This is a genomic window from Aeromonas simiae (genome assembly GCF_014892695.1).
GTDB lineage: Bacteria > Pseudomonadota > Gammaproteobacteria > Enterobacterales > Aeromonadaceae > Aeromonas > Aeromonas simiae.
In genome coordinates this window covers 800,001-856,409 of sequence record NZ_CP040449.1, presented here as the reverse complement: position 1 = coordinate 856,409, position 56,409 = coordinate 800,001, and the positions used below count along the sequence as shown (strand labels likewise).

The window sequence follows — 56,409 nt, the reverse complement described above, 5'->3', positions numbered from 1 at the left end:
AACGCCGCCCCGCCAGCGCCCAGGTAGTGCTGCAACTCGATGGCGAGCGCCGGATAGGGGCGCGGCATATTGGAAGCGGCGACGATGATGAGATCAATCTCGCCCGGCTCACGACCAGCGGCCAGCAGCGCCTGCTCGGCTGCCGCTACCGCCATCTCCACCATGACAGAGGGTTTGTCATCGCCACGCTCCGGGATGAGCGGCTGCATCACCTCGGGGTCGAGAACCCCCTCCCGGCTCACCAGGTAGCGGCTCTTGATCCCCGACGCCTTCTCGATGAACTCGCAGCTGGAATACTGTTTGGCCGGGATCTGGCCGGCGTCGATGGCCGAGGCATTCTCTTCGTTATAAAGATCAACCCAGCGGTTGAACGCCTTAACCAGCTCTTCGTTAGCGACGGCATGGGGCGGGGTATAGAGGCCACTGCCGCTAATCACGATGGATGTCATTTCAGCTCCTTGATGGGTCGCTTGGCGACCTCGTTTATCGTTGCACCACCGGCTCGGCCTGCCAAGTTCAGTGAAGACATGCGCTCACCCAGCTGCGAGCGCATTCCTCAGAGAGGGGCCAGAGCCTCCGGCGCGGGGTGACATGGCGCCACTTCGCCTTGGAAAAGTGGCATGACGTAACCCAAACCTTTAACCCAGATCTTCGCTTCACGGCTCGACCGAGCTATCCAGCCAGGTGATAGCGTAGGGCCACTGTAGCATCACCGACTAAGATCCCCGCTTATCGCCGCCATCACCATGCCGCAGCGATGCACTCCGCATGGCACCTTATCTTGCCAGACGAAATCATAAAGACTGTTGTGGAAATAGACGTACTCCAACTGTTTCAACTCGTGATCCAAGGCCGAAAAGAGCCGCAGCCCCCGATAAGATGGGCGCATGGCTCCCTTACATTGAAGAAGTGATCACTGGCGGAGCACCCGACCCAGGAGCATTCCGGCACGCAACCACATCGAACTCCCAGCAGGGGCTCGAGGATCGACTTGATATAGCGGGCGATCGGCTCACGGCCACCTTCCCCGGCGAGCATGCTCTGCCCGAGATCCGGCTCACCTTGATGAGCCACGGCGTTTTCCGCACCAATGGAGGCATTGGCTGCCTCTGATGCAGGGTAGTGTTGCTGCATTCCCCTCCCGGCGGGGGGAGACCCGCAGCATAAGCCACATAGGTACTAATAACATATGGTTATAACAATTCGTCACTTCCCATTCGGATACGAAGCGTTACTCTTGACCCATATTTGACCGAAACCACAGGGATCAGCACCATGAGCAAGATTTACGAGGACAACAGCCTGACCATCGGCAACACCCCCCTTGTGCGTCTCAATCGTGTGACCAAGGGACGTGTCCTGGCCAAGATTGAGAGCCGTAACCCCAGCTTCAGCGTCAAGTGCCGTATCGGTGCCAATCTGATCTGGGATGCCGAGAAACGTGGCGTCCTCAAGCCGGGCAAGGAGCTGATCGAACCGACCAGCGGCAACACAGGCATCGCCCTGGCTTTCGTGGCCGCAGCCCGTGGTTATCCTATTACCCTCACCATGCCGGAAACCATGAGCCTCGAGCGCCGTAAGCTGCTCAAAGCACTCGGCGCCAAGCTGGTGCTGACAGAAGGTCCGCTCGGCATGAAGGGGGCGATCGCCAAGGCCGACGAAATCCTGGCCTCAGATCCGGACAAGTATGTGCTGCTGCAGCAATTCGAGAACCCGGCTAACCCGGAGATCCACGAGAAGACCACCGGCCCCGAAATCTGGGAAGCCACCGATGGCGCCGTGGACGTGTTCGTGGCTGGTGTCGGCACCGGTGGTACCCTGACCGGCGTCTCGCGCTACCTGAAACAGACCCAAGGCAAGGCCGTCGTCTCGGTCGCCGTCGAGCCGGCAGAATCCCCGGTTATCAGCCAGAAACTGGCCGGTGAAGAGCTCAAACCCGGCCCGCACAAGATCCAGGGGATCGGGGCCGGCTTCATCCCGGGCAACTTGGACTTGTCACTCATCGACCGGGTTGAGAAGGTCACCAGCGATGACGCCATCGAGATGGCGCGCCGCCTGATGGAAGAGGAAGGTATCCTGGCCGGGATCAGTTCAGGCGCTGCCGTGGTCGCCGCCAACCGTCTGGCCGAGCTGCCAGAGTTCGAGGGTAAGACCATTGTCGTCATCCTGCCGAGTGCCGCCGAGCGCTATCTCTCCAGCGCCCTGTTTGCCGGCGTCTTCTCCGAGCAGGAACTCCAGCAGTAAGTCATTTCCTACCAATCCGGTCGACAAAACGCGGCGCTCCCTTGAGCGCCGCGTTGCTATTGACTAGCCTCACCCCCGACAGGCATTCATGAGGCTGTTTTTTTTATGGGTAAAAAAACGGATTTTCAACTGACAAAAATTGCAGACAATCTGTGATAAATCTCATATTCTATGGGCCGTCGCCAGCTGAATTCCGAGCAGGTATCATAAGGTAACAAAGTGTTAATTTTTGTCGTGAAATAATCAAACCCCAAGCGTAGCGCGGGTTATGATGTGTTTGGTTGGAAAATGCTCTAGCCTCGATGAGAACTAGTACACAGAAAATTGACCTGGATTAAACCATTGCAGGTTCGATTTCGTTACTTTACAACATATCCAGTTTACGACTGTCAGGAAAACGGTTCCGCAACCGTTTCCTGACGCAAAAATATCAATAATATGGGGTTAAACCATGTACGAGAAGTCTGTAGTTATCACTGCTGAAAACGGTCTGCACACCCGTCCGGCAGCTCAGTTCGTCAAAGAAGCCAAAGAGTTCCAGAGCGAGATCACCGTGGTTTCTGGTGGTAAGTCTGCCAGCGCCAAGAGCCTGTTCAAGCTCCAGACCCTGGGTCTGACCAAGGGTACTCAGGTGACCATCCAGGCCGACGGCCCGGACGCACAGCAAGCCGTTGAGAAACTGGTAGCCCTGATGGATGAGCTGGAGTAATCCAGCTTTTCTTTACCCCCACAGTCTTAGGTTCTATTAGGAAGGGTTATGATATCTGGCATTCTTGCGTCTCCCGGTATCGCATTCGGCAAGGCGCTTCTTTTGAAAGAAGAAGAAATCGTTATCAACCAGGCGCCCATCACTGGCGAGCAGGCTGACACCGAAATCAACCGCTTCATTGAAGCCCGAGCTAAATCGGCTACCCAGTTGGAAGCCATCAAAGAGATGGCCGGTCGTACCTTCGGGGAAGAAAAAGAGGCCATCTTCGAAGGCCACATCATGCTGCTCGAAGATGAAGAGCTGGAAAACGATATCAAGTCCTTCATCAAAGAGAACAATGCGACCGCCGATCGGGCAATCCATGAAGTCATCGAGCAGTACGCCAACATGATGGCCGAGCTCGATGACCCCTACTTGCGCGAACGAGCTACCGACTTCCGTGACATCGGCTCCCGCCTTATCAAAAACGCGCTGGGCATCCCCGTTGTCAACCTGAGCACCATCGACGAAGAGGTCATCCTGGTCGCCAAAGACCTGACGCCTTCCGAGACCGCTCAGATCAACCTGAAATACGTGCTGGGCTTTGTCACCGACATCGGTGGCCGTACCTCCCACACCTCCATCATGGCCCGCTCCCTTGAGCTGCCGGCCATCGTGGGCACTAATGACATCACCAATCGCGTCAAGAACGGCGACATGGTGCTGCTCGACGCCATCAACAACAAGGTGGTGATCAATCCGAGCGAGGCCGAGCTGGCCCAGTTCAAAGAGACCCAGGCTCGTCACCTGGCGGAGAAGGAAGAGCTGGCCAAGCTCAAAGATCTGCCCGCCATCACCCTTGATGGCCATCAGGTCGAGGTTTGCGCCAACATCGGTACCGTCAAGGATACTGACGGCGCCATCCGCAACGGCGCCGAAGGCGTGGGTCTGTACCGTACCGAATTCCTGTTCATGGATCGCGACGCCCTGCCGAGCGAAGATGAGCAGTTCCAGGCCTATAAAGAAGTGGCAGAGGCCATGCCGAACCAACCGATCATCGTCCGTACCATGGACATCGGTGGTGACAAGGAATTGCCCTACATGAACTTCCCGAAGGAGATGAACCCGTTCCTGGGCTGGCGCGCCGTGCGCATCTTCTTCGACCGCACCGATATCATGAATGCCCAGCTGCGCGCCATTCTGCGTGCCTCCGCCTTCGGTAAGCTGCGCATCATGTTCCCGATGATCATCTCCGTCGAAGAGTTCCGCAGCCTCAAGGCCACCGTGGAACAGCTCAAGGCCGAACTGCGCGCCGAAGGCCATGCCTTTGATGAGGACATCGAAGTAGGTATCATGGTAGAGACTCCGGCGGCTGCCGTGATGGCTCGCCACCTGGCCAAGGAAGTGGACTTCTTCAGCATCGGCACCAACGATCTGACCCAGTACACCTTGGCGGTTGACCGTGGCAACGAGATGATCTCTGCCATGTACAATCCGCTGTCACCCTCCGTCCTGAACCTCATCAAGATGGTGATTGACGCGTCCCACGCCGAAGGCAAGTGGACCGGCATGTGTGGTGAACTGGCAGGTGACGAGCGAGCTACCCTGCTGCTGCTGGGGATGGGTCTGGATGAGTTCTCCATGAGCGCCATCTCCATCCCGCGCATCAAGAAGCTTATCCGTAACACCAACTTCGATGATGTGAAGGCAATGGCAGACCAAGCACTGAGCTTTGCCACGGCCGCCGAAATCGAAGCCTGCGTCGATAGCTTTATCAAGCAGAAGGCAGTCTGCTAAGATCGGCTGCAAATAGCGACAATAATTCTCTAGGAGCTTTACTATGGGTCTGTTCGACAAACTGAAGAAACTGGTCTCCGACGACAGCAGCGATACCGGCGGCATTGAAATCTTTGCCCCGCTGTCCGGTGAAATTGTTCCGATCGAAGATGTACCGGATGTCGTGTTTGCCGAGAAGATCGTGGGCGACGGTATTGCTATCAAGCCGGCCGGCAACAAGATGGTTGCACCGTGCGATGGCACCATCGGCAAGATCTTTGAGACCAACCATGCGTTCTCCCTGGAGTCCGATAGCGGCATCGAGCTGTTCGTTCACTTCGGTATCGACACCGTTGAGCTGAAGGGCGAAGGCTTCAAGCGTATCGCTCAGGAAGGCCAACAGGTCAAGAAGGGCGACGTGGTTATCGAGTTCGATCTGGCTCTGCTGGAAGAGAAGGCCAAGTCCACCCTGACTCCGGTCGTCATCTCCAACATGGATGAGATCAAAGAACTGACCAAGCTGACAGGTACCGTCACCGTGGGCGAAACCCCGGTTCTGCGTATCAAGAAGTAAGCCTGACGCGGTCTTACCGCGTTGGTCATAAAAAAACCGAAGCCAGTGGCTTCGGTTTTTTTTTGTCCCCCTCTGCCCCCCTCCAGTAGCCAGTGATAGAATCCGCGCGCTTTTCCCTTGATATCCACCGCGTAGACCCGGAACCGCTATGTTTCCCAAGAAATCAGGTTTTCGTTTAGCGCCCATACTGGGCACGATATGCATCGTTGTATCGCTGCTTGGTTTCCCGCTCCATGCGCAGGAGCTTCCCACCCATGCCCAGGTTCAGCGTCAGCTGGACGAACTTGGCAAGGTGGATAAACTAACGGCTGCCCAGCAAAACGACCAGAAATGGCTCAATGAAACCTTGGCCACGCTGGAAGCGATCGACAAGGCCAAGAGCAAGGCCAAGGCCCACACCCTACAGGTCAAAGCCCTGCCCGGTGAGCTGGAAGAGACCAACAGCAAACTGCTTGCCATTGGCAAGGAGAACACGCTTGACTCCCTCGAGAAGGAGTACGCCGATTACAGCCTACCCCAGTTGGAGCAGTTGCAGACCTCGACCCTGGATGCGTTGCAGGAGAAGCAGGAGAAGCTAGGCGCCATCAACAGCAAGCTGACCAACCTGCAAACCCTGCCAGAACGGGCCCAGGCCAACATGAGCAAGGGCTACCAACGCAGCCAGGAGATCCGCACTCGCCTCGGCAGCGGCGACGGAGTCAGTGCTGCTGAGAAGATGAAGCTGGAGAGCGAACAGGCGCTGATCGAACTCAATCTGGCCCAATTGCAAAAGGATCTCGACAGCCGTAGTGCTATCCAGGAGCTCGCCACCAAGCAACGCGATCTGCTGACAGCACACCTCAACCTGGAGGAGAAGCGCCTCGAGCTGCTGCAACGACTGCTCAGTGCCAAGCGACTCGGCGATACCGAGAAGGCCGCCGAGCAGAGCGGTGAACTGGTAGCCAGACAAAACAATCCGCTGGTACAGCACGAGCAGGAGACCAACTACCAGCTCAGCCAGCAACTCATCGATGCCACCAGCAAGCTCAACCAACTGACCCAGAAGAACATGCAGGCCAAGAGCTGGCTGGAGCGCGGCACCCAGATGGAGCGCAATCTCAACGAGCAGGTGCAGATGCTCAAGGGCAACCTGCTGCTCTCGCGCATCCTCTACCAGCTCTACCAGCAACTTGAGAGTGCCCCCAACCAGATGGTCAAGAATCTGGAAGAGCAGATCGCCGACCTGCATCTGGCCCAGTTCGAGCTGAGCCAGCAGCGCGATGAGCTGTTCCAGAAGAGCCAGTTCATCGATGCTCTCATCGCCCAAAATCCGGATCCGGTCAGCGAAGAGGACAAGAAGGCGCTCGGCGATCTCATCGACACCCGGGTCGATCTGCTCGATCAGCTCAACCGCCAGCTCGATGCCCAGCTCACCACCGCCATCAGCCTGCAACTGACCCAACAGCAGATCCAGCGCGTCTACGACCAGATCGAGTTTACCCTGCAACAACACATCTTCTGGGTCAGCAGCAACAAACCCATCGATCTCGGTTGGTTCCTGAGCTGGCCAGCCCAGGCGTTCAAACAGTCTTCCGACTGGGTGCTGCGCCCTGACTGGAAACACTGGGGGGAGATGCTCCTCCCCATCAGCCTGCTGGCCTTGCCGATGCTGCTGGTGGGTGGCCTGTTGCGCTGGAAGCGTCCGCTGCTGCGTCACAAGCAGGAGAAGATCGCCAAGGATCTGGGGCGTTTTCGCCATGACAGCCAGTGGCACACCCCCAAGGCGCTGCTATGGGCGCTGATAACCCGTCTGCCGGGCAGCCTCTTCATCGGGGCCAGCGGCCTGCTACTGACCTATTGCGGGTTGCTCAGCGCCAAACTGATCTTCCTCATCACGATTAACCTGGCTCTCGGCTACCTGGTGTTCGGCCTCTATCTGGACGTCATGCGTCCGGGGGGCATCGCCGAAACCCATTTTCGCCTGAGCAAGGCCGAACTGCAGGCCAAGTACGGCAGCATGCGCTATCTGTGGTTGCCCCTGCTGCCCCTCATCATGCTGTCGACCAAGGGGGTGGTCGAGCCCTCGACCCTCGGCAACGATGTGATCGGCCAGACCCTCACCCTGCTGCTGCTTGGCCTGACCACCTACTTGGTCTTCCCCATCTCGCGCGCGCGCATGCAGGGGGAAGAGGGAAGCCTGCTGCACTCTGTCACCGCCATCGCGCTGGCACTGGCTCCGGTGGCACTGATCGTGCTGGTGGTGATGGGCTACTACTACACGGCACTCAAACTCACCGGCCGCCTGATCGAGTCTTTCTACCTCATTTTGGTATGGAGCCTGGTCTATCGCACCGCCTTGCGTGGCCTCGAGCTGGCAGCGCGACGCCTCGCCTGGCGCCGCGCCGTCGCCAAGCGTGAGCAAAAAGAGAAAGCCAGCGAGGATGCCGAGGGGGGAGAGACCATCGAAGAGCAGCCGATGGCGCTGGAAGAGGTAAGCCAGCAGTCGCTGCGACTCACCCGCATCGCCCTGCTCGGCGTGTTTGGCATCGCCTTCTACTGGTTATGGTCCGATCTGGTGGCGGTTTTCTCCTACCTCGATGGTATCGTGCTGTGGCACAAGAGTGAGGGCACCGGTGCCAATGCGGTGCTCTACCCCATCAGCCTGCGCGACGTGATGACCGGCTTCTTCGTGCTCGGCGCCGCCTGGTCGTTGGCCCGCAACCTGCCGGGCCTGCTTGAGGTGCTGGTGCTCTCACGCTTGCGCCTGGGTCAGGGTACCGCCTACGCCATCACCACCATGCTCAACTATGTGCTGATGGGGATAGGCACCCTCTGCGCACTGGCACTGCTCGGTGTGCAGTGGGACAAGTTGCAATGGCTGGCCGCCGGTCTCTCGGTCGGTATCGGTTTTGGTATGCAGCAGATCGTGTCGAACTTTGTCTCGGGCATCATCATCCTGTTCGAGCGTCCAGTTCGCATCGGTGACACCGTCACCATCGGCACCTTCTCGGGTACCGTCTCTAAGATCCGTATCCGCGCCACCACCATCACCGACTTCGACCGTAAAGAGGTGATCATCCCCAACCAGCAACTGATGACCGAACGGCTGATTAACTGGTCGCTAAGCGATACGGTGACCCGCGTGATCGTGCGGGTCGGGGTAGCGTATGGATCGGATCTCGAACTGACTCGCCAATTGCTCAAGCAAGCGGCGCTCGAAAATAGCCGTGTACTCAAGGATCCCGACCCTATCGTCTATTTCCTGACCTTCGGTCCCAGCACACTGGATCATGAGCTGCGTTTCTTCGTGAGCGAATTGGGCGATCGTAACCCAGCTATTGATGAGCTGAACCGGCGAATCGATGTGCTATTTAGGGAGCACAATATCGATATTGCCTTCAATCAGATGGATGTCTATATCAAGAATCTGCAAGGGGATGAACAGAAAATCGAATCTCGCTCCTCACTGCCAGCTCCGCTACCTCCTAATAAGGGGTAATCAAATGGAAACGGGCTCTTGATGAGCCCGTTTTTATTATTCAAGGTTATTCAATCAGATTAACCTGTCACTTATTGACCAATAAAAATACCGCCCTCAGGCGGCATTTTCACAAGATCTATTATCAGATCAGGAAATCGTCAATGCTACCACCAGCGGCCACCGCCTCGGCGATCACCTTGGGCATACGGCCTTGGCCGGTCCAGGTTTTCTCCTGGCCATTCTCTTGATACTTGTACTTGGCCGGGCGCGGCGCACGCTTGCTCTTCGAGGTCACTTCACTCTTTTCGGCGGCAGCACTGCCCACCAGCTCGCGCGGATCGATACCCGCCTGTTGCAACAGCTCGCTGAATTCAGCCAGCTTGCGCTTGCGCTCTTCCTGCTCGGCACGCTCCTGTTCGACGCTGTCCATGCGCTCGTTATAAATCAGCTCAAATTTTTCATGAGCTTCCTGCAGTTGCTCAAAAGAGAGTTCACGCAGAGCTGCACGCAGACTGCGCACGTTCAGAAGAACCTTCAGGAATTCGTTCATTGCTTCCTCACCGGGGAGTAAAAAGACAGGGATTAACCATCCAGAGAATAACACGGAAAAAAATAGAGACAATATTGCGAGAAAGAAATATCGCCATCCCAATTATGCAATATTGATCTCTTTTTATTTTTAATTACAACCCATCAGGGTAGTTGCAATTCTACCCAGGGCCCTATCACTTCACACACGCCTTGCACGCCACTGTAATGCCAGCCAAGACGATGATAAAACCCCAGGGCCACACTGTTGTAACAGGCCACCTTGAGCGTTGCCATTGCACTGCGCTGCGCCAACGCAACCTCCAGCAACCGACGGCCAATTCCCATGCCTCGATGCTCTCGACTGACATACAGATGGTGAACAAACCAATCCGGCTGCCAGAGGGCGACCAGCCCACACAGCCGCTCCCCTTGCTCTGCGATCCAGACTTGCTCCCCTTCACTCTGCAAGAGCCAATCCTGTAACTGGAAACAACTGGCATCGGCCCAATGAAATGTCTCGCGACGCCCCCGTAAAAAGAGAGCCGCCAGTGCAGCCTGATCCTGCTCTTCCGCCATTCGAATAAACATATTCAACTCCGTTTATCAGTCATGACCAACCAGAGGGCATGCACCATACCAGGCACACCTCCGAGCAGCGTCAGCACAATGTTGAGTAGAAAGTGCAGGCTGAGCCCGACCTGGATAAACGCGCATACGGGGGGCAGGAATATAGCGAGCAAAATTTTGATAAGCGGTGCCATGGTACAAACTCCGATGAAAGAACGTCTCTACATTAGGCGTCCATCATCCGGGTCGCAATTGTGACCACCCTCACCTCTTGTTATTGATATATTGCTTTGACATTCATTGACGCCTCATAGCACTACCCCTTTTGGGCGTAAAGAGGCATGATGGCTGGTGGATTTACCACCAGTGGACAGAGGGTCAAGATGGACAGCAAACAGCTTGCCGGGGACATACTCCTACCGGCACCGTTGGAGTCAGTCTGGAATGCATGGACGACGGAGTGCGGAATTCGTAGCTTCTTTGCCCCAGATTGCCTGGTCGTACCCGAGCCAAACGGCCCGTTTGAGATCTTCTTTCGCCCCGATGCGGCTCATGGGGAACGGGGGACCGAGGGGTGCAGAGTCATGGCCGTGATGCCTTATCAGTTGCTGAGTTTTAGCTGGAACTTCCCCCCCCATTTCACCCATATCCGCCACCAGAAAACCCAGGTTTGTCTGCGTTTCATGCCCGAAGGAATGAGCACCCGCCTCTATCTGTTCCAGACCGGCTGGGCCGACGATCCCCAGTGGGACGAAGCGTTTGAGTTCTTCCGCGACGAGTGGTTCAACGTGCTGCTGCCACGCTTGCGCTGGCGCCTGCTGCATGGGCCAATCAACTGGCAACAACCTCCAGAGCGTGAGGCTCTGCTGGGCGATGGCTGATCCCGGTGCGTTGGCAGCACAGAGGATTGACGCTATCCTGACCCCCTCCCTGCTAACGAGTGGTCATCCATGAAGCTGATCGCCATTACCTCCTGCCCGACAGGCATAGCCCACACCTACATGGCGGCCGATGCCCTGCAAAAGGCCGCCGCCGCACTGGGACTCAAGCTCAAGGTGGAGACTCAAGGGGCCATGGGGATCGAAAATATCCTCACCGCCCGCGACATTGCGCAGGCCGATCTGGTGCTCATCGCCTCAGACGTCGATATCGAGCAAAAAGAGCGCTTCCTCGGCTGTCCGCAACGGGTCGTACCGCTGGAGGCGGTCCTGCTCGATGCCTGTGCCGTGCTCAAGGCAGCCATCAGTCATGTTGCAGCGTGAGCTGACCTTTTACTGTCAGCAGCCACTGACCATACCCCAAGCCCAGCGACTCAGGCGCCTGGGGGGGATGTTTCAATCCCGTCTGCTGCTGCTCAACCTGGCCCGCCGTCAACAGGCGAATCCCGAACAGCCGCTCGCCGTGCTGGCGTTAGGGGTATGCCCAGGCGATCTGTGCCAGCTAGTTATTGAGGGCTGTGATGCCGAGTTAGCCCATATGGTGCTGACCTCCTGGGTCAACGAGCAGGGCGTGCTACTGGGCCCCAGCACCGACCATGATGAGGCCGGCCGGCGACTGGCCCTCCACCTGCCCGATTACCACTTTCCCCCAGCCAGCCAGACTCTCTGCAACGCCGCAGACAAACAGAGCTGCCTACGCCATCTGGTGGGTCAGCTCCCCGACTCGCGGCTGCGGGATCCGGCCCAACTGATGCGCCACCTGCTGGCCCGTGAGCAGGTGTGTGCCACCGTGATGCGCCCCGGTCTGGCCATGCCCCACGTCATGAGCAGCAGCGTCTTGGCTCCCTGCATTAGCATGGTCTATAGCCCCACCCCGCTGGAGTGGCAGTCGTCGCTCGGCCCGGTGCAACGGGTCATCCTGCTGGCCCTACCCGAGCACCCTCACGAGGAGCACCTGTCTCCCCTCTCCCATCTGGTGCGCGCCCTGCTTGATGACGTGCTCTGCCCCGCCTTGCTGCGCGCCACAACCCCCGCCGCCCGCCGCGCCATTCTGGTCGAGGCGCTCATCCCGGCGGGCACAAACCACGATATTGGGACGGGGTCAGCCCTGTCTTCTGCTTGAATACCCGGCAGAAGTAGTTCACGTCACGATAACCGCAGCGACTGGCCACCTCTTCGAGGCGAAAACGGTACTTCTTGAGCATGAACTTGGCCCGATCCAGCCGCACCCAACTGATGTAGTCGGCCAGGCGCATGTGCCCCTGCTGGCGAAACAGGCGCGAGAGGTGGCTCGGCGAGAGATTGAAACGCTGGGCGATGCTCTCGCGACTGATCGGGCGGTGGAAGTTCTCCTGGATGTAGATGCAGATGCCGTGGAACAGATCCGCCCCGCGTGGCCTGCCCTGCGCCGACTCGGCCAGCAGTTGCCGTGAGTAAGAGAGCAGTGCCCGCAGCAAGTGGTTATCCGTGGGGGCCGTCACCGTCTCCTGAGCCAGGGTGTTGAGCGAGAGCAGGATATGCTCCAGCGCTCGCCCTGCCCCCGCCGGAATGCTGTGCTTTTGCACATCAAAGAACCCCTCTTCCCCCTTATGCTTGGCCACCAGACTAAACCCCAACTGACGCTTGCCAAACAGCAGGCTCAGCACCGAGCACTCATGCTCCCAATCGGGTTTATTCCAGGCGTTGGGGGGAATATAGAGGGCTTCACCGGGCAGGATCGCCACCTCTTTCGTTCCCTCCGGTGACCAGAGCTGGTTGACATAACGGCCACTGAACACCAGTTCGAGACGGGGAAAGTTAACCTGATAGCTGAACCCAGGCGGTACCCCCTGATCGGTGGCGAAGCGAACCCGGCCAAACCCAGCCTCATCGCCAAGCAGACCATCCAGCAACTGGGTAAAGATAATATTCATGCTTGATCCCGATTAAGGGGGGAAGCAGGCGGCACGGCTTGCCGCCCCATCACCCCGCGTCATAGTCCGGCGCCAGCCCCCTATAGCCACACGAGGGGGCCCTCACGAGCCTGAACGCCTTCTACCGCATAACCAACCCGGTTCAGCATTACGAGTGGGGCAGCCGCATAGCCCTCTCCACCCTGTTTGGCCTGCCCAACCCCGAAGGGGTGCCCCAGGCCGAGCTGTGGATGGGCGCACACCCCAACGGCGGCGCCTTGGTCGAGCTGGACGGTGTGCCCACACGTTTGGCCGACCTCATCGCCGCCCATCGGACGGCGCTGCGACAAGGTGGCAAAGGGGACTACTCCCCCTTGGCGACCCCTTCACGCCGGGGATCGGCGGCGCCAAACCACCCTTCGGCGTTACGCTGAATGCCCTGCAATCCGGACGTCTGCTCCCCGAGAGTCACCTCATGCCCCTTGGTCTTGAGCCCCTCGATCACCGAAGGCGGTGTGTACTTCTCTTCAAGCTCGGTCGGCCCATTGCGACTGCCGAAGTTGGGTAGATCGATGGCCTGTTGCAGGTTCAGCCCCCAATCCAGGGTACCGAGCAGGGTCTTGCCCACGTAGTTGATAATGGCCGACCCACCGGGCGAGCCGAGGCTCATCGCCAACTCGCCGCTTGGTTTACTAAACACCAGCAAGGGAGACATGGAGGATCGAGGCCGCTTGCCGGGCTCAATGCGGTTGGCCACCGGCAGGCCCGCCTCATCCACCGGGGTAAAGGAGAAATCGGTCAGCTCGTTGTTGAGCAGGTAGCCATTGACCATGAGGCGCGAGCCAAAGCCGTTCTCTATGGTGCTGGTCATGGAGACCGCCATGCCGTCGCGATCGACGATGGCCACATGGGTGGTGGAGGGAAACTCTGGGGTCGCATCCTGCCCACGCACCGGAGCCTGCGGGGGCGTACCGGGCACCGCCTTGCCCATGCTGCGCGCACCGATGAGGCGCGCCCGCTCGGCCAGATACCCCTTGTCGAGCATCCCGGCCTGTGGCACTGACACAAAGTCGCTGTCGGCCACGTAGCGATCCCGGTCGGCAAAAGCCAATCGCGCCGCCTCGCTGTAGTAGTGGATGGCGTCGGCTGAGGCAGCCAACCGGCCATCTTCGCCCCGAACTGGGGGCAGGGCCGCCATGTCAACGTGCTCCAGCATGCCGAAGATCTGGCCGAGGGCCAGAGTACCTGAGCTGGGGGGCGGGAAGCCGCAGATCCGGTGCTGGCGATAGTCAAAACAGAGGCCGTCACGCAGTTTGGCGCGGTAGTGGGTCAGATCGCTCAGGCTCAGCAGGCCCGGATTGTCCGGATGCTGGCGCACCTTGGCCACCATGGCCTCGGCAAGGGCTCCCCGATAGAAGGCATCGGGCCCCTGCTCAGCCAGAGTGCGCAGCACCTTGGCCAACGCAGGGTTGGTCAGGCGTGTGCCGGCCGGCTTGGGTGAGCCATCGGGCAAAAAGAAATAGGCGCGCGCCTCGGGGTCTTTGGCCAGATAGGGCTCTACCGCCAGCAAGGAGGCCAGTCGCGGGCTGATGAAAAAACCCTGCTCGGCCAACGTGATGGCGGGAGTGAAGAGATCTTTCCAGGGCAGCTTGCCATAACGCTCATGGGCCAGTGCCAGGGCCCGCACCGTGCCTGGGGTTCCCACCGAGCGGCCCCCCACCACACCGGCGAAGAAGGGCATCGGCTTGCCCCCTTGCATGAAGAGCTGATCGTTTGCTGCGGCCGGCGCCGTTTCACGACCATCCACAGCGCTGACCTGATGACCATCCCACACCAGCATCAGGGAGCCCCCGCCAATCCCGGACGATTGCGGCTCGACCAGCGTCAGCACCAGTTGCACCGCAATGGCAGCATCCACCGCCGAGCCCCCGGCGCGGATCACCTGATAGCCGGCATCGACCGCCAGCGGATTGGCCGCCGCCACCATAAATTCGCGGCCCTGCCAACCCGGTTTGGCGTGCCAGCCACTGGCCGCCTCGGGGTCAACCGGCACCTGAGCCGTGGGCTCATAGTGAAAGCGGGCTTCGTGGTGGCCGTTGCCTTGACAGCCAGCCAGCAAGGCCAGCGCCAGTAACAGCAGTGATCTGTGTGTCATATGGATGCGCCCCATCTCGAACAAAAAACCATCAAACGGTGTCACACTCTAGCCCCATGTTCAACTTTTCATATCCGATCAATGAGTTAGATATCTATCCATCACAGCAGAACGGATGTCGCTGTGCCCCCAGCCCCTCTACTGGTTGCGAAGAGAGAGCCGCAACATCCACAGGGAGAGCGCCCTTGCCCCCCTTATCAATGCTACAAATTTACAGGCTTTACTCCCCCAGCTCATTTCTTTGACCGCCGGTACAGATCGCGTTCTCATCAGTAAAACGCACATATTCATATGAATAATAACAATTTTATTCGCCATTCGTAGATGATGACAGCGGAGTGACGATTTGAGAGGGCGATCACATAGCGGACTAGATGCAACATAAATCCAGTTAATGCAACGCCAGTGCAATTTCCTATCGCCATGGGGCGGCAGATAATCGCTCCAAGACCCCATCGATAACTGAACTTCCACGAGGAAGGGGAGAGCGACATGATCACGTCTTTGATCAACGAGCAGCTGATCTGCCTGAACCTGGCGGCCAGCAGCAAGGAAGAGGTATTTAGCGAGATGGCCCGCCTGCTGGCCCGCCAGGGACGCATCGGCGACGAGCGACAGTTTGTGGCCGATTTGTGGGAGCGCGAGTCCCTCGGCAACACCGGCTTCGAGGAGGGGGTGGCCCTGCCCCACGCCAAGAGTGCCGCCGTGCTGCAACCGGCGGTGGCCATCGGCATCAGCCGAGCCGGCATCGACTACGGCGCCGAAGATGGTCAGCCTTCGCATCTTTTCTTCATGATCGCCTCCCCCGCTGGCGGGGCCGACCATCACATCGAGGTGCTGGCCGAGCTCTCCACCAAGCTGATCGAGGAGGGCTTCATCGCCCGCCTGCTGCGGGCGACCACCCCGGCCGATGCCTTGGCCATGCTGCTTGAGGGCAAACAGGATCGCGCCATCGACAAAGTGGCCGATCAAGGCTTTCTCATCGGCGTCACCGGCTGCCCGACCGGCGTCGCCCACACCTACCTAGCCGCCGAGGCGCTGGAGCAGGCCGCCGCCGAACTGGGTTATCAGATCAAGGTCGAAACCAACGGTTCAATCGGGGTGAGAAACAGCCCGAGTGCGGAGGAGATAGCCAGGGCCAGCGCCATCGTGGTGGCCTGCGACCGCCAGGTCGATCTCTCCCGCTTCGCCGGCAAGCCCCTTATCGAGACCAGTGTCAAGGCGCCGATCAAGGATGGCAAGGGGGTGATCCAGCAGGCACTCAAGGCCCCCGCCTACGTGGCCAGCCAGGGAGATAAACCAACCGAGAAGCCGAGGGCGGGGCGCTCCGATCTCTACCGCTTCCTGATGAACGGCGTCTCCCACATGATCCCCTTCGTGGTAACCGGGGGCCTGCTCATCGCCCTGTCGCTGGCCATTGGCGGCCACCCGACCCCGAACGGGATGCAGATCCCCGAGGGGAGCATGTGGAACCAGATCCTCAACGTCGGCGTGGTCGCCTTCAAGCTGATGATCCCGATCCTGGCAGGCTATATCGCTTACGCCATCGCCGATCGCCCGGCTCTGGCACCGGGCTTCATCGGCGGCTGGATCGCCAACGACGGCAGCTTCTACGGCGCCGATGCCGGCACCGGCTTCATCGGCGCCATCATAGCGGGCCTGCTGGTCGGCTACCTGGTGCGCTGGATAGCCACCCGCCGCTACCACAAGATGGTGCAGCCACTGGTGCCGATCCTGATCGCCCCCATCACCGCCTCCCTGTTCATCGCCGCCGTCTTCATCTTCATCATCGGCGCCCCGATCGCCGATATGATGGCTGGCCTCAATGCCCTGCTGCTCTCCATGAGCGGCGGCAGCCTGGTGCTACTTGGTATCGTGCTCGGCGGCATGGCGGGCTTTGACATGGGCGGCCCGGTCAACAAGGTGGCCTTCCTGTTCTCGGTCGGGATGATCGCCTCGGGCCAGACCCAGTTCATGGGGGCCATGGCCTGTGCCATCCCGGTGGCGCCGCTCGGCATGGGGCTGGCCACCGTGCTTGGCCGCAAGCTCAATCTTTTCGACAAGAGCGAGATTGAGGCAGGCAAGGCGGCCGCCGCCATGGGGCTGGTGGGGATCTCCGAGGGGGCCATTCCGTTTGCCGCCCGCGATCCGCTGGCGGTCATTCCCGCCAACGTGCTCGGCAGCATGGTCGCCGCCGTCATGGCCTTCCTGCTCGGCATCACCAACAGCGTGGCCCACGGCGGCCCGATCGTGGCCCTGCTCGGCGCCATGAACAAGCCGCTGTTGGCGCTGCTGTGCATGCTGACCGGCGCCGTCATCACAGGGATTGCCGCCGTCGCACTCAAAAAAGGGCGCATGAGCCGCAGTGCCGCCCTGGCGTAAACGCAGCCAGCAATAAGTCAGGCCACCGCGAGGTGGCCTGACTTATTGGTGCCGGGTGCTAGATGCCGAGCCGATCGCGCAGGCTGTACCAGACCGCCCCCATGGCGGTGAGCGGGACTCGCAGCAGACGCCCGCCCGGGAAGGGATAGTGAGGCAGGTTGGCGAAGGCATCGAAACGCTCGGCCTGACCGGCGAGGGCCTCGGCCAGTAGCCGGCCAGCCAGATGGGTACAGGTAACCCCGTGGCCGCTGTAGCCCTGCATGTAGTAGATGTTGCTGCCGATGCGGCCAAACTGGGGCAGCCGCGACAGGGTCAGCAGGAAGTTGCCGGTCCAACTGTACTCCACCCTGACCCCGGCCAACTGCGGGAAGGTCTTGAGCAGCTTAGGCATGATGAGCCGCGCAATGTCGGCCGGATCGCGCGCGCCATAGACCACCCCACCGCCATAGATGAGGCGGTGATCGGCGCTGGTGCGGTAGTAATCGAGCAGGTAGTTGCAGTCCTCAACGCAGTAGTTTTGCGGCAACAACTCGCGGGCCCGCGCCTCACCGAGCACCTCTGTGGTCAACACCTGGGTGCCGCAGGGCATCGATTTGGCCGCCAGCTCGGGCACCAGATTGCCAAGATAGGCATTACCAGCCACCACCACAAAACGCGCCCTGACCGAGCCCCGCTCACTCTTCACCGTCACGACCTCCCCCGGCACCAGTTCAGTCACTGGGGATTGCTCGAAGATAAGGCCGCCGAGGGAGCGGATCGCCTCGGCCTCGCCGAGAGCTAGGTTGAGCGGATGGAGGTGGCCGCCGCTCAGGTCAAGCAGCCCGCCCACGTAGCGATCGCTTTGCACCACCCGGCGGATCCCCTCCCGATCGAGCAGCTCCAGCCGGTCATTGCCCCAGCGCTGCCAGCGTGCCTGCTGGGCTTTGAGCTCGTGCAGCTGCCGCTCGGTGTCGGCGGCGAACACCCCGCCGACCCGGTGATCGCACTGGATGCGGTAACGCTCGATCCGCTCGCGGATGATCTCGCCCCCCTCAAACAGCATGCTGCCGAGCAGCTTGGCCTGGGCGGGGGGGCAGTTGCGCTCTATGGTGTCGATGTCGCGGCTGAAGGAGTTGACGATCTGGCCGCCATTGCGGCCGCTGGCGCCAAAGCCGATGCGGCTGGCCTCGAGCAACACCACCTTGTAGCCCCGTTCGGCCAGATGCAGCGCACTGGAGAGACCGGTGTAGCCGCCCCCCACTACGCAGACATCGCATGTCAGGCCCTCCTCGAGACGGGGCCATGGCGCGTGAGGGTTGGCGCTGGCGGCGTAGTAACTGTTGACGTGTCCTGTCATTTCCCTGCTCCTTGCAGCCATCCTGGCCGTTCGCGATAGCCAACAGGGGTTGGTTAAAATAATAAACACCCGTCGTTTTAAAAAACCGCTAACGAGGCCATATTTCCCGCTGACATGGCCTTTTTCTAGCATGCGGCCCCATTAACTTTCAAATATATTTAACACTTGCAAAACAGAGGGGGCCATCATAAGGTCAGAATATGCTCAATATTCTTGACAGCCCGCAAAGGTGACCTATGCATCACACGACCAAGGATGGCGTGCGAAGTCCGTTCATGGAGGAGGCCATCCGCTTCTTCGAGCACCACCCGGATTTGCAGTACATGGACATGCTGCTACCGGATCTCAACGGCATCCTGCGCGGCAAGCGCATTCCCATTGGTTCCCTGGAAAAACTCGAGAAGGGGTGCTACTTCCCCGTTTCGGTGTTTGCCCTGGATATCAACGGCAATACGGTTGAAGAGTCGGGGCTTGGCCAGGATCTCGGTGAGCCGGATCACCGCTGCGTGCCCATCCCAGGCACCCTGATGCCGGCGGCCAGCGATCCGGAGCGGGTCGGGCAGTTGCTGCTGACCATGCAGGGGGACGACGAGGCCCCCATACCCATCGAGCCACGCAATATTCTCCAGCGCCAGTGGGAGGCGCTCAAGGCGCGCGGCATCCACCCCGTGGTGGCGGTCGAGCTGGAGTTCTACCTCATCGACCGGGAGCGGGACGAAAGTGGTCGCATCCAGCCCCCCTGCTCGCCGGTGACCCAGCGCCGCGACGTCGGCGCTCAGGTCTACTCGGTGGACAACCTCAACGACTTTGACGACTTCCTGCAAGAGGTGCACGCCCTGGCCGAGCAGCAGGGGCTGCCACTCGATGGGGCCGTGGCCGAGGCCGCGCCCGGCCAGTTCGAGATCAACCTGCGCCACAGCGCCGACGTGCTGGCCGCCTGTGACGAGGCGCTGGCCCTCAAGCGCCTCATTCACGGGGTGGCCGAGCGTCACGAGATGGAGGCCACCTTCATGGCCAAGCCCTACCCGGATCAGGCGGGCAGCGGCATGCACATTCACATCAGCATCGTCGACGAGCAGGGTAACAACCTCTTCTCCGACGCCGAGGGGGACGACTCGCCGCTGCTGCTGCACGCGGTGGCGGGCATGATAGACCTGCTGCCCGCCTCGATCGCCCTGCTCGCCCCCAACGTCAACTCCTACCGCCGCTTCCAGCCCGGCATGTATGTGCCGCTGCACGCCTCATGGGGCCACAACAACCGCACCGTGGCCCTGCGCATCCCGTGCGGCGATCGCCAGGATCGCCGCATCGAGCACAGGGTGGCCGGCGCCGATGCCAATCCCTATCTGGTGGTCGCGGCCATCCTGGCCGCCCTGCAACACGGCCTCGAGCACCGATTGCAGCCACCGCCCCCCGTGGTGGGCAACGGCCTCATCGTCGAGGGGGACAGCTTCCCGTTTCGCATGAGCGATGCCCTGACCGAGTTCGAGCAGTGCGACGTGCTCAAACACTATTTGGGCGAGGAGTTTTGCCATATCTATCACGTCTGTAAGAATGACGAGCTGCTGCAATTCGAGCGGCACGTCACCGAGCTTGAGCTCAACTGGATTCTGAAAACCACCTGAGGTTCCCATGTCCCACTCCCTCATCAAGTCCCAGGCCTTCATCGACGGTCGCTGGTGCCCGGCCGAAAGCGGCCGCACCTTCGACGTGCTCAACCCGGCCAATGGCGCCATCATCACCCGGGTTCCCGACATGGATGGCGCCGACACCCGCCGCGCCATCGACGCGGCCGCTGCCGCCCAGCCGGCCTGGGCCGCCCTCACCGCCAAGGAGCGCAGCCGTTGCCTCTACGCCTGGTTTGACGCCATCACTGAGCACGCCGACGAGCTGGCGCGCATCATGACCTGCGAGCAGGGCAAGCCACTGGCCGAGGCCAAGGGGGAAGTCACCTACGGCGCCAGCTTCATCCAATGGTTCGCCGAAGAGGGCAAGCGCGCCTATGGCCGCACCATCCCCGGCTTCTCCGGCGATCGCCGCCTGGCCACCATCAAGCAGCCGGTCGGGGTGGTCGCCGCCATCACGCCGTGGAACTTCCCGATTGCCATGATCACCCGCAAGGCCGGCCCGGCCCTGGCCGCCGGCTGTACCATCGTCATCAAACCAGCCGCCGAGACCCCGCTGTGTGCCCTGGCGCTGGCGGCCCTGGCCGAGCAGGCCGGCGTGCCGGCTGGCGTCATCAACATCGTGACCTCCCATCAGGCAAGCGCGGTGGGCAACGAGCTGTGCAGCAACAAGACGGTGCGCAAGCTCTCCTTCACCGGCTCGACCGGCATCGGCAAGCTATTGATGCGCCAGTGCGCCGACACCATGAAGCGGCTGTCGCTGGAGCTCGGCGGCAATGCCCCCTTCATCGTCTTCGATGATGCGGATCTCGATGCCGCCGTGGCCGGGGCCATCGCCTCTAAGTTTCGCAACGCCGGCCAGACCTGCGTCTGTGCCAACCGCATCCTGGTGCAAGACGGCATCCACGACCAGTTTGTCGCCCGCTATGGCGCCACCATCGCCGCCCTCAAGGTCGGCGATGGCATGCAGGAGGGCACCCAGATAGGCCCGCTCATCAATCCGGCGGCCATCGATAAGGTGGAGGGGCTGGTTGCCGCCGCCCGCGCCGCCGGTGCCACCTTGGTGTGCGGTGGCGAGCGCCACGGTGCCGGGGCACTTTTCTATTCCCCGACCCTGCTCACCGGGGTGCAGCCGGACAACCCTATCTTGGCCGAGGAGATCTTCGGCCCGGTCGCGCCCGTGGTGCGCTTCGCCAGCGAAGAGGAGGCGATTGCCCTGGCCAACGACACCCCCTACGGGCTGGCCTGCTACTTCTATGGCCGCGACATCGCCCGGGTGTGGCGGGTGGCCGAGCGGCTTGAATACGGCATGGTGGGGATCAACGAGGGGCTCATCTCGACCGAGCTGGCCCCCTTTGGCGGCATCAAGGAGTCGGGGCTGGGCCGCGAGGGGGCGGCCGAGGGGCTCGAGGAGTACCTCGAGACCAAGTACCTCTGTTTCGGCGGCATCCGCTAGCCGTGACACGCCGGGCCTTGGGCCCGGCTCATCCACACATCAGGGCGCACGGCGCCCGTCTCAGGGAGGAGACATGAGCCATCCATCCAGCAACCGGGAGTGGCAGGCGCGCCGCGAGGCCGCCGTGGTCCAGGGGGTCGGCACCCTGCTGCCGGCGTTCATCACTCGGGCCGAGAACGCCGAGCTGTGGGACGTCGAGGGCAAGCGCTACATCGATTTTGCCTCCGGCATTGCCGTGCTCAACACCGGCCACAACCACCCCAAGGTGGTGGCCGCGGTGCGCGCCCAGCTCGAGCATTTTAGCCACACCTGCTTTCAGGTGACCCCTTATAGCAGTTATGTCGAGCTGGCCGAGCGGCTCAATGCCCTGGTGCCCGGCCCCACACCCAAGCGTACCTTGCTGCTTTCGACCGGCGCCGAGGCGGTGGAGAACGCGGTCAAGATTGCCCGCGCCTACACGGGCCGCCCCGGCGTCATCGCCTTCAAGGGGGGCTTTCACGGCCGCACCCTGATGGGCATGGCGCTGACTGGCAAGGTCGCCCCCTACAAGGCGGGGTTTGGCCCCTTCCCGCCCGAGATCTACCACCTCCCCTTTCCCTGCGATTACCTCGGCATCAGTGAGGAGCACGCTCTCACCGCCCTCGAAGCCCTGTTTGCCGCCGACATCGAGCCTACCCGAGTCGCTGCCATCATCATCGAGCCGGTGCTGGGGGAAGGAGGCTTCTATGTCGCCGCCCCCGGCTTTTTGCAGGCCCTGCGCCGCCTCTGCGACCAGCACGGGATCTTGCTCATCTGCGACGAGATCCAGAGCGGTTTCTGCCGCACAGGCAAGACCTTCGCCTGCGAGTACGCCGGCATCGAGCCAGACATCATGACCCTGGCCAAAAGTCTGGCCGGCGGTTTCCCGCTCTCGGCCGTGGTCGGCAAGGAGGCAGTGATGAACGCCGCCAAACCGGGCGGCCTCGGCGGCACCTACGCCGGCTCGCCGATTGCCTGCGCTGCCGCCTTGGCGGTGCTGGATCTGATCGAGGAGGAGCAGCTCAACCAAAAAGCGCTGGCTCAGGGCGAGCAGCTCAAGGCGGGGCTGCACCGCCTGGCCGAGCGCTTCGGCTGCATCGGCCAGATCCGTGGCCCCGGCGCCATGGTGGCGATGGAGCTGGTGAAAGATGGCGATGCGACCCGGCCCGATCCGGATCTCACCAAGCGGCTGGTGGCCGAGGCGGGCCAGCGCGGCCTGGTGCTGCTCTCGTGCGGAGTGCGCGGCAACGTGATCCGCTTTCTGGCCCCCCTGACCACCCCGGCGCCGCTCATCGCGGAAGGACTTTATCTCCTCGAACAATCCCTGGAGGCCGTACTGGCCTGACCAGGGGGAAAGTGACCGCTTACAAGCGAAAATTAATGCTGTTTTCTCATTGATTTGCGCTTGTCAAGGGGGGGGAGTGGAGGCACAATGCGCCGCCTTTGAAGGACCGATGCCGCCCCGTGCGCTCGGTCCTTCTTCCATGGTAGATCCACCCATAACCAGAGGCCGGCATCCCGTCCGGAAGTGATAGCGAGATGGCACACCATCTCTTGCCGCAGTGAGGAACACCATGAAGCATCCGCATGCTTTCCTGCCGGCCCATGCCGGTGTGCGCCAATATGGCGCCTCTGAGACACAGCGCCGTCAGGCCCTGCTGTCGTTGAATCACTGCGTCCGGATGGCGCAGACAGGGGAGGATGCATGATGCAAACCCAGGCTGTTGGTCTGAAAAAGACCCTGAAACTGTGGCATGTGGTGATCATGGGGCTGGCCTATCTCACCCCGATGGCCGTGTTCGACACCTTTGGTATCGTCACCGAGATCACCGAAGGCCACGTGCCGACCGCCTATCTGTTCGCCCTGCTCGGCATGCTGTTCACCGCCCTGAGCTATGGCCACCTGGTGCGCAAGTTCCCCTCGGCGGGCTCTGCCTATACCTACGCCCAGAAGGTGTTTCATCCCTATGTCGGCTTCATGGTGGGCTGGGTCTCCCTGCTCGACTACATGTTCATGCCGATGATCAACATGCTGCTGGCCAAGATCTACATGGAAGCCCTGCTGCCCGGTGTCGCTCCCTGGACTTACATCCTGGCGCTGGCCAGCGTGATGACCTTCCTCAACCTGCGCGGCATCAAGCTGGTGGCCAACTTCAATAGCCTGATCGTGCTGATCCAGTTCAGCATCATCGCCGTCTTCATCGGCCTCATCGCCTGGGGCGTGCACAACGGCGAAGGGCTCGGTACCATGGCGAGCAGCCGGCCTTTCTTCTCCGAGCAGATGCACGTGTTGCCGCTGCTGACCGGCGCCTCAATCCTGTGCCTCTCGTTTCTCGGCTTCGATGCCATCAGCACCCTGTGTGAAGAGACGCCGGACGCCTCCCGGGTGATCCCGCGCGCCATCGTGCTCACCGCGCTGATCGGCGGCGTGCTGTTCATCACCGTCTCTTATTTCCTGCAACTGTTCTTCCCGGACATCTCCCGCTTCCAGCACCCGGATGCGGTGCTGCCGGAGATCGCCCTCTATGTGGGGGGCAAGCTGTTTCAGGCCATCGTGCTGGTGTCGACCACGGTGGCGGTGCTCGCCTCCGGGCTCGCCTCCCATGCCGGTGTGTCGCGCCTGCTCTATGTGATGGGCCGTGATCGCGCCTTGCCAAAGCGCTTCTTCTCTTACGTGCATCCAACCTGGCAGACCCCGGCCCTCAACGTACTGCTGGTGGGAGTGCTCTCCCTCTCGGCCATCTCGTTCGATCTGGAGATGGCGCTGGCGCTGATCAACTTCGGCGCCCTGGTGGCCTTCACCTTCGTCAATCTGGCGGTGATCGCCCACTTCTACGTCAAGCTCGGCCACAACAAGACGCTGCGGGATCATCTGGTGTTCCTGGCCCTGCCCCTGTGTGGCGCCGCCTGCATCGGGGTGCTGTGGCTCAACCTCGAGCCCGCCTCCTTCGAGCTGGGGGTGATCTGGGCCGGCCTTGGTGCCCTCTATCTGCTGCTGCGTCTGACGGTGTTCCGGGTCAACCTGCTGCCTCAGGAGGCGAAGGCCCAATAAGCCCCTGAACGCCATGAAAAAGAGCCCTTCACGGGCTCTTTTTTTATTGCTAACAAAGCACTCATCAAAGGGGAAGATAACAACAACGATAGTGACTGCTCACACCCAAAATAAAAAGCGTCAGCGTGCGCCTTTTTGCTTGTCTCCCCCCCTCTCTTTGGGCAGAATACGCGCCGAATTAAAGGACCGGTGCCAGAGGCATCGGTTCTTTCTTTTACTGGCAGTACCACATTCATCAAAAGAGGCCGGAACTACTCCGGAAATGATACCGAGATTGCATACAATCTCCCGACGCTAAGAGGAAGAAAATGGGGCGTTTCACTGCTTTCCTGCCGGCGATGACCGGTATGCGCCTCCCCGGCGCCCTTGATGTCCAGGCTCACGCTTCGATAGCGTCCCTGGGTTCGTTGCTGCCACGTGCCCAACAGGCACTGCCAGAGGAGAAAGCATGATGGCCGGTGCCAAGCTGCTCAAGACCCTGACCCTGTTTCAGGTGGTTGTCATGGGGCTTGCCTACCTCACCCCCATGGCGGTGTTCGACACCTTCGCCATCGTCGGCGAGATCACCGACGGCCGCGTCGCAACCGCCTACCTGCTCGCGCTGGCCGGTATCCTGCTGACCGCCTTCAGTTATGGCCATCTGGTGCGCCGCTTCCCCTCGGCAGGCTCGGCCTACACCTATGCCCAGAAGGTGTTCCACCCCTACATCGGCTTCATGGTCGGCTGGTCCTCCCTGCTCGACTACATGTTCATGCCGATGATCAACATCCTGCTGGCCAAGATCTACCTGACCGCCATGTTCCCCGGCGTCGAGCCCTGGATCTTCATCCTCGGCCTAGTGACCGTGATGACCTTCCTCAACCTGCGCGGCATCAAGCTGGTGGCCAACCTCAACGGGGCGATCGTGCTGCTCCAGCTCGCCATCATCGTCACCTTCCTCGGCCTCATCGCCTGGGGCGTGAGCCACGGTGAGGGAGCCGCCACCCTGCTGAGCAGCCGTCCGTTCCATGTGGAGTCGGCCAGCATGCTGCCGCTGTTCACCGGCGCCACCATCCTCTGCTTCTCCTTCCTCGGCTTCGACGGCCTGAGCTCCCTGTCGGAGGAGACCCCGAACGCCGGCAAGGTGATTCCCAAGGCCATCGTACTGACCGCGCTGATCGGCGGCGTCATCTTCGTCACCGTCTCCTACGGCCTGCAACTGTTCTTCCCGGATCTGGCCCGCTTCAAGGAGCCAGATGCCGTGCTGCCGGAGATCGCCCTCTACGTGGGAGGTACCCTGTTCCAGAGTATCGTGCTGGTGTGCACCACGGCGGCGGTGCTGGCCTCCGGCATGGCAGCCCACGCCGGCGTGTCGCGCATCCTCTATGTGATGGGACGCGATCGGATGATCCCGGAGCGGGTGTTTGGCTACATCCACCCCACCTGGCGCACCCCGGCCATCAACGTGCTATTGGTGGGCGCCCTGGCCCTCTCCGCCGTCTCGTTCGATCTCGACATGGCGCTGGCGCTGGTCAACTTCGGTGCCCTGGTGGCCTTCACCTTCGTCAACCTGTCGGTGATCGGCCAGTTCTGGGTGCGCGAGAAGCGTAACAAGTCCCTGAAAGATCACCTGCTCTATCTGCTGTTGCCACTGCTCGGCGCCGCCACCATAGGCGCGCTGTGGATCAACCTGGAGCAGAGCTCCCTCGAGCTGGGGCTGATCTGGGCCGGGCTCGGCGTCACTTACCTGTTCCTGCGCCTGGCGGTGTTTCGCATCCCGTTCCGCCAATACGAAGAGCTGGAAGGCTAACAAGAAGGGGGAGCATGGCTCCCCCTTCTACCTCAATGTGAAACAACAAAAAGGGAGCCGATGGCTCCCTTTTTAAATGCACTCGCACACGTCTTACTTGTTGATCACCGCAGTGGCAGCCGCTTTGACCGGATCATTGGCAATCTTCTTGGCCGTGTCGCGGGTCTCCTGCACCTGACGGGTGGTGCGCTCAACTTGATCCTTGCGCTCTTGCACCGCATCGCGCTCGTCACGCAGCACGTTGTGCTTGGTGTCGGCGACCTTGTCCTTGGCCTTCTGGGTCTTTTGATCGACCAGCTTGTTCGCATCACAATTGCCCTTCACACCCAGCGTGGCGTTCATTGCCTCATTCTTGACAGCCTTGTCGAGGGTGCACTCGCGATGGAGCAGGCCGGCATTGGCACCGGTTGCAATCAGGCCCAATGTCAGGCCGAGTATCAACGCACGCATAGTCTTTGACTCCTGTGTTTGCTTACGGTGGAGAAGCATAGGCCGTTTGCTTCGAATGGCAACCCCCTCTGCTGACACCGCTCCCGGATGGTGGGAAAGGGCGGTCATCACAAAGTCAGACTCTGTCACTGAAGCATCATAAAAGTGTCAAATTGTCATTTCACTGTCATAAACCGTTGTTGTAATGCCCCCCATCTCATCCAACCCGTGATGTCGCATCAAGAGGTTCCATGCACGATACCGCAGCACGCCCCCGCGGGCAGATACTCAATTGGTTTGGCGTAGTAACGCTGGTCTATCTCATCCTGGTGGCCGTGGCCGCGGTCTCCCATGGTTTTAAGGGCTTTTCGGGGGGCGCTGAGGGCGCCGCCGAGATCTTCGCCTTCGCCAGCAACCCCTTCGTCGCCCTGCTGCTCGGCATTCTGGCCACGGCTCTGGTGCAATCGTCCAGCACGGTGACCTCGGTCATCGTCGGCTTGGTGGCTGGCGGCCTGCCCATGAGCATGGCCATCCCCATGGTGCTTGGCGCCAACCTCGGCACCACCATCACCAACACCATTGTCTCGCTCGGCCATGTTCGGGATCGCGAAGCGTTTCGCCGCGCCTTCGCCGCCGCGACGGTGCACGACTTTTTCAACCTGATGGCGGTCGCCATCTTCCTGCCGCTTGAACTCGCCTTCGGCCTGCTCTCGCGTAGCGCCGATACCCTGGCCGATCTGCTGGTGGGCAGCGGCGATCTCTCGATGAAAGGGCTGGACTTCATGAAGCCGCTGACCCAGCCGGCGCTCACCCTCATCGACAGCATTACTGCTTTCATGCCCGGCAAGGCGGCCGCCCTCGCCACCATCGCCATCGGGATCCTGCTCATCCTTGGCAGTGTCACCTGGCTTGGCAAGGTGCTGCGTGCCGTGCTGGTTGGCCAGGCCCGCGAGATCCTGCACAAGGCGCTGGGGCGCGGCCCGCTGACCGGGATCGCCTCCGGCACCCTAGTCACCGTCATGGTGCAGTCCTCATCGACCACCACCAGCCTGATGATCCCGCTGGCCGGCGGCGGCGTGTTCAGCACCCGCCAGCTCTACCCTTTCACGCTGGGGGCCAACATCGGCACCACCATTACTGCCCTGCTGGCCGCCACCGCCATCAGTGGTGACGGAGCCCAACTGGCATTGACCATCGCCTTAGTGCACGTGCTGTTTAACCTGTTTGCCGTGGTGCTTATCTATGGTCTCCCTTTCCTGCGCGAGCTACCGGTGCGCGCGGCCGAACACCTTGCCGAGATCGGCAGCCGCAATAAGCTGATAGCCATGAGTTACGTCGTCGGTCTCTTCTTCGCCCTGCCGGGCATGATGATGGTGCTGGTTCGCTGACCCCAAGGAGCGGTGCTCGCTTTGCATCGCTCCATCCCACTCCTGCTTTCGGTTCAGAGGCCTCCTACACCCATGGGATCGCCACTCCTGATATGGTGACACCATGGGAACATAGGAGGAGGATGCATGTTCGAAGGAGACTTTACCCACTACGTCGAGCTCACTTCCGGCCTGAAACAAGAAGGGGCCGTCGTTCCCTGCTATCAGCCCATCCTGGACAGAGAACAGCGACGAGTCGGCGTGGAAGCGCTAGCGCGTTATCGCCGTCATGACCACTATGACAGTATCCCTTTCGAGCGTCTCGATGCCGATACCGTGCTGGCCATCGATATCACCATGCTGCACGCCATCATCGATGACCTCCCTAGGTTGGCCTCCCACAACGTCCAGGTGCTCTCCATCAATCTGACGCCGGATCGCACCAGCCCCGTCTATCGCAACCTGTTGCGGCTGATCCTGGTGCGAGCCCGCAAGGTCGCGATCACCATCTGGTTCGAGGTTCTGGAAGTGGCCCCGCTGCACAGCCACCAGTTACAGTTCATCGCCACCTTGCGCAGCCATGGCGCCCGCATCGTACTCGATGACTTTGGCACCGAGGCCTGTAACTTCCAGCGCATGCTGGTGCAGCCCTATGACGTCATCAAGCTCGATCGCTCCCTGTTGCTACAGGCCTGCGATGACCAACACGCGACCGAGATGCTGCGCGGTCTGGTTGACTACCTGCATCGCCTGGATATGGAAGTGGTTTGCGAAGGGATCGAAAGCGCCCATCACGGGGCGCTGTGCGAATATATCGGCTGCGACTATGCCCAAGGGTTTGCCTATGGCCGCCCCTCCCCACTGGAGCAGTGGCATTCGGCGTAGCAAAATTGCATGAGGTGGTGGGGGCGAGTACAATCTTGCACCCCTTACGCACCGCCATCAGGTGGCGGTGTCCTGATTTGCAATCAGACCAGAGAGAACCTCATGTTCAAGCCAGAATTACTCTCCCCGGCCGGGACCCTCAAGAATATGCGTTACGCCTATGCCTATGGCGCCGACGCCGTCTATGCCGGCCAGCCCCGCTACAGCCTGCGGGTGCGCAACAACGAATTCGATCACGAGAACTTGCAGCTCGGCATCAACGAAGCCCATGCCCTCGGCAAGCAGTTCTACGTGGTGGCCAACATCCAGCCCCACAACTCCAAGCTGAAAACCTTCGTGCGTGACATGCGCCCTGTGGTCGAGATGCAGCCCGATGCGCTGATCATGTCGGACCCCGGCCTCATCATGATGATGCGCGAGGCGTTCCCCGATATGCCCATCCACCTCTCGGTGCAGGCCAACGCGGTCAACTGGGCCACGGTGAAGTTCTGGCATCAGATGGGGCTGACCCGCGCCATCTTGTCGCGCGAGCTGTCGCTCGACGAGATCGAAGAGATCCGCATGCAGGTGCCGGAGATGGAGCTGGAGGTGTTTGTCCATGGCGCCCTGTGCATGGCCTACTCCGGCCGCTGCCTGCTCTCTGGCTACATCAACAAGCGTGACCCCAACCAGGGCACCTGCACCAACGCCTGCCGCTGGGAGTACAAGGTGCACGAGGGTAAGGAAGACGAAGTCGGCCAGATTGTGCATCGTCAGGAGCCTATCGCGGTGCAGAAGGTCGACCCGACCCTGGGCAGTGGCAAGCCGACCGATGCCCTGGTGCTGCTCGAAGAGTCCAACCGTCCGGGCGAGTTCATGACCGCCTTTGAAGACGAGCACGGCACCTACATCATGAACTCCAAGGATCTGCGCGCCATCCAGCACGTGGAGCGCCTGACCAAGATGGGCGTGCATTCGCTCAAGATAGAGGGGCGCACCAAGTCGTTCTACTACTGCGCTCGCACCGCCCAGGTCTACCGCAAGGCGATCGACGATGCGGTGGCCGGCCGGCCGTTTGACCCGACCTTAATGACCACCCTCGAGAATCTGGCCCACCGCGGTTACACCGAGGGATTCCTGCGCCGCCACACTCACAGCGAGTACCAGAACTACGACTACGGCTACTCGGTCTCCGACACCCAGCAGTTTGTCGGTGAGATCACCGGCCGCAACGGCGACATGGTCGAGGTTGAGGTGAAAAACAAGTTCCTGGTCGGCAACAGCCTGGAGCTGATGACCCCGCAGGGCAACATCCGCTTCAACCTGGAGCAGATGCAAAACCGCAAGGGTGAACTCATCGACACCGCGCCGGGCAACGGCCACGTGGTCTATGTGCCGGTGCCCAAGGAGGTCGACGTGAACTACGGCATCCTGCTGCGCAACCTCGGTGAGCGCGAGGATACCCGCAACCCTCACACGGCGGCCTGAGATGGCACTGCTTATCACCGACAAGTGCATCAACTGCGACATGTGCGATCCGGAGTGTCCCAACCAGGCCATCAGCCTCGGTGAGGAGATCTACGAGATCGACCCCAGTCGCTGCACCGAGTGTGTCGGCCACTACGACAAGCCGACCTGCATCAGCGTCTGCCCCATCGACTGCATCATCTGGGACCCCAACCACGTGGAGACCGAGGCGCAGTTATTGGAAAAATTCGCTCGCCTGCACGGCTAAGGTCAACCTGGCTGATGAGCAAGAGAGGCGCCCCCGGTTGCGCCCCTCTTGCCGGTGACACCTTTCCTTAGATGAAGCCCCCCATGAGACCATTCCTCCTCGCTCTGCTCCTGCTGCTCCCCCTGCCCGCTGCGGCCGACGTTATCTGGCTCAAAAACGGCGATCGCCTGACCGGTGAGGTGCAGGCCAATGAAAAGAGCCTCATCCTGACGTTTCCCTTTGGCGGAGAGGTGGAGATCCCACGCAGTGCGGTCAAGCGCTGGCGCGCCCGGCAGGCGAGCGCCCCCAAGCTCAGCAACAAGGGGATCAATCTGGCCCTGCTCGCCCCTGATGATGAGAAATGGCACCTGACCGGCAGCGGGGATATCAACCTCAAGATCAAAGACAGCACCAACCGCACCAACAGCCTCAGCACCAAGGGCAAGCTGGAGCTGGAGAACCCGGATTGGCGTAGCGGTCTGGAGGGGGAGTACGAATACGACACCTCCAACGGCATCACCACGGATCACCATTACCGCCTCAAACCCAGGGTCGACTACTTCATCACCGACCGCTGGTACTGGCGCGGCACCATCGACTATCAGCGCGATCTGCAAGAGCCTGTCTATCTCGAGGTGGATTACAACACAGGGCCCGGTTACCGGGTGTGGAAGGAGAGCAAGAAGAAGCTCGAATTCCTGCTACTAGGAGGTCTGCGAGAGGCGTACTGGCGTGCCAATCCCACCTTCTATCGGCTGTTTAACTCGGATCACGTCGCCTATCCGACCATGAGCCTCGCTTGGGATTATCAGCACCGTATCGAGGATACCCGCTTCGAGCTGTTCAGCAGTGGCGAATACATCCACTACCTGAGTCAACCCGCCGAGTACCTGACCTATGAGCGCACCGTAGACGGTGAGCTGGGGATGCGTTACTACATCAGCGACAACCTGCGCCTCTCCTGGTCGGCCAACCTCACATGGGATGATATCTATGTGGACTATCAGGGGGACAGCCGCAACATCAATGGCCGGGAGTGGCGCCAGCTACTGAGCCTTGGGGTCAGTTTCTAGCCATGAAAAGGGCGCCGCTGGCGCCCTTTGCAATCAGTGCTTGCCATTACCCTTGTTGTGCCCCTTACCCGGGTTGTTGTTGCCGTGCACACTGCGGTTCTGGTTGTTCTGATTTTCCTTGCCGGTGCAGCCATCGCTGGTCACTTTGATGCCGCCGATCTCAATCCATGAGCAGTCGTTCTTATGTTTTTCCTTCCACTTTCGCACCTCAGTCTGGTTATCAACATTGACGTGAATACCATTGGAGTCGATCTGGATGCCCGCCCACGCCGGGGCGGCGAGGCACATAGAGAGCAACAATACGCGTGATTTCATGGTGTTTATCTCTTCGATTGAAACTGCTCGATCCTAGAGCAAGGTGACTCAGCTGTCTCCTTTGCTGGCCAGAAAAGGGGGGCGCGATTCAGCAGGGATACATCCATGTCATCACCTCGTTCCCACCTTGTTAATGCTCGCTCACTTAGTGGCTCGGCTGCGCCGTCATGGTGACGCGACTCTGACGCCGCTCACCGCGCCAGGCGGCATACATGCTCCAAGCGGTGTAGATGACCACGCCCCCCACCAGCCATTTGAGCATGGCCAAGTCCATCGAGGTGACCAGGTAGGCGGCTAGCACCACGCCGATGGGGCCAAATAGGGCGACCGCCAGCACCGCCTGGGCATCGAAGGCGCCGCGGCGGATGAAGGTGCCCGCCGAAAAGACGCTCAGCAGCGCCGTCGAGCCCATCATGATGGGGAAGGCGGCGATGGGGTGCATGCCGAGCAGATAGAGCATGGTCATGCAGGGGGCAAACAGGCCGATCCCCACGTTCATCAGCACCCCGAACAGGAAGTTGCCCACCAGCGCCACCACCAGCTTGCCACCGGAGAGCCCCATCGCCTCACCACCGAGTGGAAACAAGCCGAGCAGGCCGGCAAAGATAAGGCCCGCCACCACCAGCAGGGAGCTGGCCATCACAAGACGCACCGTCTGGCGATCAAACGAGGAGACATAGCGGGCACCGAGAGCCGCCCCGAGGGCCGCACTGATCATCATGCCAAGCAACGTGGTGGGGTCGACCTTGACCACGCCGATGAAGATGAGGGACTGCACCACGGTCGGCAACACGCACTGACCGTTGAGGGTACCCGGTAACACCTTGTCATCGATGATCTTGAAGTGCTTGTAGAAGGCAGTCTTGACCGCGAAGCTGCCCACCCCAAGGGTGTCGAGAAAATTGGCAAAGCCACCGATGGCCGCCACCTTCCAAAAGGGGGTCGATTCGAGCGTGCCACTGCGCCAGCGACGATGCCATGAGGTCAACAACAGAAACAGATAGACGAGGGCGCCGGCGATAAACACCAGCCGCAAAGACAACATCAACATGGGGGATACTCCTCAGCAGGGCGGCGATTTTAGGCCAGCCAGCCAGGTAGGAAAAGAGCGACGGCAGAAAAATCGCGTGCACTCGAGTCACCCGCGCCAGGATCTGCTATGCATGAAAGGCTCGGAGGAAGATGCATCCGAGCCCCATCGGAGTGAGTCATTCGCGACGACTCACCGGGTGTTCCGATGGCATAGGTAAAAAAAGGCCGGGATAACCCGGCCTTTTTCATCGCATGCTTCAGCGCCACCAACGCCCAAACAGGCGATCCACAGGCGGTATCAATCTAGCCAGCGCCTTTTCACCAAGAGGGGTGAGCAGCAGCCAGGGCAGGAAGATGAGGCAGATAGCGAGCGACCCCATGTAGATATCGGTGAACCAGTGGGCCCCCACCATGATGCGCGGCAGGGTAAATACCACCACCATGAGGCAGGCCGTCAGCCCCATCCAGCGCGGCGCGAAGCGCAGCATGAAGGCGGCGAAGATCATCAGCATCAGGCCATGATCACCGGGGAAGCTGTCACCGGAGGAGTCTTTGGTCGGAAAATCAATCAGCGCGGTCAAGCGCAGGGCCCCCGGTACGCTGAGTGTCGGGCTCGGGCGCTCAACGGGTACCATGTGGCCGATACGGTTGAGCAGCAGGGCCGTGATCACCATCAACAGGCCGATGGCCACCCAGCGAGCCCGCCCGGCACCGTCACTGCGTAAAAACAGCGTCAGCAACAGCAATACCATGCAAGAGAGGGACACCAGATCGAACAGGCGGTTATTGGTGATGGCCATCGCGAGTCGCCACGGGCCCTGCTCGGCAAGCAGGGAGTTGAAGCCTTGGAAGATCCCCACATCCCAGCGAGCCCAGAAACCGTGCCCCGGGAGCAGCCACCAGCTCAGGGCAATCAAGGCCCCCAGCAGCGGCGCCGCATACAGTCCAGTTTGTCTGTTCATGCTCGATTCTTCTCTGGTCAGCGTCACGAAGGGGCAAATGTTAACGCGCGCCCCGAGAAAAACAACCCGTCAACTGTTTCCAGGTGTTACATGTTGCCTTGGCTCGCGGGCCCTTTTCGATCTAGTATGCCCCGCCCTTATTCGACATGGATCTCGTCATGCGCAGCTATCTGAGAATGGTGCTGTTCGCCCTCGGCCTGCTGGCCGGCGTACAGTTGCCCGGTCTGCTCGAGCTCTACTTCCAGCGGATTGATGCTCGCCTGCAACAAGCCGAGCTCAGCCTCTCCCCCTTTCAGGCCAATGCCGAGCGCCACTTCGCCGGCGATCTGGGCGCCTTACAACGCCACTATCAGCAAAGCCCGGATCCGGTGATGCGTGGCGACGCTGACAGCATCCGCCTGCTGATCGAGCAGCAGAGCCTGCTCAAGCAGGAGCAATCCCTGGCCGCCGCCCCCTGGTATCGGCAAACCCTGCACCTGCTCAGCAGCGCCGACCGCGCATGGGTTCGCGATACCCTGGCCCACTACAGCTACGTGGTGCCCCTGAAACAGGAGGCCATCCTCTGTGGTCTGCTCGCCGGCGTGCTCGGCTCACTGCTTGGGGATCTGCTCTACGCCATCCTGGCCTGGCCGTTTCGACCGGCGCCACGCCGGCGCAATGAACTGCGCTAACACAACGGGGAGCCTTGGCTCCCCGTTGTGTTAGCGATTCCCCTCCAGCGGGTAAGGCATGTGCCCATGTCGGCTATTGCCGCTCTCCCTGTCGCCAGACCACCACGATAACCCTAACGTCGGGGCCCCCCGCAGGCACTGCATCGTGGCCGCTCCTTTGTGAGGGCCGCAGAAAAAAACAGGCCCTCACAAAGGAGGGCCTGGGTCAGCATGCGGGAGTCTCGTAGAGCTCAAGTGGCAACCCGTCCGGATCGGCAAAGAAGGTAAAACGCCGACCCGTCAGCGCGTCCACCCGCACCGGCTCTACGGCCACGCCGTGTTGCTCCAGATGCTCGATGACCGGCTCAAGCGCCCCTACCCGAAACGCCAGGTGGCGCAGACCGCACGCCTCCGGACTCGAAGGACGCGGCGGCGGGGCGGGAAAGCTGAACAGCTCGAGCTGGCCGCCTCCCGGCAGGGCCAGATCCAGCTTCCACGACTGGCGCTCGGCGCGCAGGGTCTCAGCGATGATCGGCAGCCCCAGCAGCTCGTGATAGAAGGCCCGCGAACGATCGTAATCGCTCACGATAAGCGCCACGTGGTGGATGGCGCCCAGCAGCGCCCCTTCGCTCTTGTCACTCATGATGCTGCCCACCTAGTTGAAGAAGTTGTTGAACCAGCCATCCAGCACGCTCTGGGGCGAACCGGCGCACGACATGGCCTCCCCCAGACCCGCCAGCTTGGCCGGTACCGATACGCTGCCGGGGCAACTGCTGTCGACCCGGCCGCCACTGCTGCGCGAGAAGCTGGCCCAGCCGATGCCCTTGGGCAGGGTCAGCGACAGGCTGTTGACCCCGCGCTGGCCCATGTAGTTGGAAAAGAGCTGCAACGCCCCGTTGGAGCCGGTCAGCCCAGCCGGGGTGTTGTCATCGCGGCCAACCCAGACGCTCACCAGCTCGTTGTTGTCGATGCCAGCGAACCAAGAGTCTCGCAGCTCGTTGGTGGTGCCGGTCTTGCCTGCCATGGTCAGGCCGGGGAAGCGGGCGCTCAATGAGCGGGCCGTGCCCTGGCTGACGGTCTTGGTCATGGCAAACAGGGTCAGCCAGCTCGCCTCGGCATCCACCACCTGCTTGGCGACGCTGTTTTGCTTGTACATGACCCGGCCACTGCCATCGATCACGGCGCGCAGGGCCGACAGGGGTTGGGTCAAGCCGCGATTGGCGATCGGCAGGTACATCTGGTTGACCTCAAGCGGGCTCAGGGCGATCGCCCCCAGCACCAAGGAGGGGTAGGGCTGAATCGTCTGCTCCACCCCCAGCTTGTGCAAGGTGTCGACCACCTTGTCGAGCCCCACCTGCATGCCGAGATTGACGGTCGGCACGTTGCGCGAACCGGCCAGGGCATCCATCAGCGGTATGCTCTGCAAGAACTTGCGGTCATAGTTTTGCGGCGTCCACACCTGACCATCCTGACCACGGATGCGGATCGGCTGATCTTTGAGCGGCGTCTGCAAGTTCATGCCGTTGGAAAGGCCGGTCAGGTAGACCGAGGGTTTGACCAAAGAGCCAATCTGGCGGCGCGCATCGAGCGCCCGGTTGAAGCCGGCATAGCGCGGGTCTCGCCCCCCCACCACAGCCACTATCTCCCCCTTGCGCCAGTCCGAGACCACCATGGCCGCCTCGAGCTTCTTCTTGCCGCGCGCCTTTTCTATCTCTACCAACCCCTTAGCCACCGCCTCTTCGGCGGCGAACTGGGCGATGGGATCGAGGCTGGTGAAGATCTTCACCCCGGACTGCTTGAGCAGATCGGGGCCGAACTGGGACTGGATCTCGCGCTTGAGCAGGGTCATGAAGGCCGGAGTGCGGCCATAGGTCATCTGCCCGCGCGGAATGATGCCAAGGGGCTGCTTGCTGGCAAGCTGATACTCGGCCTCGGTCAGGCTGCCGTGCTCGGCCAGCAGCTTGAGCACCACGTTACGCCGGCTCAGGGCCCGCTCCGGGTAGCGCCAGGGATCGTAGTAAGAGGGGCCCTTGACCAACCCCACCAGCAGCGCCACCTGATCGATGTCAAGCTCGGTGGCCGGAATACCGAAGTAGAAATAGGAAGCCAGCCCGAAGCCGTAGACCCCTTGGGAGAAGTTCTGGCCGAGGTACACCTCGTTGAGGTAGGCCTCAAGGATCTCATCCTTGCTGTAGCGATAATCGATGATCACCGCCATGTAGACCTCCTGCAACTTACGCCACAGGCTGCGCTCGCGGGTCAGGAAGAAGTTCTTGGCCAACTGCTGGGTCAGGGTACTGCCCCCCTGCACCGTGTGGCCGGCCAGCAGGTTGGCTACCATGGCGCGCAAGATAGCCACCGGCGAGACGCCGCCATGCTGGTAGAAGTCGCGATCCTCCGTGGTCAGCAAGGTGATGAGCAGGCTGTCCGGCACCTCAGAGAGGCGCACCAGCAGGCGATCCTCCCGATCCTCGGTATTGATGCGATCGAGCAGCACCGGGTCCATCTGGGCAAACCCCATCTGACGACCGCTCTCAAGACCACTGATGGTGGCCAGACGCGGGCCGTTGAAGGCCAGCCGCAGGCCGCGGGCCCCGTCGGCCCCGTCGAAGAACTCAAACGGACGGCGCACCAGATCGATGCCGGCCGAGGTGAGGGCATACTCCCCCGGCTGGTGCGGCTGGCGTACCGGCTTGTAGTTGAGCATCTTAAGCTCGCGCAGCATCTGGTCGCGTGAGAGGCGCTGGCCGGGATAGAGCTCGAGCGGCCGGCTGTAGACCATCACCGGCAGCTGCCACTTCTCGCCGTCAAAGCGCTCACGCACCTTGGTGTCGAGGTAGATGCCAAACACCACCATGAAGGCGGCGCCCACCAGCGCCAGCTTGAAACCAAGCCAGAACAGGGTACGGCCGATGGAGCGGCGCGCAGCGCCCTTCTTGGCCGGTTTCTTCTTACGTGTCGTTGCCATCGTTCCTTTTTTTCCCCGGGCGATTCACGCTGAGTTGTTGTTACGGCAGGGTCAGCCCTGCTCCATCCGCTTTTTGGTCAGCCGTGTCGGCATCGCCTCCAGCGGATTGTCCGGCCAGTAGTGGCGCGGATAACGTCCTTTCATCTCTTTTTTCACCTGCTCGTAGGAGCCAGCCCAGAAGGCGGCCAGATCGGCGGTGATTTGCAGCGGCCGCTGAGCTGGTGAGAGCAGCTCCACCAGCAGCGCCACCTTGCCTTGCGCCACCCGTGGCGTGCTGGCCTGACCAAACATCTCCTGGATCCGCACCGGGATGGCAGGGGCCTGCCCCGGCACATAACGGATGCGCACCCGGGTGCCGGTCGGGGCGGTGAAATAGACCGGCAGTTGTTCGTCAAGCACGCTTGGCAGCGGCCAGGGCAGCAGGGCGCGCAGGGCCGCCACCAGATCGACGCGCTTTAACTGCTCGAGGCGGGTCATGCCTAGTACGTTCGGCAGCAGCCACTGCTCGAGGCCGGCAAGCAGCGCCTCGTCCGACACCTGAGGCCAGGGGTGTTCGGGCAGCCACTCGGCGGCGCAGCGCAGCCGCGCCAGCAATCCCTCGCTCGCCTCGTCCCACGGCAGGCAATGCAGCCCCTTGCCGCGCACCCCGTCGAGCAGGCAGCGCCCCTTCTGCTCATCGCTAAGGGCGCTCAGTGGTTCACTGCCGAGCACCAGCTCGCCTAGGGTACGCTGGCGCTCGGCCCGTACCCGGTCGGCCTGCTCGTCCCAGGCAAAATGCTCGCGCTCACCGATAAGCTCGGGCAGGAGGCGCTCCAGCTCACCCAGCTCAACCGGCTCGGCCACGAAGATGCGGCTGCCGCGCTCGTTCTGGCCCAGATTGACCGCCACCAGAGCTGGCGCCCCCGTGACCGGGTGATCCTCCACCAGATCGGCGCTCACCCCGCCCGAGAGCTGGTAGCGGCTGCCGCTGCGTAGCCGCCCGATGCGATCGGGCCAGGCCAGAGCACACAACAGGCCGAGCCACTGCCCATGGGCCTCACCTGGTCTGGCCCCGAGGCGCTCGAACCAGCGCCGCGCCTGACCATGCAGGGCGCCGCAGCGACGTTGGAACAAGACGCCGAGGCGCTCCGATCCTCGCAGATCTTCCTCCAGCAGGGCCACCAGATAACAGGCGTCGGCGACAATCCCTGACAGACCCTCAGCCTCCAGCTCGGCGGCGCGCAGCAGCAGATGAGCCAGCCGCGGTGCGGTGCCGAGGCGGGCCATGGCTTGGCCATGGGGGGTGAGCTGCTGCTCCCCTTTGAGGGCGCCGAGGGAAGTGAGCAGCCGCTGCGCCTGGGCCAGCGCCCCGGCAGGGGGCGTATCGAGCAGCGGCAGTGCCTCAACCCGGCTGCCCCACTGGGCCGCCTCCAGCATCAAGCCGGTCAGCTCCTGAGTCAGCAGATCGGGCGGGCTCTGCTCATCGAGCCGATCCTGCTGCTCGGCGCTCCACAGGCGGTAGCAGACGCCGGGGCCAAGACGACCGGCCCGGCCGGCGCGCTGCACCGCCGAGGCGCGAGCAATCTGGGGGGTCTCGAGACGGGTCACGCCGCTGCGCACATCAAACTGGGCGCGCCGCTCCAGACCGCTGTCGATGACCAAGGTGATCCCCTCTATGGTGAGCGAGGTCTCGGCCACGTTGGTGGTGAGCACCAGCTTGCGCCGCCCGGCCGGGGCAGGAGCGATGGCGGCCTGCTGGGCGCGGATATCGAGGCGGCCATAGAGCGGGGCTATGTCCACCTCGGGCCCCACCCGCTCGCGCAGCCACTCGGCCAGGCGCTCTATCTCCCCCTGGCCGGGCAGAAACACCAGCGCACTGCCGGTGTGGTTGGCCAGCGCCTCCAGCACCACGGCGCCGAGCTGGGGCTCAAGGCGCTGCTGGCGGCTCCACGGACGGTAGAAACACTCGACCGGGTGGCTGCGCCCCTCGGAGCGCAGCACCACCGCCTCGCTGAGCAGACGCTCGAGGGGCAGGCCGTCGAGGGTGGCTGACATCACCAGAATGCGCAGATCATCGCGCAGCGCCTGCTGACTTTCGAGGGCGAAGGCCAGCGCCGTGTCGGCGTGCAGGCTGCGCTCGTGAAACTCGTCAAAAATGAGCAGATCGACCCCGGACAGCTCGGGGTCCTGTTGCAACATGCGGGTCAGCACCCCCTCGGTGACAATCTCAAGGCGGGTCTTGCCGCTCACCCGGCTCTCGCCACGCACCCGCAAGCCAATGCGCTCCCCCACCTTCTCACCCAACTGGGCGGCCAGGTAGGCGGCGATGTTTCGCGCCGCCAGCCGGCGCGGCTCGAGCAGGATGATGCGCCCGGCCACGCGCTCGCGACGCACCAGCTCAAGGGGCAGCAGGGTCGATTTGCCGGCACCGGGCGGCGCCTGCAAGATGAGCTGGGTGTGGTGCAAGAGCGCCTGCTCGATGGCGGGCAACAGGTCGGCGATCGGCAGAGTCGACAAATCAGCACTTCCGTCATGGTAAAAACGGCGCCTATGATGCCACACTTTGCCCCCTTCGTGGGGCCTTCCCCGCTGCATCAGGAGACCCCTTGGCCCGACTGTTTTTTGCCCTTCCGGTCAGCCTGCTGGCCGACCCCATCGTGGCGTGGCGCGCCGCCCGCCCCTGGCCCGGCGTGCCGGTGCCGGCGGCCAACTTGCACCTCACCCTGGCCTTTCTCGGCGAGGTGACGGCGCAGCAGCGAACACAGCTTGAGGCGATCGCGGCCCGGCTGCACTGTCCGCCACTGACCATCCCCCTCGAGCGTTGTGGCTGGTTTGGTCGCGCCAAGGCGGCTTGGATCGGCCCCGAGCGCTGGCCCAACGAGCTGTCGGTGTTGGTGCGCGAGCTACAACGCCACTGCACCCGCCTCGGCCTTGGCAACGGCGAGCTGCACTACCGCCCCCACATCACCCTGTCGCGCAAGGCCGCGGCGGCGCCAGAGCCCGCACCGGCCCCCGATTTCGTCCTACATGCCGACAGCTTCTGTCTCTATCAGTCGGTCAGCAGTGAGGAGGGGGTACGTTATGAGCCCCTCGCCTGCTGGCCACTTCGCAAACGAGTGACTGCATGAAATTTCATCCTCCACTACAAAGCGGCCTGTTGTTGCAGCGCTATAAGCGCTTTCTCACCGACGTGCAGCTCGACGACGGCTCGACCCTCACGGTGCATTGCGCCAACACCGGCGCCATGACCGGCTGCGCCGACCCCGGCACCCGGGTCTGGTACTCCACGTCCGACAATCCCAAGCGCAAGCTGCCCCACAGCTGGGAAATAGCCCAGAGCCCGCGCGGCCACCTCATCTGTGTCAATACCGCGCGCGCCAACCAGATTGCCCACGAGCTGATCGAAGCCGGTGATATCGCCCCGCTCGCCGGCTACGCGCGCCTGCGCCGCGAGGTCAAATACGGGGAAGAGGGCAGCCGCATCGATCTGCTGCTGGAAGATGACCGGCGGCCATCCTGTTATGTGGAGGTGAAATCAGTCACCCTGCTCGATGCAGAGCGTGATGATGGGATGGGCTATTTTCCCGATGCAGTGACAATCCGTGGCGCCAAGCACCTGCGCGAGCTGATGGCGATGAAGGCAGCCGGCCACCGGGCCGTGTTGCTGTTTATGGTGTTGCACTCGGGGATTACCAAAATGAGTGCTGCATCACACATTGATCCACAATACAGTCTGCTTCTTGAGCAAGCGATTGGGGCAGGGGTTGAAATTTTATGCTACCAACCCCATGTTGAGATCACAGGCTTTAAGCCGCAAGGGTTTATCCCGTTTGAAACCGTTAGCCGGATTATTCCCAAGGGATCAGAAATCTCGACGGAGTAGCAATAATGGTATGGGTTGTTTGCCACGCACCACCCCATCTGATATAGATACCGGCCTTAATTTATGGATGGCACGGGACGCGTGCAGTATAGGAGACAGGGCATGCCAACAGGCGAAAACAGGAAATCTCTGGGCCCCCTGGCCATTGCGGGAGTTGAGCCTTACCAGGAACAAGCAGGTGAGGAGTACATGAACGAGCGCCAGAAGGCGCACTTTCGCAAAATTCTGGCGGCTTGGCGTAATCAACTGATGCAGGAAGTCGATCGCACCGTTGATTACATGAAAGACGAAGCAGCCAACTTCCCCGATCCGGTCGATCGCGCAGCACAAGAAGAGGAGTTCGCCCTCGAGCTGCGTACCCGCGACCGTGAGCGCAAGCTCATCAAGAAGATCGAGAAGACGCTGCAACTGCTGGAAGAAGACGAGTTCGGCTACTGCGAGCACTGCGGCATCGAGATCGGCATCCGCCGTCTGGAAGCCCGTCCGACCGCTGATCTGTGTGTCGACTGCAAGACATTGGCCGAGATCAAAGAGAAGCAGATGGCGGGCTGATCAGCCCACCTCTCGCGCGTATACAAAGAGGGAGCCCCACGGGCTCCCTCTTTGCGTTTCGACACCCATCGCCCCCGGTGGTAGAATCCGGCGGTTTTTACCGTCAAGAGTCAGCGCCATGCCCTGGATACAAATTCGAATCAACGCCACCGCCAAGACCGCCGACAAGGTGAGCAACATGCTGCTGGGGCGCGGTGCCCAAGCGGTCACCTTCATGGACGCCAAGGACGTGCCGGTCTACGAGCCCATGCCGGGCGAGACCCCGCTGTGGGGTGAAACCGAGGTGATGGGCCTGTTCGATGCCGAAGTGGATCCGGCTCCGATCGTGGCCTTCTTTCAACAGATCTTCGGCGAGCAGGTCGGCCACAAGGTCGAGCAGCTGGAAGACAAGGATTGGGTGCGCGAGTGGATGGATCACTTCCACCCGATGCAATTTGGCGAGCGTCTGTGGATCTGCCCAAGCTGGCGCGACGTGCCCGATCCTGAGGCGGTCAACGTCATGCTCGATCCGGGCCTGGCGTTCGGTACCGGCACCCACCCCACCACGGCGCTGTGCCTGAAGTGGCTCGATGGCCAGGATCTGACCGGCAAGACAGTGGTCGACTTTGGTTGCGGCTCCGGCATTCTCGGCATTGCGGCCCTGAAGCTGGGCGCTGAGCGCGTCATCGGCATCGACATCGATCCCCAGGCGATCCAGGCCAGCCGCGACAACGCCGAGCGCAACGGTGTCGCAGAGCACCTCGAGCTCTATCTGCCTGAAGATCAACCGGCCGGCCTCCAGGCCGACGTGGTGGTCGCCAACATCCTGGCCGGCCCCCTGCGCGAGCTGGCGCCGCTCATCGCCGATCTCGGCAAGCCCGGCAGCATCATGGCCCTCTCTGGCGTGCTGGAGAGCCAGGCCCCCGAACTCGAAACCATCTACGGCCAGTGGTTCACCATGGACCCGACGGCGGTGCAGGAAGAGTGGTGCCGCCTCTCGGGCACCAAACACGGCTGACGTTAACAGGGCTCCTTCGGGAGCCCTTGCTTTATCCCCTCCCCTTCTCGACCCGGCCTTATCGACCCGGTACAGAGCGCCACGCCCGCACCGCCAGCACCAGCAGAGTGACGGCGGTGAGCGGCAGCACGAAGCCCGCCATGGCGGCCGCATAGCTCGCCTGCAACGCGCTGCCGGTGGCGTGCAGCACCAGCCAGACGGTATAGGCGACGTAGTAAGCCAGAAACAATCCTCCCTCCCAGCGCGCTATGGTGTAGCCGGTGAAGAAGATCGGCAGGCAAGCCAGCGCCACGGCGATCATGACCGGGATATCGAAGCGCAGCGCCGCCGCTGAGACCTCGAGCCCACCCGGCGCCACCACGGCAGTCAGGCCGAGCACGCAGAGAAGGTTGAAGAGGTTGCTGCCCACCACGTTGCCCACCGCGATGTCGCGCTCACCGCGCAGCGCCGCCACGATAGAGGTGACCACCTCGGGCAGCGAAGTACCGGCAGCGACTATGGTCAACCCTATGATGAGATCGCTCACCCCGAAGTAGCGGGCCAGGGTGACGGCACTGTCGACTAGCAGCCGCGAGCCGAGGATCAGCAGTGCCAAGCCCCCCACGATCAGCAGCAGGTGACGCAGTGTACGGCTGGTTGAGCGGGGCTCCGGCTCACCGTACTCGTCGGCGAACTCCTCCTGCCCGGCCTTGCCCTCGCGCCGACTCTGGATCAGCAGAAACAGGGTGTAGACGATGATGCCGGCAAACAGCAGCCCCCCTTCCAGCACCGAGATGCGCCCGTCCCAACCCATCAGCAGCACCAGCAGCGAGACGGCGATCATCAGCGGCACATCAAGGCGCACCAGCTGTAGCGACACAGAAAGCGGAACGATGAGCGCCGAGATACCGAGGATGAACAGCACGTTGAAGATGTTGCTCCCCACCACGTTACCCACCGCAATGCCGGCCTGCCCCTCCAGCGCCGACTGCACGCTCACCGCCAGCTCGGGCGCACTAGTGCCGAATGCCACCACCGTCAGCCCCACCACCAGCGGCGAGATCCCAAGCGCCACCGCCAAACGCGACGCGCCACGCACCAGGGCCTCGGCCCCCCCAACCAGACACGCCAGCCCGAGCGCCAGCCACATCACCGCCATCATAAACTCATCCTTGTGCCGTTAACCCCTGCGAGGCCCCTCTTTGGTGACAAGCGCCCTTGACGGGCTTGCCACCGATTGCCCCCCGCCATGGTATCCCAATTCGCGATGGCAAAAAGGGCACCCCAAGGTGCCCTTTTGTTATGCGCCGCGAGCCATCGCCGTCATGGGCAATGAACGCTTGCGCCAATGCAGTGCCCACCATGAGAGCGCGCCGTAAAGCAGGGTCAGCCCCCACAGACGCCACCACAGGGGCTGTACCTGGGCAAAGTCGGCCCCCATCTGGTTCAGTCGCAGCATCCCCTGCATCCCCGCCGTACTCGGCAACCAGTAAGAGAGCCACACCAGCGGCTCGGGCACCATCTCGATGGGCCAGATGAAACCGGCCACAAACACCAGCGGCATGGAGGAGAGCAAGATGGCCTGGCTCGGAATATCCCGGCGGGTGCAGAGGGCGCCGATCAGGATGCCCAGCATCAGGGTAGCCAGCTCGAACGGCAGGGCAAACAGCAGCACCTCGGAAGCGCTGGCCTCGCGCGCAATGCCGTAGGCATCGAAACAAAAACCGAGCATATAGGTGATCGGGATGAAGTAAGGCACGGCGATCACCAGGGTGCGGGCCAGCAGCAAGGGGCCGGTGGGCGCCAGCTGCCAGTAACCCTTACCGCCTCGCACCGTGATCTGGTTCTGGGTCGAGCCCAGTAGGGCCGCCCCCATCAGTAGGATCTGGTGCAGGATCAGCACAAACACCCCAGGCACCACGTAGTTGAGGTAACCCATGGTGGGGTTAAACACCGGAACCAGATTGAGCGAGACCGCGCTCCACCCCTGGCTAGCCCCCGGCAGGGGCTCGCCGTGGGCCAGCAGCCGTGACACCTTGATCTGAGCCGCCAGGGTGCCGCCAGCCGAAGCCAGCCCCTGTACGATGGAGCCATAGACCAGGAAGTAGCTCGAGTCCCCCGCATAACCTAGGGTGACGGTGCGCCCCAGCATGATGTCGCGGTAGAAGTGGCGCGGGATGTGCAAAAGCCCGCGCGCCTCGCCGGCGTTGATGCGCCGCTGCGCCTCCTCCAGGCTGGCCACCTCATCGACCAGCTTCACCTCAGGCGTGGCATCGGCCATGAAGGCGAGCCGGCGCGAGAGCTGACTGCCATCCTCATTGACCAGCACCACAGGCAGTTCACGCGGTGTCTGCTTGAGGTAGGGCTGGGGATAGAGAAAGGAGTAAAATAGGATACCGCCAAACAGGGTGAGCAGGATGGCGCGATCGGCAAACAGGCTGCGCAGCTCGAGGCGCAGCAGATCGAAGAACCCTAGCATGCGGCCTCCTTGGGCTGATAACGCCGGCCCGCGACCCACAACAGCCCCCAGAACAACAGCAGCGCCCCCAATTGCGGCGCGATGGCCAGCAGCCCCTGCGCCCGGTTGGCCACATCAATCTGGATATCGGCATAGTGGGAGATGGGCAGCAGGGCGCGCCAGAAGGTGGCAAAGCCCCCCATGGCGCTGGCCGGGAAGGTCACCCCCATGAAAGCAAGACCGGGCGCCGTCAGCGCCCCGGCCAGCGAGATGGCCCGGGCTGCGTCGCGGATCACCGCATAAAAGCCCATGCCAAGGGCCACACAGGCGCCGGCCGTTACCCCAAGCGCCAACGCCAGCAGCCAAGGGCTGCCGTGCATGGGGTAGCCAAGCCAGCTGAACATGGCATAGCACCAGGCCAGTCCCCACCCCCAGCCAATCAGCCAGTGCAGGGCAAACTTGTGCCACAGTGCCGGCCAGACCCCCTGCTCATGCCAGGCAAGGCCGAGCCTATCTTCCCGCGCCAGGGCATTGAGCCCGTACAGGGTCAGCAAAATCTGCCACACGGCGGGGAACAGCGCCCCCAGCAGGAACTGGCCATAGCTGGAGTTGAGGTTGTAAAGCGGCGTCATCTGGCCGGCCAACGGTACCGACTGACCGAGGGCCCCCGGCAGGCTGCTGCCACCGGCCAACGCCTGCAACACTCCCACCTGGCCGTTGAGGGTTCCCACCACCTGCGCCAGCGCCGCATTGACCACCTTGGCGATCAGTACGTACTGGCTGTTGTTCCACACCGTGACGCGCGGCGCGGTACCGAGCCGGGCATCGCGCTCCAGATGCAGCGGCAGCACCACCAACGCATAGATGTCACCACCGCGCAGGGCACGGGTGCCCTCGGCCACCGAATCAAACTCGTTGGAGAGCCGAAGAAAGGAGGAGGCATCCAGATCCCGCGCCAGCTGGCGCGACAGGCTGCTCTTGTCGAGATCGACCACGGCAATGGGCAGCTCACGCACCAGGGCCGATGAGAAGATCCACCACAGCATCAGCAGCAGGGAGAGCGGCAGCCAGAGCACCAGCATCCGCCCCCACCCATCCTGCCACAGCAGTCGCCATTCGCGCCCCATTTACAGCTCGACCAGCACGCTCATGCCAACCCGTAACCCCGGGATCGGCTGTACCGGACGCGCCTCCACCTCGAAGGTACGCATGTCAAATCCCTGCCGGGTATCGGTGGCTCGCCAGGTTGCGAAGTCCCCCATCACCGCCACATGCGAGACCTTGAGACGCACCAGCTTGTCGCCGAGCGCCGGAATGCGTGCGTCAAACTCCTGCCCCATGGCAAAGTGGGAGAGCTGATCTTCACGTACATGCAGCACAGCCCAGGCGTCGTCCAGATCGAGCAGAGTCACCACAGGGAACCCCTGGGGAGCCAGCTCGCCGCTACGCAGCAGTACTTGGCTCACCTCACCGTTGTGCGGGCTGTTGATGCGGGTATCGGCCATGTAGGCCTCGACTTCGGCCACCGAGCCTGCGGCCATGCGCGCCTTCTCACGGGCCGCCACCTTGGTCTCTTCACGTGCCCCTTCGAGGGCCAACTGATACTGCTGCCACGCCATGCCTTCGCTGTAACGGGCTGCCTGCCAGCCGGTCCAGGCCTCATCCCGCTTTTGCAGCGGCACCACGCCGTCACGATGCAGGTTGGCGATCCGCTGGTAGGTCTTGCCACTGAGCTCGGCGGCAGCCTTGGCCTTCTGCCACTGATCCTTGGCGGCGGCGATCTGCTGGGCGCGCGCGCCCTTCTCCGCTTCCATGGAGAGGGCATCCGCCGCGGCCTCACCGGCCTTGGCCTGGGCCAGCTTGGCCTCCAGCTCTGGACTGGCCAGGGTAAAGACCAGATCGCCCGACTTCACCTGCTGGCCCTTGTGCACCAGCACTTCGTCGATACGGCCCGGTACCTTGGAGGAGACCGAGTACTGCTGCGCCTCGATCTGCCCTTGCAGTCGCACCGGCTCAGGGCGATAGGCCAACCAGAAGCGCCAGGCAAGCCAGCCCACCACCAACAGCAGCACCCCTGCAACGATCAGGGGACGCTTGGAATTCATGCTCTGCTTTAACTGGCTCATGGGGTCACCTCTATGCCCTGCGCTTGCTGATAATGTCGGAATTGGTCGATCTGCCCGGACAGCGCCATCAGGCGTGCGAGCGAGACCACGTATTGATAGGCCGCCGCCGAACGCTGGGTCTTGACCCCGGCCAACTGATTCTGGGCATCCACCACATCAAGAGAGGTGGAGAGCCCCTGACCGAAGGCCTTGTCCCGCAACAGGACGTTCTCTTCGGCCAACTTCTGGGTCGATGAGAGGGAGTTGTACTCTTCCAGCGCCTGGCCCGCTTCACGCCAGGTTTTCTCGACCAGCACCTCGAGATCGTGGCGGGTCTTGGCCTCCAGGTGATTGACCTGCAACTCGGCGCTCTTGGCCGCGGCCACCGTATCGGAGCGACCGTCGCGGCTCACCAGCGGCATGCTGACCCCGACGCCAACCATCCAGTCAGGCGCCATCTTGGCCGAGAGCGTGTCTTGCTCGTAGAGGCTGTAGTTACCGTAGAGGAACACCTCGGGGGCAAACTTGCCCTTCTCTGCCCGGATCAACCCCTTGGCCTGCTCGCGCTTGGCCATCAGCACCTTAAGACCGGGGTGCACTTCTAGGGTCTGGCTGACCAGAGGCGAGAGTTCGGGGGTGCGCTGGTTAATAAAAAGAGAGTTGGTCGGCTCGCTGCCATCGAGCTTGATCAGGCGATCGAGCGCCAGCTCGGCGATCTCCAGGCTGCGGCGCGCCTTCTGGGTATCGATACGCGCCCTGTCATAGGCCGACTGGGCGGAGAGCAGCTCCACTCTGGCAATCTGCCCCTGCGCCTCGAGCTTCTTGGCATGATCGTAATGGCGGGCAAGCCCGGCCTCGATATCAGCACGGGTCTGCACCACTTGGCGCGCCAGCACCACGCCAAAATAGGTCTGAGAGAGGGTCTCGAAGCTGGCCTGCTGCTTGACGGCCAGCATCTCCTTGGCTTCATCCACCTGAGCGGCACGGATATCCTGCGCCGCATCGATGCGTCCACCGGTGAACAGGGGCCAGAGTGCCTTGACCGAGCTGGTGACCACATTTTTCTCGGTCAGCGGCGTCACAAAGGCACTGGCGCCCCCCATCAGGTTGATGAGCGCTCCGCCCAGGGCGCTTTGACTCAGCCCTCGGACGGGATTTAGCGCCAGCATATCGAGTTCAACCTGATCATCGAGCCGGGTGAAATTGGCCCCGACATCGATCTTGGGCAGGTACATGGCTTTGGCGGCCTCGCGCAGGGATTCTGCCCGCTCCACCCCGGCTCGCTCGGCGGCCAGCCCGTCGTCTTGTTGCAACACCCGGCTCCATGCCTCTGCAAATGAGACAGGCAGCGCCATTGGAGCCCCCCATGCATAGCAGCAGAGCAGCGTGGCACCGACTCTTGTGATGATTCGTCTACTCATCATGACCCTGTGTTTTGTTAATTTATTGGGTGGAGCTTTTGCTCAAAATGAGCCCGCTATCATAACGCAAACTCGCCCGGCTCCGCAGCACAGAATATCCCTATGATTCACTCGACACCACACCCATCCAATCGACTGATTTGCAAGCTATCCAGATATTGCAAGCCTTGAAGGGGATATTTTTCCTAAAAAAAGTTGCCTAATGCTCAAATACTAACCTTTTCTCCTGACTAAAAAATGCGTAATATACGCCGCCCTAAGCCGATAGTAACCGTAGTGATGCAGATAGGTCCCCACATCCTGGATGCCCCCTTGATCGTCGCCCCCATGGCCGGCGTCACCGACCGGCCGTTCCGCGAACTCTGTTTGCGTTTGGGTGCTGGCATGGCGGTCTCCGAGATGCTGTTGGCCAATCCGGATGTCTGGGATTCCCAGAAGACCCGCATGCGGATGGATCATGCTGCTGAAGTTGGTGTGCGCTCGGTCCAGATTGCCGGAGCCGACCCCGAGATGATGGCGTACGCCGCCCGCTACAACGTGGAGCATGGTGCGCAGATCGTCGACATCAACATGGGCTGCCCGGCGAAGAAGGTAAACAAGAAGTTGGCAGGTTCCGCCCTACTGCGCTACCCCGATCTGGTCAGAGAAATCTGCCATACCGTGGTGAATGCAGTCGCAGTGCCTGTCACGCTGAAAATTCGCACAGGATGGGATCCGGATAACCGCAATGGCGTGGAGATCGCCCGAATCGCCGAAGATTGCGGTATCAAGGCCCTTGCCGTGCATGGTCGTACCCGAGCCTGCCTTTATAAAGGTAACGCGGAGTACGACACCATCAGGGCGATTAAGCAGGCCGTATCGATTCCTGTTGTCGCCAATGGCGACATCAACAGCCCGGAAAAGGCGCGGTATGTCCTCGACTATACCGGCGCTGACGCCGTGATGATCGGCCGCGCTGCACAAGGAAGACCCTGGATTTTCCGGGAAATCCGTCACTATCTGGCAACCGGTACCCTTCTGCCTCCGCCGCCACGGGCTGAGGTCAGGGCCCTGATGCTGGAGCACGTTGCCAACCTGCACCGTTTCTACGGTGACTATCTGGGGGCACGTATTGCTCGCAAGCATGTGGGCTGGTATTTGGAAGAAGAAGAGACGGGCCGAGAATTCCGCAGGTATTTCAATGGCCTGGAGTGTGCTGAGGCACAACTCGAGGCACTGGATGCCTATTTCGATGGATTAGGTTAACGCATAACATAAGAGCCGACCGAATATGTTCGAACAAACCCTGACTTCTGATGCATTGGTAACGACCACTCACAATCACGCTGCCGAGCCGACCCAGCGCCCCCTGCGTGACTCTGTGCAACAGGCCCTGCGTAACTACCTGGCCCAGTTGAACGGTCAGGAAGTGGTGGATCTGTACGATATGGTCCTTTCCGAGGTCGAAGCTCCCATGCTGGACGTGATCATGCAGTACACCCGCGGTAACCAAACCCGTGCCGCCGTGATGATGGGGATCAACCGTGGCACCCTGCGCAAGAAGCTCAAGCGCTACGGCATGAACTAAGCCATAACAACTAAGCTATTGAAAACAAAAGCACTTTCATTTTAATGAAAGTGCTTTTTTAGTTTTGAACCCACATTTGAACCCACACATGTAGGGCTAGGCATCTATGTTGACCGCCCCTTTAAGGTCGTACTGATTACTGTCTTTGAGCCATAGCCTCCAGTCCTCCTGATTTTTTGGCCGCTCCATAGAACAGCAGAGGGCTAAAAAGCCCTCTGCTGTTGTTTCTGTTTAGCTGTACGAGCCTCGGTTAACTCGTCATCTCATGCTCTTGCATCAAACCCGCAATGCTCCGACCCAACTCGATATCGTCATGGGGGATCAGTAAGTAACGCCATTGCTTGCCAGAATGCTGGCTTGCATAGTCGTTAGCGTACTTGCACCAGCGAACCGCAGCCCGAGCTTTCGCTTGCACATCTGGGGTTGATACCTCGGTTGCCTTTTTGGGCTCGATCAACAAACAGGCGTCTTTAGTCTCCACCACGAAATCAGGCTCATAGTTCTGCCCATTGGCATACTCGATCCGGAACTGTCCGTGGGCAGGCTTCATCCACTTAAGCACGCTTGCATCCCCTTCGAGGATCTGCGCCAGGCGCCACTCACCATCGACAGAATCAAACTTTTGGTACGGATAACAGCATTTGCTAAAGCCTGTGAACAGCATCTGGCGAACCCTACTCTTCTCTCCTGCCTGGATGGGAGAGCGGAAGTCACGAGGCTGTTCGTTATGGGCATAGTTGAAGGTGGCTGGGCGTAATACATCAAACCCTTTAGTAACGTGGCCAACGTAATCGGTTGGTTGAATCGCCCCGGCTTCTCTAGACACTTTCGAGCCGTTCGAAATATTGTTTTTCACACTCTACTGGCGATAGCCCATTGTTGAAACTGTGCCGACGTTTGGGGTTGTAAAACATTTCAATGTAATCGAACACATCCTGCCGAGCCTCCTCGCGATCCGCATAGGTTTTACGTCGGATCCGCTCGCGTTTGAGGAGCTGAAAGAAACTCTCCGCTACTGCGTTGTCATGACAATTGCCGCGTCTGCTCATGCTGGCTTTGAGCCGATGCTCCCGCAAAAAATCCTGCCAGTCATAGCTGCTAAACTGGCTCCCTTGGTCGGAATGAACCAGCACTTCCTGCTCGGGTCGCCGTCGCCATACTGCCATCAGTAACGCGCTGATAGCCAGCTCTCGGTCGATACGTGGCCCCATTGACCAACCAATGACTTGTCGTGAGAACAAATCCAATACCGCGGCCAGATAGAGCCAGCCTTCATGAGTTCGGATATAAGTGATGTCCGTTACCCAGACCTTATTTGGCTCAGTCACATCGAACTGGCGTTCAAGATGATTCGGTGCAACCACGGTTGGCCGGCCGCCATAATGACCGGGACGGCGACGATAGCCGGTTTGTGAACGTAAACCTTCATGACGCATTAATCGCGCCACCCGGTGTTTCCCACAGGTCTCGCCCATCTCTCGCAGGTCATCCCGGATCTTGCGATAACCATAGACGCCACCGCTTTCTAGCCAACATTGCTTGATCTGGCCCAGGAGACGTTGGTCTTCCTGAGCTCGGGCAGATAAAGGCTGGTTGAATCGCCCCGGCTTCTCTAGACACTTTCGAGCCGTTCGAAATATTGCTTTTCACACTCTACTGGCGATAGCCCATTGTTGAAACTGTGCCGACGTTTGGGGTTGTAAAACATTTCAATGTAATCGAACACATCCTGCCGAGCCTCCTCGCGATCCACATAGGTTTTACGTCGGATCCGCTCGCGTTTGAGGAGCTGGAAGAAACTCTCCGCAACCGCGTTATCATGACAATTGCCGCGTCTGCTCATGCTGGCCTTGAGCTGGTGCTCCCGCAAAAAATCCTGCCAGTCATGACTGCTAAACTGGCTCCCTTGATCAGAATGAACCAGCACTTCCTGCTCGGGTTGCCGTCGCCACACCGCCATCAGTAACGCGCTGATGGCCAACTCTCGGTCGATCCGTGGCCCCATTGACCACCCAATGACTTGTCGTGAAAACAAATCCAATACCGCGGCCAGATAGAGCCAGCCTTCATGGGTTCGAATATAAGTGATGTCCGTTACCCAGACTTTGTTTGGCTCAGTCACATCGAACTGGCGCTCAAGATAATTCGGTGCAACCACCGTTGGCCGGCCACCATAATGACCGGGACGGCGACGATAACCGGTTTGTGAACGTAAACCCTCATGACGCATTAATCGCGCCACCCGGTGTTTCCCGCAGGTCTCGCCCATCTCTCGCAGGTCGTCCCGGATCTTGCGATAACCATAGACGCCGCCGCTTTCTAGCCAACATTGCTTGATCTGGCCTAGGAGGCGTTGGTCTTCCAGAGCTCGGGTAGATAAAGGCTGGTGCTGCCAGGCGTAATAACCGCTCGGGTGGACATTCATCATCCGGCACAGTCGGCGGATGGGATGTGTGGACGCGTGCTCCCGGATGAAGGCGTACCTTACCCTGACAGCTTGGCAAAGTACGCGGCGGCCTTTTTTAAGATATCTCGCTCATCGGTGATGCGGCGCAGTTCAGCCTTGAGGCGCCGAATTTCGGCTTGCTGGCTGGAGTCATGCTGTTGCTGCGCTTCGGGTTGGCTGTAGCGTTTGATCCAGACATAAAGACTGTGGCTGGAAACACCAAGTCGTTCAGCGACCTCTGCCACTGGGTAATGGCGCTCAGTCACCTGCTTGACGGCGGCCAGTTTGAATTCTTCCGTGTAACGTTGCTGCTTGCTCATAACACCTCCTGAATGACCTCAGTTTGAGGCTCTTGGGGTGTCTAGGAAAGTAGGGGCGATTCATCTTGAGGTGTCTAGGAAAGTAGGGGCGATTCAAAGAGCCTCTGCGCCTCATGCAAAAACGTTGAGCCCCGACTGCTGGATGGAATCTGGTGGCAATTCACTGGCCACGATGATCACCTCTATATCCGCGTATCGTGGGTTAGACAAGCCTGCTAAGCCCGATGTGAAACTGGCAGTAAAATCACCTTCCTGACAGTGGAGTGCGGCATATCCACACCAGATCTGCAAGATTCGGAGTTCGCCGTGCTGGTGCGCTCTGACCTCAAAGGACAGGAGCTTGGCAGAATCATGATGGAGAAGATGGTGCGCTACGCCCGTGACAAGGGAATTGGCCAGCTCTCAGGCCTCACCATGCCAAGCAATCGCGGCATGATAGCGCTGGCGCGCAAGGTGGGGTTTGAGGTCTCGGTGTCGCTGGAGGACAATCTGGTGAGCATGGTGTTACCGCTCACGCCAGGGGTGGATTTCTAACAAAGACGTATCGCGTGGCGATGACTCACGCTTCAATAGCAAAAAGGCCATCTCCTTAGAGATGGCCTTTGCTTTCTTCAAATTGGGTGCCTGGCAGTGTCCTACTCTCGCATGGCATCTGCCACACTACCATCGGCGCTACAGCGTTTCACTTCTGTGTTCGGCATGGGAACAGGTGGGTCCACCGCGCTATGACCGCCAGGCAAAATCGTAATCCGAAAAGCTGATTGCACTCACGATTCTCATCACAAGCACTTAAGTCGTTCTCGCTTTGTCACAAGCGCTCAAAACACTTCTTGGGTGTTGTATGGTTAAGCCTCACGGGTAATTAGTACGGGTTAGCTCAACGCATCGCTGCGCTTACACACCCCGCCTATCAACGTTGTGGTCTCCAACGGCCCTTTAGGACCCTCAAGGGGTCAGGGATGACTCATCTCAGGGCTCGCTTCCCGCTTAGATGCTTTCAGCGGTTATCGATTCCGAACTTAGCTACCGGGCAGTGCCACTGGCGTGACAACCCGAACACCAGAGGTTCGTTCACTCCGGTCCTCTCGTACTAGGAGCAACTCCCTTCAATCATCCAACGCCCACGGCAGATAGGGACCGAACTGTCTCACGACGTTCTGAACCCAGCTCGCGTACCACTTTAAATGGCGAACAGCCATACCCTTGGGACCAACTTCAGCCCCAGGATGTGATGAGCCGACATCGAGGTGCCAAACACCGCCGTCGATATGAACTCTTGGGCGGTATCAGCCTGTTATCCCCGGAGTACCTTTTATCCGTTGAGCGATGGCCCTTCCATACAGAACCACCGGATCACTATGACCTGCTTTCGCACCTGCTCGACCTGTCCGTCTCGCAGTTAAGCTGGCTTATGCCATTGCACTAACCTCCTGATGTCCGACCAGGATTAGCCAACCTTCGTGCTCCTCCGTTACTCTTTGGGAGGAGACCGCCCCAGTCAAACTACCCACCAGGCACTGTCCGCGATCCCGATTCAGGGACCTGCGTTAGAACATCAAACATACAAGGGTGGTATTTCAAGGTCGGCTCCACGACAACTAGCGTCATCGCTTCAAAGCCTCCCACCTATCCTACACATGTAGGTTCAATGTTCAGTGCCAAGCTGTAGTAAAGGTTCACGGGGTCTTTCCGTCTAGCCGCGGGTACACCGCATCTTCACGGCGATTTCGATTTCACTGAGTCTCGGGTGGAGACAGCATGGCCATGGTTACACCATTCGTGCAGGTCGGAACTTACCCGACAAGGAATTTCGCTACCTTAGGACCGTTATAGTTACGGCCGCCGTTTACCGGGGCTTCGATCAAGAGCTTCGTGTTACCACTAACCCCATCAATTAACCTTCCGGCACCGGGCAGGTGTCACACCCTATACGTCCACTTTCGTGTTTGCAGAGTGCTGTGTTTTTGATAAACAGTCCCAGCCATCTGGTCACTGCGACTCCCAACAGCTCCGTGAGCAAGTCACTTCACCATCAAGAGCGTACCTTCTCCCGAAGTTACGGTACTATTTTGCCTAGTTCCTTCACCCGAGTTCTCTCAAGCGCCTTGGTATTCTCTACCCGACCACCTGTGTCGGTTTGGGGTACGATGACATGCAATCTGAAGCTTAGAGGCTTTTCCTGGAAGCAGGGCATCAATGGCTTCACCACCGTAGTGGCTTCGTCTCGTGTCTCAGTGTTGTGTCTCCGGATTTGCCTAGAAACACCACCTACGCACTTTCACCAGGACAACCGTCGCCTGGCCCACCTAGCCTTCTCCGTCCCCCATCGCAATTACATGTCGTGCAGGAATATTAACCTGCTTCCCATCGACTACGCCTTTCGGCCTCGCCTTAGGGGTCGACTCACCCTGCCCCGATTAACGTTGGACAGGAACCCTTGGTCTTCCGGCGAGGAGGCTTTTCACCCCCTTTATCGTTACTTACGTCAGCATTCGCACTTCTGATATCTCCAGCATACCTCTCGATACACCTTCGCAGACTTACAGAACGCTCCCCTACCACTTGCACTGAGTGCAAATCCGCGGCTTCGGTGCCTGGTTTGAGCCCCGTTACATCTTCCGCGCAGGCCGACTCGACTAGTGAGCTATTACGCTTTCTTTAAATGATGGCTGCTTCTAAGCCAACATCCTAGCTGTCTGAGCCTTCCCACATCGTTTCCCACTTAACCAGAACTTTGGGACCTTAGCCGGCGGTCTGGGTTGTTTCCCTCTTCACGACGGACGTTAGCACCCGCCGTGTGTCTCCCGGATAGTACTTACTGGTATTCGGAGTTTGCAAAGGGTTG

At 60.8% G+C, this 56,409-nt stretch carries 49 protein-coding genes, 2 rRNA genes and 2 pseudogenes (2 of these 53 running past the window's edge); 29 read left to right on the top strand and 24 right to left on the bottom strand.

Annotation, left to right across the window (positions count from 1 at the left end; genetic code table 11):
• A protein-coding gene (locus FE240_RS04075; RefSeq protein ID WP_193003479.1) for a beta-ketoacyl-ACP synthase III crosses the window boundary here: on the bottom strand, positions 1–449 show its start. It extends 673 nt beyond the left edge of the window; only the first 449 of its 1,122 coding nucleotides appear in the window; it begins with the start codon at positions 447–449; the stop codon falls past the left edge of the window.
• Positions 450–1,275: 826 nt separating this feature from the next.
• Here FE240_RS04075 and cysK point away from each other — a divergent pair.
• The 5 genes from cysK to mscK all read left to right on the top strand — a co-directional run bounded on the left by cysK (position 1,276) and on the right by mscK (position 8,760).
• Positions 1,276–2,244, top strand: a complete 969-nt coding sequence (gene cysK, locus FE240_RS04070; RefSeq protein WP_193003478.1) for a cysteine synthase A — start codon at positions 1,276–1,278, stop codon at positions 2,242–2,244.
• 451 nt (positions 2,245–2,695) lie between these two features.
• Positions 2,696–2,953 carry an HPr family phosphocarrier protein gene (locus tag FE240_RS04065; protein WP_042046664.1) on the top strand — a complete coding sequence of 86 codons (258 nt, stop codon included), beginning with the start codon at positions 2,696–2,698 and terminating at the stop codon, positions 2,951–2,953.
• A gap of 48 nt (positions 2,954–3,001) precedes the next feature.
• Positions 3,002–4,729: a phosphoenolpyruvate-protein phosphotransferase PtsI gene (gene ptsI / locus FE240_RS04060; RefSeq protein WP_193003477.1), complete on the top strand. Its 1,728-nt coding sequence runs from the start codon at positions 3,002–3,004 to the stop codon at positions 4,727–4,729.
• A gap of 43 nt (positions 4,730–4,772) precedes the next feature.
• Positions 4,773–5,282 (top strand): PTS glucose transporter subunit IIA, encoded by a 510-nt coding sequence (gene crr / locus FE240_RS04055; RefSeq protein WP_042046669.1) that lies wholly within the window; start codon positions 4,773–4,775, stop codon positions 5,280–5,282.
• A gap of 148 nt (positions 5,283–5,430) precedes the next feature.
• Positions 5,431–8,760 carry a mechanosensitive channel MscK gene (gene mscK, locus FE240_RS04050; RefSeq protein ID WP_193003476.1) on the top strand — a complete coding sequence of 1,110 codons (3,330 nt, stop codon included), beginning with the start codon at positions 5,431–5,433 and terminating at the stop codon, positions 8,758–8,760.
• A 124-nt stretch (positions 8,761–8,884) separates the two neighbouring features.
• Here mscK and FE240_RS04045 read toward each other — a convergent pair whose 3' ends face one another.
• The 3 genes from FE240_RS04045 to FE240_RS04035 form a co-directional block, all read right to left on the bottom strand.
• Positions 8,885–9,292, bottom strand: a complete 408-nt coding sequence (locus FE240_RS04045) for an H-NS family histone-like protein (protein WP_193003475.1) — start codon at positions 9,290–9,292, stop codon at positions 8,885–8,887.
• Between the two features lie 143 nt (positions 9,293–9,435).
• Positions 9,436–9,861, bottom strand: coding sequence for a GNAT family N-acetyltransferase (locus tag FE240_RS04040; protein ID WP_193003474.1), 426 nt, complete (start codon positions 9,859–9,861; stop codon positions 9,436–9,438).
• A gap of 2 nt (positions 9,862–9,863) precedes the next feature.
• The gene (locus FE240_RS04035) at positions 9,864–10,034 is read right to left on the bottom strand and encodes a YqaE/Pmp3 family membrane protein (protein WP_193003473.1); all 171 of its coding nucleotides are present in this window, start codon (positions 10,032–10,034) and stop codon (positions 9,864–9,866) included.
• Positions 10,035–10,181: 147 nt separating this feature from the next.
• Between FE240_RS04035 and FE240_RS04030 the strand changes: the two genes are divergently transcribed.
• The 3 genes from FE240_RS04030 to FE240_RS04020 all read left to right on the top strand — a co-directional run bounded on the left by FE240_RS04030 (position 10,182) and on the right by FE240_RS04020 (position 11,901).
• Positions 10,182–10,721, top strand: coding sequence for an SRPBCC family protein (locus FE240_RS04030; RefSeq protein WP_319016748.1), 540 nt, complete (start codon positions 10,182–10,184; stop codon positions 10,719–10,721).
• Between the two features lie 69 nt (positions 10,722–10,790).
• Entirely contained in the window at positions 10,791–11,102 is a 312-nt protein-coding gene (locus FE240_RS04025) for a PTS fructose transporter subunit IIB (RefSeq protein ID WP_193003471.1), read from the top strand.
• A 67-nt stretch (positions 11,103–11,169) separates the two neighbouring features.
• The gene (locus FE240_RS04020) at positions 11,170–11,901 is read left to right on the top strand and encodes a PTS sugar transporter subunit IIA (RefSeq protein WP_193003470.1); all 732 of its coding nucleotides are present in this window, start codon (positions 11,170–11,172) and stop codon (positions 11,899–11,901) included.
• Here the strand turns inward: FE240_RS04020 and FE240_RS04015 are convergent.
• Complete coding sequence (locus FE240_RS04015; protein WP_193003469.1) at positions 11,843–12,691, bottom strand: helix-turn-helix transcriptional regulator; 849 nt, start codon at positions 12,689–12,691, stop codon at positions 11,843–11,845. The two genes, FE240_RS04020 and FE240_RS04015, sit on opposite strands and share 59 nt — an antisense overlap.
• Before the next feature lie 110 nt (positions 12,692–12,801).
• On the opposite strand from FE240_RS04015, the gene FE240_RS04010 reads away from it, so the two are divergent.
• Positions 12,802–13,104, top strand: a complete 303-nt coding sequence (locus tag FE240_RS04010) for a type I phosphomannose isomerase catalytic subunit (RefSeq protein WP_193004439.1) — start codon at positions 12,802–12,804, stop codon at positions 13,102–13,104.
• Here the strand turns inward: FE240_RS04010 and ggt are convergent.
• Entirely contained in the window at positions 13,035–14,825 is a 1,791-nt protein-coding gene (gene ggt, locus FE240_RS04005; protein ID WP_193003468.1) for a gamma-glutamyltransferase, read from the bottom strand. The genes FE240_RS04010 and ggt overlap by 70 nt on opposite strands.
• Positions 14,826–15,317: 492 nt before the next feature.
• Between ggt and FE240_RS04000 the strand changes: the two genes are divergently transcribed.
• Positions 15,318–17,207, top strand: coding sequence for a PTS fructose transporter subunit IIABC (locus tag FE240_RS04000; RefSeq protein WP_193003467.1), 1,890 nt, complete (start codon positions 15,318–15,320; stop codon positions 17,205–17,207).
• A gap of 58 nt (positions 17,208–17,265) precedes the next feature.
• Here FE240_RS04000 and FE240_RS03995 read toward each other — a convergent pair whose 3' ends face one another.
• A complete protein-coding gene (locus FE240_RS03995) occupies positions 17,266–18,543 on the bottom strand; it encodes an NAD(P)/FAD-dependent oxidoreductase (RefSeq protein WP_193003466.1) in 1,278 nt (425 codons plus the stop codon).
• 236 nt (positions 18,544–18,779) lie between these two features.
• Between FE240_RS03995 and FE240_RS03990 the strand changes: the two genes are divergently transcribed.
• The 6 genes from FE240_RS03990 to FE240_RS03970 all read left to right on the top strand — a co-directional run bounded on the left by FE240_RS03990 (position 18,780) and on the right by FE240_RS03970 (position 26,483).
• Positions 18,780–20,168, top strand: coding sequence for a glutamine synthetase family protein (locus tag FE240_RS03990; protein ID WP_193003465.1), 1,389 nt, complete (start codon positions 18,780–18,782; stop codon positions 20,166–20,168).
• Positions 20,169–20,175: 7 nt separating this feature from the next.
• Positions 20,176–21,624 carry an NAD-dependent succinate-semialdehyde dehydrogenase gene (locus FE240_RS03985; RefSeq protein ID WP_193003464.1) on the top strand — a complete coding sequence of 483 codons (1,449 nt, stop codon included), beginning with the start codon at positions 20,176–20,178 and terminating at the stop codon, positions 21,622–21,624.
• 73 nt (positions 21,625–21,697) lie between these two features.
• The gene (gene gabT, locus FE240_RS03980; protein WP_193003463.1) at positions 21,698–22,987 is read left to right on the top strand and encodes a 4-aminobutyrate--2-oxoglutarate transaminase; all 1,290 of its coding nucleotides are present in this window, start codon (positions 21,698–21,700) and stop codon (positions 22,985–22,987) included.
• 229 nt (positions 22,988–23,216) lie between these two features.
• Complete coding sequence (locus tag FE240_RS18995) at positions 23,217–23,351, top strand: hypothetical protein (RefSeq protein ID WP_264293165.1); 135 nt, start codon at positions 23,217–23,219, stop codon at positions 23,349–23,351.
• Positions 23,351–24,694, top strand: coding sequence for an APC family permease (locus FE240_RS03975; protein ID WP_193004438.1), 1,344 nt, complete (start codon positions 23,351–23,353; stop codon positions 24,692–24,694). Before FE240_RS18995 ends, FE240_RS03975 begins: the two co-directional genes overlap by 1 nt.
• 451 nt (positions 24,695–25,145) lie before the next feature.
• A complete protein-coding gene (locus tag FE240_RS03970) occupies positions 25,146–26,483 on the top strand; it encodes an APC family permease (RefSeq protein WP_193004437.1) in 1,338 nt (445 codons plus the stop codon).
• Between the two features lie 93 nt (positions 26,484–26,576).
• On the opposite strand, the gene FE240_RS03965 is transcribed toward FE240_RS03970, so the two are convergent.
• Positions 26,577–26,933, bottom strand: a complete 357-nt coding sequence (locus FE240_RS03965) for a hypothetical protein (RefSeq protein ID WP_193003462.1) — start codon at positions 26,931–26,933, stop codon at positions 26,577–26,579.
• A 230-nt stretch (positions 26,934–27,163) separates the two neighbouring features.
• On the opposite strand from FE240_RS03965, the gene FE240_RS03960 reads away from it, so the two are divergent.
• The 5 genes from FE240_RS03960 (at position 27,164) to FE240_RS03940 (ending at position 31,930) form a co-directional block, all read left to right on the top strand.
• On the top strand, positions 27,164–28,300 hold the full coding sequence (locus FE240_RS03960) for a Na/Pi symporter (protein WP_193003461.1): 1,137 nt from the start codon (positions 27,164–27,166) through the stop codon (positions 28,298–28,300).
• A 126-nt stretch (positions 28,301–28,426) separates the two neighbouring features.
• Entirely contained in the window at positions 28,427–29,164 is a 738-nt protein-coding gene (locus FE240_RS03955) for an EAL domain-containing protein (RefSeq protein ID WP_193003460.1), read from the top strand.
• A gap of 102 nt (positions 29,165–29,266) precedes the next feature.
• Entirely contained in the window at positions 29,267–30,631 is a 1,365-nt protein-coding gene (trhP, locus tag FE240_RS03950; RefSeq protein ID WP_193003459.1) for a prephenate-dependent tRNA uridine(34) hydroxylase TrhP, read from the top strand.
• Position 30,632: 1 nt separating this feature from the next.
• Positions 30,633–30,878 (top strand): YfhL family 4Fe-4S dicluster ferredoxin, encoded by a 246-nt coding sequence (locus tag FE240_RS03945; RefSeq protein ID WP_042046699.1) that lies wholly within the window; start codon positions 30,633–30,635, stop codon positions 30,876–30,878.
• Positions 30,879–30,961: 83 nt separating this feature from the next.
• Positions 30,962–31,930: a DUF481 domain-containing protein gene (locus FE240_RS03940; RefSeq protein ID WP_193003458.1), complete on the top strand. Its 969-nt coding sequence runs from the start codon at positions 30,962–30,964 to the stop codon at positions 31,928–31,930.
• A gap of 33 nt (positions 31,931–31,963) precedes the next feature.
• On the opposite strand, the gene FE240_RS03935 is transcribed toward FE240_RS03940, so the two are convergent.
• From FE240_RS03935 to FE240_RS03925, 3 genes are all read right to left on the bottom strand, one after another.
• Complete coding sequence (locus FE240_RS03935; RefSeq protein WP_193003457.1) at positions 31,964–32,245, bottom strand: hypothetical protein; 282 nt, start codon at positions 32,243–32,245, stop codon at positions 31,964–31,966.
• A gap of 145 nt (positions 32,246–32,390) precedes the next feature.
• Positions 32,391–33,296 carry a sulfite exporter TauE/SafE family protein gene (locus tag FE240_RS03930; RefSeq protein ID WP_193003456.1) on the bottom strand — a complete coding sequence of 302 codons (906 nt, stop codon included), beginning with the start codon at positions 33,294–33,296 and terminating at the stop codon, positions 32,391–32,393.
• Between the two features lie 238 nt (positions 33,297–33,534).
• Complete coding sequence (locus tag FE240_RS03925) at positions 33,535–34,239, bottom strand: phosphatase PAP2 family protein (protein ID WP_193003455.1); 705 nt, start codon at positions 34,237–34,239, stop codon at positions 33,535–33,537.
• Positions 34,240–34,397: 158 nt separating this feature from the next.
• Here FE240_RS03925 and FE240_RS03920 point away from each other — a divergent pair, with 158 nt between their 5' ends.
• A complete protein-coding gene (locus FE240_RS03920; RefSeq protein ID WP_404800050.1) occupies positions 34,398–34,910 on the top strand; it encodes a DUF2937 family protein in 513 nt (170 codons plus the stop codon).
• A 205-nt stretch (positions 34,911–35,115) separates the two neighbouring features.
• Here the strand turns inward: FE240_RS03920 and gloA2 are convergent, their stop codons facing one another.
• The 3 genes from gloA2 to hrpB are packed head-to-tail and all read right to left on the bottom strand — an operon-like array spanning position 35,116 to position 40,353.
• The gene (gloA2, locus tag FE240_RS03915; protein WP_193003453.1) at positions 35,116–35,532 is read right to left on the bottom strand and encodes an SMU1112c/YaeR family gloxylase I-like metalloprotein; all 417 of its coding nucleotides are present in this window, start codon (positions 35,530–35,532) and stop codon (positions 35,116–35,118) included.
• Positions 35,533–35,544: 12 nt separating this feature from the next.
• Positions 35,545–37,857: a penicillin-binding protein 1B gene (gene mrcB / locus FE240_RS03910; protein ID WP_193003452.1), complete on the bottom strand. Its 2,313-nt coding sequence runs from the start codon at positions 37,855–37,857 to the stop codon at positions 35,545–35,547.
• A 51-nt stretch (positions 37,858–37,908) separates the two neighbouring features.
• Entirely contained in the window at positions 37,909–40,353 is a 2,445-nt protein-coding gene (gene hrpB, locus FE240_RS03905) for an ATP-dependent helicase HrpB (RefSeq protein ID WP_193003451.1), read from the bottom strand.
• Positions 40,354–40,442: 89 nt separating this feature from the next.
• On the opposite strand from hrpB, the gene thpR reads away from it, so the two are divergent.
• The 4 genes from thpR to prmA all read left to right on the top strand — a co-directional run bounded on the left by thpR (position 40,443) and on the right by prmA (position 43,268).
• Positions 40,443–40,964, top strand: a complete 522-nt coding sequence (gene thpR / locus FE240_RS03900; RefSeq protein WP_193003450.1) for an RNA 2',3'-cyclic phosphodiesterase — start codon at positions 40,443–40,445, stop codon at positions 40,962–40,964.
• Entirely contained in the window at positions 40,961–41,719 is a 759-nt protein-coding gene (gene sfsA / locus FE240_RS03895; RefSeq protein WP_193003449.1) for a DNA/RNA nuclease SfsA, read from the top strand. Before thpR ends, sfsA begins: the two co-directional genes overlap by 4 nt.
• Positions 41,720–41,821: 102 nt before the next feature.
• Positions 41,822–42,271, top strand: coding sequence for an RNA polymerase-binding protein DksA (gene dksA / locus FE240_RS03890; protein WP_042046713.1), 450 nt, complete (start codon positions 41,822–41,824; stop codon positions 42,269–42,271).
• Positions 42,272–42,389: 118 nt separating this feature from the next.
• Positions 42,390–43,268: a 50S ribosomal protein L11 methyltransferase gene (prmA, locus tag FE240_RS03885; RefSeq protein WP_193003448.1), complete on the top strand. Its 879-nt coding sequence runs from the start codon at positions 42,390–42,392 to the stop codon at positions 43,266–43,268.
• A 58-nt stretch (positions 43,269–43,326) separates the two neighbouring features.
• Here prmA and FE240_RS03880 read toward each other — a convergent pair whose 3' ends face one another.
• The 5 genes from FE240_RS03880 to FE240_RS03860 form a co-directional block, all read right to left on the bottom strand.
• Positions 43,327–44,409 (bottom strand): calcium/sodium antiporter, encoded by a 1,083-nt coding sequence (locus FE240_RS03880; RefSeq protein ID WP_193003447.1) that lies wholly within the window; start codon positions 44,407–44,409, stop codon positions 43,327–43,329.
• Positions 44,410–44,547: 138 nt separating this feature from the next.
• Entirely contained in the window at positions 44,548–45,726 is a 1,179-nt protein-coding gene (locus FE240_RS03875) for an ABC transporter permease (protein WP_193003446.1), read from the bottom strand.
• A complete protein-coding gene (locus tag FE240_RS03870; protein WP_193003445.1) occupies positions 45,720–46,832 on the bottom strand; it encodes an ABC transporter permease in 1,113 nt (370 codons plus the stop codon). The genes FE240_RS03875 and FE240_RS03870 overlap by 7 nt, the downstream gene beginning before the upstream one ends.
• On the bottom strand, positions 46,833–47,831 hold the full coding sequence (locus FE240_RS03865) for an HlyD family secretion protein (protein ID WP_193003444.1): 999 nt from the start codon (positions 47,829–47,831) through the stop codon (positions 46,833–46,835). It lies immediately after the preceding gene.
• Positions 47,828–49,165, bottom strand: a complete 1,338-nt coding sequence (locus FE240_RS03860; RefSeq protein ID WP_193003443.1) for a TolC family protein — start codon at positions 49,163–49,165, stop codon at positions 47,828–47,830. The genes FE240_RS03865 and FE240_RS03860 overlap by 4 nt, the downstream gene beginning before the upstream one ends.
• Before the next feature lie 345 nt (positions 49,166–49,510).
• On the opposite strand from FE240_RS03860, the gene dusB reads away from it, so the two are divergent.
• Together dusB and fis are read left to right on the top strand one after the other, a co-directional pair.
• Entirely contained in the window at positions 49,511–50,476 is a 966-nt protein-coding gene (dusB, locus tag FE240_RS03855; protein WP_193003442.1) for a tRNA dihydrouridine synthase DusB, read from the top strand.
• A 25-nt stretch (positions 50,477–50,501) separates the two neighbouring features.
• Positions 50,502–50,798 (top strand): DNA-binding transcriptional regulator Fis, encoded by a 297-nt coding sequence (fis, locus tag FE240_RS03850; RefSeq protein ID WP_042046723.1) that lies wholly within the window; start codon positions 50,502–50,504, stop codon positions 50,796–50,798.
• A gap of 250 nt (positions 50,799–51,048) precedes the next feature.
• Here fis and FE240_RS03845 read toward each other — a convergent pair whose 3' ends face one another.
• The 3 genes and pseudogenes from FE240_RS03845 to FE240_RS03835 form a co-directional block, all read right to left on the bottom strand.
• A complete protein-coding gene (locus FE240_RS03845) occupies positions 51,049–51,654 on the bottom strand; it encodes a hypothetical protein (protein WP_193003441.1) in 606 nt (201 codons plus the stop codon).
• Positions 51,617–52,390 (bottom strand): annotated as a pseudogene (locus tag FE240_RS03840) (IS3-like element ISAeca4 family transposase); the annotation flags it as partial. The gene FE240_RS03845 and the pseudogene FE240_RS03840, both read right to left, overlap by 38 nt.
• Before the next feature lie 20 nt (positions 52,391–52,410).
• Positions 52,411–53,564 (bottom strand): IS3 family transposase gene (locus FE240_RS03835; protein ID WP_193000495.1). Its coding sequence is split into 2 segments (ribosomal slippage): positions 52,411–53,327 and positions 53,327–53,564, totalling 1,155 coding nucleotides; the frame shifts between segments, so codons are not numbered across the junction.
• 252 nt (positions 53,565–53,816) lie between these two features.
• Here FE240_RS03835 and FE240_RS03830 point away from each other — a divergent pair.
• Positions 53,817–54,098 (top strand): annotated as a pseudogene (locus tag FE240_RS03830) (N-acetyltransferase family protein); the annotation flags it as partial.
• Positions 54,099–54,186: 88 nt separating this feature from the next.
• Here the strand turns inward: FE240_RS03830 and rrf are convergent.
• Both rrf and FE240_RS03820 read right to left on the bottom strand, forming a co-directional pair.
• Positions 54,187–54,301, bottom strand: a 5S ribosomal RNA gene (gene rrf / locus FE240_RS03825).
• Between the two features lie 104 nt (positions 54,302–54,405).
• Positions 54,406–56,409 (bottom strand): 23S ribosomal RNA (locus tag FE240_RS03820); it runs 885 nt beyond the window's last position.

Excerpts from the sequence above, each read along its gene's own strand:
- FE240_RS03870 (WP_193003445.1), bottom strand. The coding sequence starts at position 46,832 with ATGGGGCGCGAATGGCGACTGCTGTGGCAGGATGGGTGGGGGCGGATG.
- FE240_RS03975 (WP_193004438.1), top strand. The coding sequence starts at position 23,351 with ATGCAAACCCAGGCTGTTGGTCTGAAAAAGACCCTGAAACTGTGGCAT.
- FE240_RS04065 (WP_042046664.1), top strand. The coding sequence starts at position 2,696 with ATGTACGAGAAGTCTGTAGTTATCACTGCTGAAAACGGTCTGCACACC.
- FE240_RS03875 (WP_193003446.1), bottom strand. The coding sequence starts at position 45,726 with ATGCTAGGGTTCTTCGATCTGCTGCGCCTCGAGCTGCGCAGCCTGTTT.
- FE240_RS03955 (WP_193003460.1), top strand. The coding sequence starts at position 28,427 with ATGTTCGAAGGAGACTTTACCCACTACGTCGAGCTCACTTCCGGCCTG.
- FE240_RS04015 (WP_193003469.1), bottom strand. The coding sequence starts at position 12,691 with ATGAATATTATCTTTACCCAGTTGCTGGATGGTCTGCTTGGCGATGAG.
- mrcB (WP_193003452.1), bottom strand. The coding sequence starts at position 37,857 with ATGGCAACGACACGTAAGAAGAAACCGGCCAAGAAGGGCGCTGCGCGC.
- FE240_RS04000 (WP_193003467.1), top strand. The coding sequence starts at position 15,318 with ATGATCACGTCTTTGATCAACGAGCAGCTGATCTGCCTGAACCTGGCG.
- FE240_RS03860 (WP_193003443.1), bottom strand. The coding sequence starts at position 49,165 with ATGGCGCTGCCTGTCTCATTTGCAGAGGCATGGAGCCGGGTGTTGCAA.
- FE240_RS03965 (WP_193003462.1), bottom strand. The coding sequence starts at position 26,933 with ATGCGTGCGTTGATACTCGGCCTGACATTGGGCCTGATTGCAACCGGT.
- gloA2 (WP_193003453.1), bottom strand. The coding sequence starts at position 35,532 with ATGAGTGACAAGAGCGAAGGGGCGCTGCTGGGCGCCATCCACCACGTG.
- cysK (WP_193003478.1), top strand. The coding sequence starts at position 1,276 with ATGAGCAAGATTTACGAGGACAACAGCCTGACCATCGGCAACACCCCC.
- dusB (WP_193003442.1), top strand. The coding sequence starts at position 49,511 with ATGCAGATAGGTCCCCACATCCTGGATGCCCCCTTGATCGTCGCCCCC.
- ptsI (WP_193003477.1), top strand. The coding sequence starts at position 3,002 with ATGATATCTGGCATTCTTGCGTCTCCCGGTATCGCATTCGGCAAGGCG.
- ggt (WP_193003468.1), bottom strand. The coding sequence starts at position 14,825 with ATGACACACAGATCACTGCTGTTACTGGCGCTGGCCTTGCTGGCTGGC.
- prmA (WP_193003448.1), top strand. The coding sequence starts at position 42,390 with ATGCCCTGGATACAAATTCGAATCAACGCCACCGCCAAGACCGCCGAC.
- FE240_RS04035 (WP_193003473.1), bottom strand. The coding sequence starts at position 10,034 with ATGGCACCGCTTATCAAAATTTTGCTCGCTATATTCCTGCCCCCCGTA.
- FE240_RS04020 (WP_193003470.1), top strand. The coding sequence starts at position 11,170 with ATGTTTCAATCCCGTCTGCTGCTGCTCAACCTGGCCCGCCGTCAACAG.
- trhP (WP_193003459.1), top strand. The coding sequence starts at position 29,267 with ATGTTCAAGCCAGAATTACTCTCCCCGGCCGGGACCCTCAAGAATATG.
- crr (WP_042046669.1), top strand. The coding sequence starts at position 4,773 with ATGGGTCTGTTCGACAAACTGAAGAAACTGGTCTCCGACGACAGCAGC.
- FE240_RS03990 (WP_193003465.1), top strand. The coding sequence starts at position 18,780 with ATGCATCACACGACCAAGGATGGCGTGCGAAGTCCGTTCATGGAGGAG.
- FE240_RS03945 (WP_042046699.1), top strand. The coding sequence starts at position 30,633 with ATGGCACTGCTTATCACCGACAAGTGCATCAACTGCGACATGTGCGAT.
- FE240_RS04025 (WP_193003471.1), top strand. The coding sequence starts at position 10,791 with ATGAAGCTGATCGCCATTACCTCCTGCCCGACAGGCATAGCCCACACC.
- FE240_RS03960 (WP_193003461.1), top strand. The coding sequence starts at position 27,164 with ATGCACGATACCGCAGCACGCCCCCGCGGGCAGATACTCAATTGGTTT.
- FE240_RS03920 (WP_404800050.1), top strand. The coding sequence starts at position 34,398 with ATGCGCAGCTATCTGAGAATGGTGCTGTTCGCCCTCGGCCTGCTGGCC.
- FE240_RS03925 (WP_193003455.1), bottom strand. The coding sequence starts at position 34,239 with ATGAACAGACAAACTGGACTGTATGCGGCGCCGCTGCTGGGGGCCTTG.
- FE240_RS03935 (WP_193003457.1), bottom strand. The coding sequence starts at position 32,245 with ATGAAATCACGCGTATTGTTGCTCTCTATGTGCCTCGCCGCCCCGGCG.
- FE240_RS04030 (WP_319016748.1), top strand. The coding sequence starts at position 10,182 with ATGATGGCTGGTGGATTTACCACCAGTGGACAGAGGGTCAAGATGGAC.
- FE240_RS03940 (WP_193003458.1), top strand. The coding sequence starts at position 30,962 with ATGAGACCATTCCTCCTCGCTCTGCTCCTGCTGCTCCCCCTGCCCGCT.
- FE240_RS03930 (WP_193003456.1), bottom strand. The coding sequence starts at position 33,296 with ATGTTGATGTTGTCTTTGCGGCTGGTGTTTATCGCCGGCGCCCTCGTC.
- fis (WP_042046723.1), top strand. The coding sequence starts at position 50,502 with ATGTTCGAACAAACCCTGACTTCTGATGCATTGGTAACGACCACTCAC.
- FE240_RS03865 (WP_193003444.1), bottom strand. The coding sequence starts at position 47,831 with ATGAGCCAGTTAAAGCAGAGCATGAATTCCAAGCGTCCCCTGATCGTT.
- FE240_RS18995 (WP_264293165.1), top strand. The coding sequence starts at position 23,217 with ATGAAGCATCCGCATGCTTTCCTGCCGGCCCATGCCGGTGTGCGCCAA.
- FE240_RS04045 (WP_193003475.1), bottom strand. The coding sequence starts at position 9,292 with ATGAACGAATTCCTGAAGGTTCTTCTGAACGTGCGCAGTCTGCGTGCA.
- dksA (WP_042046713.1), top strand. The coding sequence starts at position 41,822 with ATGCCAACAGGCGAAAACAGGAAATCTCTGGGCCCCCTGGCCATTGCG.
- FE240_RS03985 (WP_193003464.1), top strand. The coding sequence starts at position 20,176 with ATGTCCCACTCCCTCATCAAGTCCCAGGCCTTCATCGACGGTCGCTGG.
- FE240_RS03995 (WP_193003466.1), bottom strand. The coding sequence starts at position 18,543 with ATGACAGGACACGTCAACAGTTACTACGCCGCCAGCGCCAACCCTCAC.
- sfsA (WP_193003449.1), top strand. The coding sequence starts at position 40,961 with ATGAAATTTCATCCTCCACTACAAAGCGGCCTGTTGTTGCAGCGCTAT.
- FE240_RS04040 (WP_193003474.1), bottom strand. The coding sequence starts at position 9,861 with ATGTTTATTCGAATGGCGGAAGAGCAGGATCAGGCTGCACTGGCGGCT.
- FE240_RS03970 (WP_193004437.1), top strand. The coding sequence starts at position 25,146 with ATGGCCGGTGCCAAGCTGCTCAAGACCCTGACCCTGTTTCAGGTGGTT.
- mscK (WP_193003476.1), top strand. The coding sequence starts at position 5,431 with ATGTTTCCCAAGAAATCAGGTTTTCGTTTAGCGCCCATACTGGGCACG.
- gabT (WP_193003463.1), top strand. The coding sequence starts at position 21,698 with ATGAGCCATCCATCCAGCAACCGGGAGTGGCAGGCGCGCCGCGAGGCC.
- FE240_RS03880 (WP_193003447.1), bottom strand. The coding sequence starts at position 44,409 with ATGATGGCGGTGATGTGGCTGGCGCTCGGGCTGGCGTGTCTGGTTGGG.